Source organism: Pseudomonas lactucae, assembly GCF_016937615.1.
GTDB lineage: Bacteria > Pseudomonadota > Gammaproteobacteria > Pseudomonadales > Pseudomonadaceae > Aquipseudomonas > Aquipseudomonas lactucae.
In genome coordinates, this window is record NZ_JAFHKI010000036.1 from 1 (window position 1) to 57,671 (window position 57,671).

At 61.0% G+C, this 57,671-nt stretch carries 37 protein-coding genes and 7 pseudogenes (1 of these 44 running past the window's edge); 19 read left to right on the plus strand and 25 right to left on the minus strand.

All coding sequences use genetic code 11. The features are described from left to right. Positions 1-181: GlpM family protein (locus JWR98_RS07625; RefSeq protein ID WP_205489642.1), on the plus strand; the 181-nt coding region annotated here is incomplete at its 5' end. Between the two features lie 120 nt (positions 182-301). Here JWR98_RS07625 and JWR98_RS07630 read toward each other — a convergent pair. From JWR98_RS07630 to JWR98_RS07655, 6 genes and pseudogenes are all read right to left on the minus strand, one after another. Then, positions 302-1,701, minus strand: a pseudogene (locus JWR98_RS07630) (sigma-54-dependent transcriptional regulator). Continuing rightward, a complete protein-coding gene (locus JWR98_RS07635) occupies positions 1,691-3,460 on the minus strand; it encodes a sensor histidine kinase (RefSeq protein WP_078731777.1) in 1,770 nt (589 codons plus the stop codon). Before JWR98_RS07635 ends, JWR98_RS07630 begins: the two are co-directional and overlap by 11 nt. Continuing rightward, the gene (locus JWR98_RS07640) at positions 3,460-4,584 is read right to left on the minus strand and encodes a GNAT family N-acetyltransferase (protein ID WP_078731776.1); all 1,125 of its coding nucleotides are present in this window, start codon (positions 4,582-4,584) and stop codon (positions 3,460-3,462) included. The genes JWR98_RS07635 and JWR98_RS07640 overlap by 1 nt, the downstream gene beginning before the upstream one ends. Before the next feature lie 2 nt (positions 4,585-4,586). Next, positions 4,587-5,501: an alpha/beta hydrolase gene (locus JWR98_RS07645; RefSeq protein WP_078731775.1), complete on the minus strand. Its 915-nt coding sequence runs from the start codon at positions 5,499-5,501 to the stop codon at positions 4,587-4,589. Continuing rightward, positions 5,498-6,893: pseudogene (locus JWR98_RS07650) on the minus strand (aspartate aminotransferase family protein). The gene JWR98_RS07645 and the pseudogene JWR98_RS07650 overlap by 4 nt, the downstream one beginning before the upstream one ends. After that, positions 6,886-7,584, minus strand: a complete 699-nt coding sequence (locus JWR98_RS07655) for an HAD-IB family phosphatase (protein WP_205489644.1) — start codon at positions 7,582-7,584, stop codon at positions 6,886-6,888. The pseudogene JWR98_RS07650 and the gene JWR98_RS07655 overlap by 8 nt, the downstream one beginning before the upstream one ends. Positions 7,585-7,811: 227 nt before the next feature. On the opposite strand from JWR98_RS07655, the gene JWR98_RS07660 reads away from it, so the two are divergent. Continuing rightward, positions 7,812-8,567: a MipA/OmpV family protein gene (locus JWR98_RS07660; RefSeq protein WP_078731772.1), complete on the plus strand. Its 756-nt coding sequence runs from the start codon at positions 7,812-7,814 to the stop codon at positions 8,565-8,567. A gap of 66 nt (positions 8,568-8,633) precedes the next feature. Here the strand turns inward: JWR98_RS07660 and JWR98_RS07665 are convergent, their stop codons facing one another. The 5 genes and pseudogenes from JWR98_RS07665 to JWR98_RS07685 all read right to left on the minus strand — a co-directional run bounded on the left by JWR98_RS07665 (position 8,634) and on the right by JWR98_RS07685 (position 12,163). Then, complete coding sequence (locus JWR98_RS07665; protein ID WP_078731771.1) at positions 8,634-9,026, minus strand: DMT family transporter; 393 nt, start codon at positions 9,024-9,026, stop codon at positions 8,634-8,636. After that, positions 9,023-9,403 carry a DMT family transporter gene (locus JWR98_RS07670; protein ID WP_078731770.1) on the minus strand — a complete coding sequence of 127 codons (381 nt, stop codon included), beginning with the start codon at positions 9,401-9,403 and terminating at the stop codon, positions 9,023-9,025. The genes JWR98_RS07665 and JWR98_RS07670 overlap by 4 nt, the downstream gene beginning before the upstream one ends. Then, the gene (locus JWR98_RS07675) at positions 9,400-10,320 is read right to left on the minus strand and encodes an arginase family protein (protein ID WP_078731769.1); all 921 of its coding nucleotides are present in this window, start codon (positions 10,318-10,320) and stop codon (positions 9,400-9,402) included. The genes JWR98_RS07670 and JWR98_RS07675 overlap by 4 nt, the downstream gene beginning before the upstream one ends. 117 nt (positions 10,321-10,437) lie before the next feature. Beyond that, positions 10,438-11,090, minus strand: a pseudogene (locus tag JWR98_RS07680) (DsbA family oxidoreductase). A gap of 53 nt (positions 11,091-11,143) precedes the next feature. Continuing rightward, a complete protein-coding gene (locus JWR98_RS07685; RefSeq protein WP_205489648.1) occupies positions 11,144-12,163 on the minus strand; it encodes an alpha/beta fold hydrolase in 1,020 nt (339 codons plus the stop codon). Positions 12,164-12,345: 182 nt separating this feature from the next. On the opposite strand from JWR98_RS07685, the pseudogene metR reads away from it, so the two are divergent. Next, positions 12,346-13,262: pseudogene (gene metR / locus JWR98_RS07690) on the plus strand (transcriptional regulator MetR). Between the two features lie 66 nt (positions 13,263-13,328). On the opposite strand, the gene JWR98_RS07695 reads toward metR, so the two are convergent. Both JWR98_RS07695 and JWR98_RS07700 read right to left on the minus strand, forming a co-directional pair. Beyond that, the gene (locus tag JWR98_RS07695) at positions 13,329-13,835 is read right to left on the minus strand and encodes a GNAT family N-acetyltransferase (protein WP_078731937.1); all 507 of its coding nucleotides are present in this window, start codon (positions 13,833-13,835) and stop codon (positions 13,329-13,331) included. 14 nt (positions 13,836-13,849) lie between these two features. Then, entirely contained in the window at positions 13,850-14,263 is a 414-nt protein-coding gene (locus JWR98_RS07700) for an NUDIX hydrolase (RefSeq protein ID WP_078731766.1), read from the minus strand. 35 nt (positions 14,264-14,298) lie between these two features. On the opposite strand from JWR98_RS07700, the gene JWR98_RS07705 reads away from it, so the two are divergent. After that, the gene (locus JWR98_RS07705) at positions 14,299-17,397 is read left to right on the plus strand and encodes a dermonecrotic toxin domain-containing protein (protein WP_205489649.1); all 3,099 of its coding nucleotides are present in this window, start codon (positions 14,299-14,301) and stop codon (positions 17,395-17,397) included. After that, positions 17,343-18,608, plus strand: a complete 1,266-nt coding sequence (locus JWR98_RS07710; RefSeq protein ID WP_205489650.1) for a hypothetical protein — start codon at positions 17,343-17,345, stop codon at positions 18,606-18,608. The genes JWR98_RS07705 and JWR98_RS07710 overlap by 55 nt, the downstream gene beginning before the upstream one ends. A gap of 27 nt (positions 18,609-18,635) precedes the next feature. On the opposite strand, the gene nosR is transcribed toward JWR98_RS07710, so the two are convergent. Beyond that, positions 18,636-19,949 (minus strand): response regulator c-di-GMP phosphodiesterase, NosR family, encoded by a 1,314-nt coding sequence (gene nosR / locus JWR98_RS07715; protein WP_205489651.1) that lies wholly within the window; start codon positions 19,947-19,949, stop codon positions 18,636-18,638. A 220-nt stretch (positions 19,950-20,169) separates the two neighbouring features. On the opposite strand from nosR, the gene JWR98_RS07720 reads away from it, so the two are divergent. From JWR98_RS07720 to JWR98_RS07750, 7 genes and pseudogenes are all read left to right on the plus strand, one after another. Continuing rightward, positions 20,170-22,044, plus strand: coding sequence for a putative bifunctional diguanylate cyclase/phosphodiesterase (locus JWR98_RS07720; protein ID WP_205489653.1), 1,875 nt, complete (start codon positions 20,170-20,172; stop codon positions 22,042-22,044). A 25-nt stretch (positions 22,045-22,069) separates the two neighbouring features. After that, positions 22,070-23,032, plus strand: coding sequence for a cytochrome-c peroxidase (locus tag JWR98_RS07725; protein ID WP_205489655.1), 963 nt, complete (start codon positions 22,070-22,072; stop codon positions 23,030-23,032). Between the two features lie 10 nt (positions 23,033-23,042). After that, complete coding sequence (locus JWR98_RS07730) at positions 23,043-24,857, plus strand: DAHL domain-containing protein (protein ID WP_205489657.1); 1,815 nt, start codon at positions 23,043-23,045, stop codon at positions 24,855-24,857. After that, positions 24,854-26,233 (plus strand): ATP-binding protein, encoded by a 1,380-nt coding sequence (locus JWR98_RS07735; RefSeq protein ID WP_078731760.1) that lies wholly within the window; start codon positions 24,854-24,856, stop codon positions 26,231-26,233. The genes JWR98_RS07730 and JWR98_RS07735 overlap by 4 nt, the downstream gene beginning before the upstream one ends. 100 nt (positions 26,234-26,333) lie before the next feature. Beyond that, on the plus strand, positions 26,334-27,953 hold the full coding sequence (locus JWR98_RS07740; protein WP_205489666.1) for an FMN-binding glutamate synthase family protein: 1,620 nt from the start codon (positions 26,334-26,336) through the stop codon (positions 27,951-27,953). 44 nt (positions 27,954-27,997) lie between these two features. Then, positions 27,998-28,287: pseudogene (locus JWR98_RS07745) on the plus strand (glucan biosynthesis protein); the annotation flags it as partial. Positions 28,288-28,424: 137 nt separating this feature from the next. Further along, complete coding sequence (locus JWR98_RS07750) at positions 28,425-29,549, plus strand: OpgC family protein (RefSeq protein WP_205489668.1); 1,125 nt, start codon at positions 28,425-28,427, stop codon at positions 29,547-29,549. A 50-nt stretch (positions 29,550-29,599) separates the two neighbouring features. On the opposite strand, the gene JWR98_RS07755 is transcribed toward JWR98_RS07750, so the two are convergent. Further along, positions 29,600-31,012, minus strand: a complete 1,413-nt coding sequence (locus JWR98_RS07755; RefSeq protein ID WP_205489670.1) for an amino acid permease — start codon at positions 31,010-31,012, stop codon at positions 29,600-29,602. 309 nt (positions 31,013-31,321) lie between these two features. Here JWR98_RS07755 and JWR98_RS07760 point away from each other — a divergent pair, with 309 nt between their 5' ends. The 3 genes from JWR98_RS07760 to JWR98_RS07770 all read left to right on the plus strand — a co-directional run bounded on the left by JWR98_RS07760 (position 31,322) and on the right by JWR98_RS07770 (position 39,696). Next, positions 31,322-34,417, plus strand: a complete 3,096-nt coding sequence (locus tag JWR98_RS07760) for a transglycosylase domain-containing protein (RefSeq protein ID WP_078731753.1) — start codon at positions 31,322-31,324, stop codon at positions 34,415-34,417. A 165-nt stretch (positions 34,418-34,582) separates the two neighbouring features. After that, positions 34,583-38,164 carry a dermonecrotic toxin domain-containing protein gene (locus JWR98_RS07765; RefSeq protein ID WP_205489672.1) on the plus strand — a complete coding sequence of 1,194 codons (3,582 nt, stop codon included), beginning with the start codon at positions 34,583-34,585 and terminating at the stop codon, positions 38,162-38,164. 5 nt (positions 38,165-38,169) lie between these two features. Beyond that, the gene (locus JWR98_RS07770) at positions 38,170-39,696 is read left to right on the plus strand and encodes an NEL-type E3 ubiquitin ligase domain-containing protein (protein ID WP_205489674.1); all 1,527 of its coding nucleotides are present in this window, start codon (positions 38,170-38,172) and stop codon (positions 39,694-39,696) included. Here the strand turns inward: JWR98_RS07770 and JWR98_RS07775 are convergent. After that, a complete protein-coding gene (locus tag JWR98_RS07775) occupies positions 39,654-40,907 on the minus strand; it encodes a hypothetical protein (RefSeq protein ID WP_078731751.1) in 1,254 nt (417 codons plus the stop codon). The genes JWR98_RS07770 and JWR98_RS07775 overlap by 43 nt on opposite strands. A gap of 301 nt (positions 40,908-41,208) precedes the next feature. Between JWR98_RS07775 and JWR98_RS07780 the strand changes: the two genes are divergently transcribed. Both JWR98_RS07780 and JWR98_RS07785 read left to right on the plus strand, forming a co-directional pair. Further along, positions 41,209-41,769, plus strand: coding sequence for a PadR family transcriptional regulator (locus JWR98_RS07780; protein WP_078731750.1), 561 nt, complete (start codon positions 41,209-41,211; stop codon positions 41,767-41,769). Between the two features lie 5 nt (positions 41,770-41,774). After that, a complete protein-coding gene (locus JWR98_RS07785; protein ID WP_078731749.1) occupies positions 41,775-42,551 on the plus strand; it encodes a siderophore-interacting protein in 777 nt (258 codons plus the stop codon). Between the two features lie 45 nt (positions 42,552-42,596). Here JWR98_RS07785 and JWR98_RS07790 read toward each other — a convergent pair whose 3' ends face one another. Beyond that, complete coding sequence (locus tag JWR98_RS07790) at positions 42,597-43,220, minus strand: Pr6Pr family membrane protein (RefSeq protein WP_205489676.1); 624 nt, start codon at positions 43,218-43,220, stop codon at positions 42,597-42,599. Between the two features lie 4 nt (positions 43,221-43,224). After that, positions 43,225-43,458 carry a VF530 family protein gene (locus JWR98_RS07795; RefSeq protein WP_078731747.1) on the minus strand — a complete coding sequence of 78 codons (234 nt, stop codon included), beginning with the start codon at positions 43,456-43,458 and terminating at the stop codon, positions 43,225-43,227. A gap of 178 nt (positions 43,459-43,636) precedes the next feature. On the opposite strand from JWR98_RS07795, the gene JWR98_RS07800 reads away from it, so the two are divergent. Both JWR98_RS07800 and JWR98_RS07805 read left to right on the plus strand, forming a co-directional pair. Next, complete coding sequence (locus JWR98_RS07800) at positions 43,637-49,411, plus strand: membrane-targeted effector domain-containing toxin (protein WP_205489678.1); 5,775 nt, start codon at positions 43,637-43,639, stop codon at positions 49,409-49,411. A gap of 375 nt (positions 49,412-49,786) precedes the next feature. Next, a complete protein-coding gene (locus JWR98_RS07805; RefSeq protein WP_205489680.1) occupies positions 49,787-52,198 on the plus strand; it encodes a glucose/quinate/shikimate family membrane-bound PQQ-dependent dehydrogenase in 2,412 nt (803 codons plus the stop codon). A 123-nt stretch (positions 52,199-52,321) separates the two neighbouring features. Here the strand turns inward: JWR98_RS07805 and JWR98_RS07810 are convergent, their stop codons facing one another. The 7 genes and pseudogenes from JWR98_RS07810 to JWR98_RS07830 all read right to left on the minus strand — a co-directional run. Further along, entirely contained in the window at positions 52,322-52,741 is a 420-nt protein-coding gene (locus JWR98_RS07810; protein WP_078731744.1) for a group I truncated hemoglobin, read from the minus strand. Next, positions 52,741-53,598, minus strand: coding sequence for a DUF3034 family protein (locus JWR98_RS07815; RefSeq protein WP_205489682.1), 858 nt, complete (start codon positions 53,596-53,598; stop codon positions 52,741-52,743). The genes JWR98_RS07810 and JWR98_RS07815 overlap by 1 nt, the downstream gene beginning before the upstream one ends. 9 nt (positions 53,599-53,607) lie before the next feature. After that, complete coding sequence (locus JWR98_RS30095; protein ID WP_425273162.1) at positions 53,608-54,468, minus strand: putative bifunctional diguanylate cyclase/phosphodiesterase; 861 nt, start codon at positions 54,466-54,468, stop codon at positions 53,608-53,610. A 45-nt stretch (positions 54,469-54,513) separates the two neighbouring features. Further along, positions 54,514-55,157 (minus strand): annotated as a pseudogene (locus JWR98_RS30100) (GGDEF domain-containing protein); the annotation flags it as partial. A gap of 163 nt (positions 55,158-55,320) precedes the next feature. Beyond that, positions 55,321-55,954: pseudogene (locus tag JWR98_RS30105) on the minus strand (cache domain-containing protein); the annotation flags it as partial. Continuing rightward, the gene (locus tag JWR98_RS07825) at positions 55,938-56,606 is read right to left on the minus strand and encodes a methylamine utilization protein (protein ID WP_425273163.1); all 669 of its coding nucleotides are present in this window, start codon (positions 56,604-56,606) and stop codon (positions 55,938-55,940) included. The pseudogene JWR98_RS30105 and the gene JWR98_RS07825, both read right to left, overlap by 17 nt. 208 nt (positions 56,607-56,814) lie before the next feature. Beyond that, positions 56,815-57,671: the 3' portion of a putative bifunctional diguanylate cyclase/phosphodiesterase gene (locus tag JWR98_RS07830; RefSeq protein WP_205489691.1), read on the minus strand. 1,480 nt of this gene lie beyond the right edge of the window; 857 of the gene's 2,337 nt are visible here — the last part of the coding sequence; its start codon lies beyond the right edge, outside the window; the stop codon is at positions 56,815-56,817.

The following is a 57,671-nucleotide window of genomic DNA, read 5'->3' on the forward strand; positions in this document are numbered from 1 at the left end:
CGATTTGAAGACCACCATCCTGTTCGGGATGTGGTCGATCATTCCGTACTTTGTGTACCTGGCGACGTTGTACGTGATGGTGGATCGGATGCGGTTGGAGGCCTCTTTAGCCGTAGCAGCGGTAGCATGGCTGATGGCGGCGACGATCCTGGTGAGTATCTGGGTACGCATCCATACCTGACCCGACTCGGTCAAAAATGTGGGAGGGGGCTTGCCCCCGATTGCAGTGGGTCAGTTAAAGATGAGCTGACTGACACACCGCTATCGGGGCAAGCCCCTCCCACATTTAAATCACAGTGTGTCAGCGAACTATTTTGTCCACCTGGATACCGAGCTTTTTCAAGCGATACCAGAAGCTCCTCTCCGATATCCCGATCTTCGCCGCCGCCGCGGCCTGCACACCATTGCTCTCGTGCAAGGCCGCCAGGATATAGGCCTTCTCCACCTCCGCCAGCGCCGCATCCAGGTCCTGGGGAATGCCCGGTCCGTCGCTGAGGATCGCCGCGACCCCGCCCTCCCCGCTCGGCTTGGACGCAAACAGGTAACCCGGCAAGTCGATATCTTCGATCACCGGTGACGCCGCCACAATGGTTGCGCGCTCCACGCAGTTTTGCAGTTCGCGGATATTGCCCGGCCAGTGATACGCTGCCATGGCCTGCAACGCCTCAGGGCTGAAACCGGTGATGCGTTTGCCGGCGGTGGCGCTGAGCGTCTGGGCGAAGTGGCGCGCCAGTGGCGCAATGTCTTCCACGCGCTCGCGCAAGGGCGGCAACGGGATCGGGAACACGTTGAGGCGGTAATACAGGTCTTCGCGAAACTCCTTGTTGGCCACGGCGTCGAGCAGGTTTTTATTGGTGGCGGCAATCACCCGTACATCCACCTTGCGTTCTCGCGGGTCGCCCACCGGCTCGATCACCCGCTCCTGCAAGGCACGCAGATCTTGGCCTGCAACGCCAACGGCATGTCACCGACTTCATCGAGAAACAGCGTGCCCTTGTCGGCCTGCATAAAGCGCCCGACCCGGTCGGCCACGGCGCCGGTAAACGCGCCCTTGCGATGGCCGAACATCTCGCTTTCCAGCAGCCCTTCGGGGATGGCCGCGCAGTTGACCGCCACGAAGGGCTGGTCGGCACGGCTGCCATGCTTGTGGATGGCACGGGCAACCATCTCCTTGCCGGTGCCGCTTTCGCCGGTGAGCAGGATAGTAGCGCTGCTGTCGCGTACCGAGTCCACCGCGTGCAGTACCTTGCGAAACGCCGCGCTGTCGCCCACCAGGCTGTCGAACTGCGCATGCTCATCCAGCTCGGCGCGCAGACGTGCGTTGTCGCGCAGGATGTCGCGAAACTGCAGGGCCTTGGCCACGGTGATGTCCAGTTCGTCGATATCGAACGGCTTGGCAATGTAGTCATAGGCGCCGTTGCGCATCGACTGCACGGCGTTCTTCACGGTGCTGTAGGCGGTCATCACGATCACCGGCACATGGGGGTAGCGCACCTTGATCTCGGCCAGCAGCGCCGGCCCGTCCATGCCCGGCATGCGCCAGTCACTGATCACCAGGTCGATGGCTTCCTGTTCCAGCACCTTGAGCGCGTGCAGGCCGTTGCCGGCGATAAACACCTGGATGCCGTTCTGGCCCAGGGCCGATGCCAGCAGGTCGCACAGCTTGGGTTCGTCGTCGACTACCAGAATGTTATGCGTCATGAGTGTCCTCGTCGTCTTCGCCCATCGCTGGAATGTACAGGCTGAAGGTGGCGCCGGCATCTTTCTCGCTGGCGCATTCGATGCTGCCGTCGTGACTTTCCATGATCGAATAGACTTTGGCCAGGCCCAGCCCGGTGCCCGAGGCCTTGGTGGTGACGAAAGGCGTAAAGATGCGCTCGATCATGTCGGCCGCGATGCCTTGGCCGGAGTCGGCAATGCTGATAACCGTGTTGTCGTCCGCCGTGCGAATCCCCACGGTCAGCCGCCCGCCGTCGGGCATCGCATCGATGGCATTGAGAATCAGGTTGAGGCACGCCTGCTTGAGCTGCTTGGCGTCCGCGTAGATCGTCGCGCCCGGCGCCTGGTCGTCGATCTGCGCATCGATGTTATGTGTCGCCAGTTCCGGCGCGCAGAAGCCGAGGATCTCCTCCACCAATGGGCGCGCCGGCTGCAACGCGCGCAGCGGCGGGTTGGGCTTGGCGAAATCAAGGAACTCGGTGATCAGGTCGTTGATGCGGCTGACTTCGCTGATCACGTATTCCAAGTGGCGCTTGTCGGTGTCCGGCAGGTCGGCGCGGCGGTGCAACAACTGGGTGGCAGTCTTGATGATGCCCAGCGGGTTGCGGATCTCGTGGGCCAGGCCCATGGCGACTTCACCCAACGCGTGCAGGCGGTCACGTCGGCGCAGCTGGGCCTCGAGGTGATGCAACTCGCCCAGGCGCTCGGTCATATGGTTGAAGGTGCTGCTCAACTGCGCCAGCTCATCGCCGCCGCTGACCGCCACGCGGTGCGTGTAATTGCCCGAGATCACCGCCCCCACGCCTTCGGACAAATCCCGCAGCGGCCGGGTCAGGCGCCGCGACACCAGCAGCCCCGCCGCCAGCGACAGCGCCGAGCTGACCAGGAAAATCAACACGAACAGGTTGCTCTGGTTGACGAGCCCCATCAGGCTGCTATGGCGCAGCAGACCGCTGAAGATCACGCCTTGCAAGTCGCCGGCATCGTTGAAGATCGGCCAGTACAAGCCGCTGTAGTTATTGGTGAACTGCTCGCTGGGCTGGCGAGTGGCGCGCATGGCGGTTTCGACCGTCTTGGGGATGCGCGAGGGGTGATCCTCGAAGCGCTGGGTCGAGAAGATTTCCGAGAACCCGTCCGGGTTGGCCAGGTACAGGCGCAGGTCGAGGGAATGCACATCGGCCACGCTGGTCAGGAAACTGCTGTCCAGGTAGGTACCGACCAGCAGCAGGTAGTCGACACCGTCACGGCTGGTCTCGAAAGTGGAGACCACGATACCGGTGGTGGCCCCGCCCACCTTGACTGTTTGCAGCACCGTATTCTTGGCCAGGCTGATCTGCTGCACGATGTCATCGGCGGCGGTGGTGAACACCACTTTTCGATCACTGGCGCGGATCAGCGCCACCACGTCGATGTCCGTGGCATCGGCAATGTCGGCCGTCAGCCGGTCGTGTCGGGCGGCTTGCTTGTTGTCCGGCGGGCTGATGTAACGCAGGAACAGCTTGGCCATGCGCGCGTTGTCGTGAAGGATGTCGCCGATCTCGTCCTTGACGATCTTGGTCGACTCCTGCAGCCAGATGCGCACGTTACTGTCGAAAATCTGCGACAGCGTGGTAGCGGCCAGCTCCGCCGCAATCATGGTGGGAATCACACTCACCAACCAGAACGCCAGCACCAGCTTGCGCTGGACGCTCCAGCGCGAAATGGCAAAGGGGCGGGCTTTCTGGCGGGTCTTGGTGATCATCAGGTTTCGCTTATCGCAGCAGCCATGGCAGGGTCGGAACGATCCGGTCGAATGAACAGTTTTACCAACTTGAGCAGGCCGTTGACCAGCCGGTTGCGATGCCGGAAGAACACGCTGTTGCCCTGGAACTCGCAGCCCAGGCGCAGCTTACTGGCATACCCGGCCTGGCCGCACTCGTATAACGCAATATTGTGCCGGATACAGTACTCGACGTTGGTCAGCCAACTGCGGAAGTACAGGTTGTAGTCACGGCTAAACGCCACGTCATGCCCGAAAAACTTGTCCACCAGCCGCTGTTCGTCGACCAGCATCAAGTTGAACGCCACCAAGTGCTCGTCCACCCAGTAAAGCGCACACACCGCACGCGACTCCAGGCGTTCGAGCACACCGGTAAAGTAGCTGGCGGGCAGTCGCTCGAACTGCAATTCGGCACGGGTCAGCGTGGCTTCGTACAGGCGCATGACCTCAGGCAGCACGTCGTCGATATTGCGCCGCCATTCCACCCGTGGGCCGGGCGCGCGCAGTTTGCGGCGCAGGTCCTTGCGCGTGGATTTACCCAGCGAGCCGAGGTAGGCGTCCACCGAACCGTAGGGCAACGGCAATACGCCTGTGGGCAAACTCGGCATCGTCTGGAAACCGGCGGCACGGCAACTGTCAACCCAGTGCGGATCGTTGCTCGGTGCGTCCTTGACCGCCAACAGGCCGATGCCGAAATCATCGGCGTCGTGGCGCGCGGCTTGCAGCACATGCTTGAGCAACAGCGGGCGGCGCGACTCGGGCACGTGGCTGGCAAATCCGGCATCACAGCGCTCGGCCACCGGCGACCCGATGGCGTACAGCCCCAACTGCAAGACGCCGGGCCACAGCCGCTCCAGGCGTTCGGTCAAGCGCTTGCCGGCACCGGACACCGTGGTGTCGAGGCGGTAATGGGTGATGAACGCGGGCGCGACCGTCACCAGGGTTCCATCTTCGTAAACCGCCAGGTAGCGCCATTGGAAATCATCGATGGCGGCGTTTTCCACGGCGACGTAATAGTCCCAGTCCTCCAGGGCACCCGGAAAACAATCGTTCCAGGCACTGCGCTGGAGGGCCCGGATGGTGGCGAAGGCTTGGGTGGTGATCACGTCTACTTCCAGTTGGAGTTGTTGTGGTGAAAAGGAAGTTTGTTGTGAGCGGGCTTGTCCTGCTCACCACAACAGCACTGCTCACCACAGGAAACTTGCCGGCTGATGAAGTCGGCACTCAACTCGATCACCCGCCGGTATTGCAGGTCGACGGTGATCATGTGGTAGCAGTTGTCCAGCAGGATCTTGGTCACCGGCCCGCCGAGGTGGCGCTCCACGTAATCGGCGTTCCAGCGGCTGGTGATGTCGTCCTCGATGGAGTGCAGCACCAGCGCCGGGACCTTGATCCGGGGCATGCGTTTCTTGACCACCGCGTTCATCCAGTGCAACTCGCGCACGGTGACGCCTTCCATGGTCAACAACCCCGCTTCGCTGCTCTCGCCCTCCTTCATCTGCCGCTCGACGATCGCCCGCAGCCGTTCATTCTTGATGCCGTACGGCGGCTTCTCGGTGAAGCGAAACAAGCGCACGCCGAAAGGAATGCGGATCAGCAACGGCGTGATAAACGCCATTTTGCTGATGCTCCAACCGTCGTACTTCAAGGTGGTGGAATACATCAGCAAGCCGGCGACCTGGCCCGGATGCTCGGAGGCCAGGTACATCGACATCACCGCGCCCATGGACAAGCCACCGACAAACACCTGCGCGTGCCGCCGCTTGATCTGCACGAAGGTCTTGCGCACGCCTTCGTACCAGTCCAGCCAACCGGTGGCCTGCAGGTCGCTGTTGTCACCGCAGTGCCCGGCCAGGGTAGGCACATACACCGTGCAATTGCCCACCTTGGCCAGGCCTTTGGCGACCTGGCGCAGTTCGGTCGGGGTGCCGGTCAGGCCGTGGATCAACAGGATCCCGACCGGACCCTCACCGAGAACGAAGCCGGCATCACCTTCACCGAGGTCGATCTCTGCACTGTTCACCGGTTGGTTGCCCGCACCAGCAATTGTTCCAGCAGCTTCAGGCCCAGCTCGATTTCCGGGTAGCTGATTTCCAGGGACGGCGCCAGGGTGATCACGTTCTTGTAGTAACCGCCCACGTCGAGGATCAGACCGAGTTTGCGGCCATCGACCACCATGTCGCCCTTCATGCCTTCTTCGACCATGTAGTCCAGGGTCGCCTTATCCGGCGTGAAACCATCCGGTCCGCAGATTTCGCAGCGCAGGGCCAGGCCCAGGCCGTCGACGTCGCCGATGATCGGGAAGCGTTTTTGCAGGTCCCGCAGGCCTTCGAGGAAGAATTTACCCTTGGCCATGACCATCGCGCCGTAGTCGACTTCGTTGGTCATCTTGAACATTTCCAGGCCCACCGCGGTGCCCAACGGGTTGGAAGCGAAGGTAGAGTGGGTGGAACCCGGCGGGAAGATCTTAGGGTTGATCAACTCTTCACGGGCCCAGATACCGCCCAGTCGGGTTGAGGCCGTTGGTCAGCGCCTTGCCGAACACGATCACATCCGGCTGCACGTCGAAGTGCTCAATCGACCAGAGCTTGCCGGTGCGGTAGAAGCCCATCTGGATTTCATCGGACACCATCAGGATGCCGTGCTGATCCAATACCTGCTTGAGTTCACGGTAGAAGTTCATCGGCGGGATCACGTAGCCGCCGGTGCCCTGGATTGGCTCGACGTAGAACGCGGCGTATTCACTCTGGCCGACTTTCGGGTCCCACACGCCGTTGTATTCGGTCTCGAACAGGCGGGCGAATTGCTGCACGCAATGGCTGCCGTATTCTTCTTTGGTCATGCCCTTGGGGCCACGGAAGTGGTACGGGAACGGGATGAATTGCGCACGCTCACCGAAGTGACCGTAGCGACGACGGTAGCGGTAGCTGGAGGTGATCGACGAGGCGCCGAGGGTGCGCCCGTGGTAGCCGCCTTCGAACGCGAACATCAGGCTCTTGCCGTTGGTGGCGTTGCGCACCACCTTCAAGGAGTCTTCGATGGACTGCGAACCGCCGACGTTGAAGTGCACGCGACCGTCGAGGCCGAACTTGTTCTTGGCATCCACCGCGATCATTTCCGACAGCTCGATCTTGCCCTTGTGCAGGTACTGGCTGGCGATTTGCGGCAGGGTGTCGATCTGCTGTTTCAGCGCATTGTTCAGGCGCGGGTTGGCGTAGCCGAAGTTGACCGCCGAGTACCACATTTGCAGGTCGAGGTAGGCCTGGTCTTCGGTGTCCCACACGTAGGAGCCTTCGCAACGGCTGAAAATACGCGGCGGCTCGATGTAATGGACGGTGTCGCCGTAGGAGCAGTACTTGGCTTCCTTATCCAGAAGGACCTGGTCTTCGGCGGTGGCGATGCGGATATCAGACATGATGGAAAAGTTCCTGGTTTTCAGTCGTAAAGGAGGTGGCGTTGGCGGCGACGCTTTGCGGCAGCTGCGCGAGCAGCGCAGGCACTTGGGCGAAGCAGTCGAAGCACGCATGGGGAATCTGGTGGGCGACGCAGTACTCGGCGAGGCTGCCCTTGGCGAACACGAAGTCGGCGGTGGAGGCCACGCACATGTCGGACTTGCCGTCGCCGATCACCAGCACGCGCTTGTTGCTCGGCGTGGACTTGCATTTGCAGTTGCCCGACGCCGCGCGGCAGGCATCGCTTGAATAGGGGAAGTCGATGCGCCAGCTGTTCTGGTCAACCTGCCGCAGGCGATTGGCGAGAATCGGCAGCAGGGTCACGTAGTTGCGCGACAGAATCCGCGCGATGCCTTGTTCGATGCCGTCGCTGACCACTTCGAGGGATGCGCCCAAGCCGATCACGTGATCGACGAAATCCGGGAAGTCCGGGTCGATCTCGACGCTGTCGAAATACGCCAGCAACTCGGCGGGCGTGGCCTTGATCAGCGCCAATTGGCGGCTCAGGCATTCGCGTGAACCGATGTGTCCATCCAGCCATAGCTGTTCGATGGTTTCCCATTCGGGGCCGGCGAAGCGTTGGAGGACGTTGTCGATGACGTCGGTGGGGGTGATGGTCCCGTCGAAGTCGCACACGATATGCCAGTCGATCATTGCGGTTACCTAGATGGAGTGCGCTGTCTGCGCTTGCACCAGGGGTAGAGCAGGGACTGTGCCAATTGGCCATAACCCAATGGGGCCGGGGCTTTGTTCACTGTGCGCAGGGAATTTGTGTCGTGAAAGCTACAATTTTTGTAGCTTGCTACAAACAAGATGAGTGCTTGCACAGGCGCGCTGGTTTGCGCGTTCATGCGCGTGTATTCACTCAAGGAACTGTGACCATGTTGCGGATCACATGCGCTGCGCTGGCCGGCTTATTGAGCCTCACCGCCCAGGCTCAAGGCATCACCGGTGACGTCGGCGCAGGCGTCAGCTACCAACCCCATGACCCCACCGGCAGTCGCTATGAAACCCGGCCGGTGCCGTATCTCGACTTGGACTGGGGCAACGTCAGCCTGGGCACCGATGACGGCCTGACCTGGAGCGCCTTGAACAGGCACGGGCTGACCGCCGGCCCGTATATCAATTACCTGCAGGGGCGCACCTCCAACGGCTCATTGCAAGGGTTGCGCAATGTGTCGGACATGGCCGAGGTCGGGGGTTTCATCCAATACGCGCCGGCCGACTTCTGGCGGGTCTATGCGCAACTGGGCCAGGCCGTCGGCGGCGGTCACGCGCAGAGCGGCGCGCTGGGCAAGGTCGGTGGCGAGCTGGGCTACCCGCTGGGCGGCGGGATCATCGGCAGCAGCGGCCTGGTGGCGCACTTCGCCGACGCGCGCCAGACCCAGACGTTTTTCGGCGTGGATGCCAACGAAGCGGCAGCTACGGGTTTCAAGGCCTACAACGCCAGTGGCGGTTTCCAGAACGTGACGTTGAGCCAGAGTTTTCAGTTTCCGCTGGCCCCCAACTGGTCACTGCTGACCAGCGCCAGCTGGGTACACCTGGTGGGTTCGGCGGCGGGCAGCAGCATCGTCCGGCAGACTGGCGAGGTGAACCAGGGACAGGTGCAGACGGCGATCAGCTACACCTTCGACTAACTCACACGGGCTAAAAATGTGGGAGCAAGCCTCTCCCACATTAGTCCTCATTTCATAGCGATATTTTCAGTTCTCTTCACCTTCGGCCAACAGCGCAATCCCGCCAATAATCACCGCGACTCCCACCCAGTGCAGCGGGCTGATATGTTCACCCAGCCCCAGCCACGACCCCAGCAACACCACCACAAACACCAGCGAACTCAGTGGAAACGCCAGTGACAGACTGCTGCGTCGCAGGATCAGCATCCACACGAAAAACGCCCCGATGTAGCAGGCAATCGCCGCCAGGATCCCGGGGTTACGCGCCACCTCGGCCAGCCACTGCCAATTGAAGTCCATCTGCCCCAACTGATCGCCCGCGACTTTGGTGAACAACTGCCCGGCGCTCTCGGTGCAGATCAGCAAAGCCCACAGCACAACCGTGCCGAACCGCCCATGCAACCACGTCTGCGAATTCATGCCTGACTCCCGCCAACGGCCACCAACATCACCCCCAGGGTGATCACCAACGTACCCAGCCAGCGCCGGCGGCTGACGGTTTCCCCCAGCACCACCTTGCCCACCAGTACCACCCCGCAATAGGCCAGCGCCGCCGCCGGAAACAACAGGCTCAACGGCGCACGGGACAGGGCTTCGAGCCAGACGAAAAATTCGATGACATAGGCGCCGATCCCGGCCCACAGCAACGGCGCATTAAACACCTGGCCCCAGAACGCATTCAGGCGAAAACCGCCTTCCAGCTCCGGCAAACGATCGAGACCCAGCTTGAAACACAGCTGGCCGATTACATCGAGGACGATGGAAAACGCCACCAGCAACACCACGGTCAGGCTCACGGGAACAACTCCTCAAACAGCTCGATCAAGGCTTCATTGGTCGCGGCATTGCGCTGCAGATCCTCAGGGCTCCAACGCTCCGGCGGCGGCTGGTCGGACTTGGCCTCCCAGCGTTTGAACGCGTTGCTGAACGCCGGCGTGGCGAACTCGCCGCACACATCGATGCCAATGATGCGCTTGTGCGCGGCCAACGCGCGCAGGGCTTGCAGCAAGTGGCTCAGACGCATGCCGCCCTGGTCCCAGTTGGTCGCCGCGTCTTCGCTGGCCAGCACGTCTTTGTCGATGGTGATCCAGATCGCCTCGGTGGGCAGGCTGGTGATCATCTGCTCAAGAAACGCCGTCCAATCCAACTGCGCCAGGTTGCGCCAGTGCAGGTGGTTTTCCTGCTGCTGATGACCGGCGCCATCGCCGACCCTGCCCCACACTTTCGACGGCGGATGCTGCCAGGGAAACAGCTGCAATTGCCCGCGCTTGAGGGCACCGAGGTTGCCGCCGCGCAGTTGCGGGTTGTGCAAGTCATCACTGCACGGGCCAAGGGTGACGATGCGTTTGATCGCCGGCATCTTCAACGCGCGGTTGACCCATGAGCCACAGTGACGCTTGGGCGCAAAGCGCACCCAGTCGGGGTGGTTGTCGAAGTGGATCAGGCTGATGGGCTCCTTGAGGTCGGCCAGAAACGCCGGGGTCAGGTGGTGATAATCGCCGGAGCCGACAAACAGGATGTCCGGCCGCGCATCCGTGGGCCTGGGCCGTTTGGCCAAGCGTTCGGCAAAGCGCTTCCAGGTTTTTTCGGTGGACCACAGGCGCAGCTTGGGGCCCAGGTCCAGCAGGTCGATGCGGGTGGCACGGCCACTGGCCAAGCGCCGGGCAATCGGCGCTTGGGCCGTGAGGCTGTGATCGAGGTCAAGAATATTCAAGGCAGTGTTCCCCTAAGGCTTTAGGGGGGCAATGCAAGGGACGGGCCAGCGCTTAACTCAAGGTCTGTGAGAAACAAATGTGGGAGGGGGCTTGCCCCCTCCCACATTGGAACAGCGTCAGGATCGGGATTCGTTGATGATCTGGCGAATCGCGCCCACGAACGCTTCAGCCGGCTGGCCACCGCTCACCGCATATTGGTCGTTGAACACAATGGTCGGCACCGAGCTCACGCCACGGGAGATCCACAGCTGCTCCTGCTCGCGCACGTCGGCGGTGTATTCATCCGAGGCCAGGATCGCGGCGGCGCGCTGGATATCCAGGCCGACGCTTTCGGCGATGATCGCCAGGGTGGCGTGGTCGGACGGGTCCTGGCCATCGCTGAAGTAGGCCTTGAACAGCGCCTCCTTGAGGTTGTACTGCAAGCCCTCCAAACCGGCCCAATGCAGCAGGCGGTGCGCGTCGAAGGTGTTGTAGATGCGGCTTTGGCCGTCGGTGCGGAACGCAAAGCCCAGCGCGGCGCCCATGTCACGGATGCGCGCACGGTTGGCCTGGGATTCTTCGGCGCTGGAGCCGTATTTTTCGGTGATGTGTTCGACGATGTTTTGACCGATGGCGGGCATGTTCGGGTTCAGTTCGAACGGCTGGAAATGAATCTCGCCTGCACCTCGGCGCCCAACTGGTCGAGGGCTTCGGTCAGGCCGCGCAGGCCGATGATGCACCAGGGGCAGGACACGTCGCTGACGAAATCGATTTTCAGGGGAGTACTCATGATAGGCAACCTCGTAGGCAAAATGTGCCGCAAAGGTTGCACCATACACCACCTCACAACAGCTTCGCAGGCACCACTTGATCAATCTGAGCCCAGTGCGCGGCATCTTCACGATGGGCTTGCAGGTACGGCAACACCGCCATCAACAATGGTGCCTTGAACGCTTCCTGGAAACGATGGGCCATGCCGGGAATCAACTTCAACTGGCTGCCCTGGATATGCGCCGCCAGGTGCACGCCGTGCATCACCGGCAACAGCGGGTCGGCGGTGCCGTGCACCACCAGGGTCGGCACGCGCAGTTGGTTGAGCAGCGGCACGCGGCTGGGCTCGGCGAGGATCGCCATGATCTGGCGCTTCACACCGTCCGGGTTGAAGGCGCGGTCGTAGGACAGCGCCGCCTGATGCAGCAACGCCTGGCGGTCGTCCTTTACCGTCGGGCTGCCGAGTGCGGCGAGCAAATCGGCCTGTTGTTCCAGGGCCACCTCACGGTTCGGCGCGCCGCGTCGCGACAGCAACTGCACCAGCGCCGCGCTTGGTGCCGGCAGGCCTTCGGCGCCGGAGCTGGTCATGACCAGGGTAAGGCTCTCCACCCGCTGCGGCGCCATGGCCGCCAAGTGCTGGGCGATCATGCCGCCCATGCTCGCACCGAGCACGTGGAATTGCCGGATCTGCAGCGCATCCATCAACCCCAAGGCGTCATCGGCCATATCGGTCAGGGTGTAGGGCGCCGCCACCGGCAGGCCGAGCTTGTAGCGCAGCACTTCAAAGGTGAGATTGGCATTGGCCGGGGCCTGGCGCCAGGTGGACAGGCCGACGTCGCGGTTGTCATAGCGAATCACCCGAAAGCCTTGCTGGCACAGGGCAACCACCACCTCATCCGGCCAGTGAATCAACTGCCCGCCCAGGCCCATCACCAGCAGCAACGCCGGATCGGACGCACGGCCGATGCTCTGGTAGGCGATGCTCACCGTTTCCAGGTCGACCGTTTGGGTCGGGACATTGACATCACATCGAGACGCCGCAAAAGACGGCAGGCCGAACACAAGAGCGGCCAACAAAAGCAACACACGCATGAAAAACACCAAAACGCAGAACCCCAGTAGAGCGCGAGTCTGATGAAGTTTGTTCAAGCGCGCTGCCACAGTTCCATGACAGTTTGATGAAGTGTGCCCGGCGGTCATGGTCGACAGGCTTGGCAACATGAGACAAACTCACGCTATCCGTTCTCATCACAAATTGTCTTCATGGAGAGCCCGTGCTCGAAATCCGCCACCTCAAAACCCTGCACGCCCTGCGCGAAGCCGACAGCCTGGTGGAAGCCGCCGAGCGCCTGCACCTGACGCAATCGGCACTGTCCCACCAGTTCAAGGAACTGGAAGAACGCCTGGGCATGCCGTTGTTCGTGCGCAAGACCAAGCCGCTGCGCTTTACCAGCGCCGGTTTGCGCCTGCTGCAACTGGCCGACGCTACCCTGCCGCTGCTGCGCGGAGCCGAGCGCGATATCGCGCGCCTGGCCGGCGGCACCGCCGGGCGTTTGCACATGGCGATCGAGTGCCACAGTTGCTTCCAATGGTTAATGCCGACCATCGACCAGTTCCGCGATGCCTGGCCCGAAGTCGAACTGGACCTGGCTTCGGGTTTTGCCTTCGCCCCGCTGCCGGCCCTGGCCCGAGGCGACCTCGACCTGGTGGTGACCTCCGACCCGCTGGAACTGCCGGGCATCACCTATGTGCCGCTGTTTACCTACGAAGCCATGCTGGCCGTGGCCAACCAGCACGCACTGGCGCACAAGGCGTATATCGTGCCCGAGGACCTGCTCACCGAAACCCTGATCACCTACCCGGTGGAGCGTGACCGCCTGGACATCTTCACGCGCTTTCTGGAACCGGCTGATGTGGAACCCGCGCAGTGCGCACCTCGGAACTGACAGTGATGATGATGCAACTGGTGGCCAGCGGTCGCGGCGTATGCGGCATGCCGCATTGGGCGCTGCATGAATACAGCTCGCGCGGCTACGTGAAGGCCAAGCGCCTGGGCGAGAAAGGGCTGTTTGCGACGTTGTATGCAGGGATTCGCGCGGACATGCTGGATGCGCCGTACATGCGCGACTTTTTGCTGACGGCCAAGGACACATCGTTTTCGACATTGGATGGGGTGAGTGCGGTGCGCTGATCAACACAATGTCTGAATCATCGAGGACAAAATGTGGGAGGGCACAAGCCCCTCCCCCATTGCAGCTCAGTCGGCCTTGAGCTCGCGCCACATGTGGATCTTGTCGAAGTAATCCACCCCCACCCGCACCGCCAGCGGCTCCAGGCCGTACTGGATAAACCCGCAACGCCGATAGAGCGCAAACGCTGCGTCGTTGCCGGCGGTGACGGTCAGTTGAATCACCTTCAGGCGCGCCTGTTGACGCGCCTCGTCGAGCGCCGCCTCGACCAATTGGCGACCGAGGCCCAGGCGCTGATACGCCACATTTACGTACATGCCGAACAAGGTCACCTTGTGCCGCGCCTTTTCCCGGGGTTCGAAGGCCAGGCCGACGATACCCGCCAGCTCATCACCGGCAAACGCGCCGAGCAGCCGGTCCAGCGGGTTGTCCAGGCGTTTTTCCCACCAGCTCAACGGCATCGACGCGCGCTCGGCCACGCTGGAGGTGAAGGCCTGGGGATAACGCGCGTAGGCCTCGAGCATCAATGCCCGATAGGCCTCGGCGTCACTGGCCACCAGCACGCGTATGAACAGCGGCGGCGAGGGCATCAGTCGCGAGCAACCAGCGATGCGCGGTAAAACGGCAGGACCCGGTCGCGCGTCAACGGCGCCAAGTGCAAACCGCCGTCACCGGCCGGATCGATCCAGCGTAGCTCTTCGATCTCGGCAGCCGCGCTTACCGCCACGTTGACGTGCACCTGGAACAACTCGGCCTGCACGGTGAAGCCCGGCTCGTTGGCCGCCGGCGCCGAAAACTGCCCGAGGTACACGGCGTGTTCCGGGTCGATATGCAGGTTCAGCTCCTCGTACAGTTCACGCGCCAGGGCCTGGGCAGGCTGTTCACCGGCGTCGATCTTGCCGCCCGGCTGCATGAAAGCCTGGGTGCCGCGCTTGCGTACCAGCAACGTCTCGCCGAGGTTGTTGATCAAGACAGCGGCGGCGATGCGGATGGTCATGGACATCGAATGAAACCTCGGGGGAAAGCGCGAAGGATCACATGCCCAACGCCATCCGGCAATTTTGCCCGACATACATGCACCGCAATGTCGATTATCGCCAACCCTACACTCAAGACTCATCTTTAGCCGGGCACGCCGCTCCCACGGCGATGCTGCCCCTCGCATACGAGTCATCCATGTACATTTCATCCTCACCCGCGCAACCGCAGCACCCGCGCCACGCCGACAGCGTCACACCCGCCGGCGTGCAGCCCATGACGCTGCCTGTCGTGCCGCTTGCCAACCAACCTGTCGACAAACAACAGGCGCAGCTTATTCGCGAACTTGCCAGGCTCAATGCCCAAACCGGCGACCTGCTCCTTGAGCAACCGAGCCTGGAGAGCCTCTATCAGCAGCAATTGGCGGCACTGTTTCCCGACTTGCACGGCACCATTGATCCGAACCAGATTTTTTACAGTCGCTACCGTGAAGATGAACAGGGGCAAAAACACCTGCTGAGCAGTGAGCCCCTCGCGGCCCTGCTGAACAGGCTACGGTTGCCGGACGCGGATGACTATCTGGCGCAAGCGCCAGGTGCCTTCTATCGGGAAGGGCGAACGCTGGAGCCGGACAAGCGCCTGTCCACCGCCCATCCGCCGCAAGCGTTGGCGCGCGTGCTGGAAAGGGCCTGCACGACAGAACTCCGAGCCTTCTGGCGGTATCGGGAGAACGGCCAACCCGACATCGAGCACCGGTTGATCGCCGTGCGGCGCCAGGTGCTGGCTCATCAGTTGGCATTGCACAGTCTTGATGGAGCGCTATCGCCCGCTGGGCGAACGCTGGCGGACACCGTGCTCAAGTACCCGGATGCGGCGACGCGTGAACGCGTAGTGCCTGCCGACGGCCGCTGCGGCGTCTACCGGCTGACGCTGGACGAGGGCAGTCAATTTGCCGGGGCATTGATCCTCAGCGCCACGCCTGAAACGCCGCCCGTAGGCAGCGTGGTGCTCTATACCCCAGGGGAAGGCTTTGAGGAATATGAAAACCTGAACCGGTTAAACGCAGCCGTCGCGGCGCGCCTGCGCAAGCGTGACCCGGCCGGCAAGCTGCTGGCTGATAGTTTGCCGACCAAGGCTCGCGCCGAGCTCGGTGAATCGCCCATGATGGCCGCGGCCCCGTCGAGAATAGACACCGATGTGATTGCCAGCAGCGTCCGCTCACTGCGCACCTGGCAACACCACAATGTCCGCGAGGCGCTGCGCGGGGACACGCTGCCGGTGGCGGAGGCGCTGGATCTGGTCGCGGACCTGGCTCCGCAATTGGATGTCTGCCGGGCCCTGGCGGCACGCAATCTACGCCTGGTTCAAGCCCGCGAAGCCGATTGGTTGAGCGCCGCCGAGCCATCGGACCAAGCCCTTTACCGGCAGCGGCTACAGGCGATGGTCGACAGCAGCGAGACGCTCCTTCCCTTGCTTGAAAAAATCCCGACCCTGATTTCTTTCGCCGAAAGCGAAGTCGGCCAGGCGTTGAAGAAACTGAAGCCGGAATATGCCGATGTGGACGTGGCGCCCTACAAGAGCCTGGTGAAGCTGCGCGTGACATCGTCCTTGCCCGTTACGGTGACAGGCTATCGCGACGAACACTTCGACACGGTCTATATCAGTGAAGACCCGGACATCGATATCCCGCAGTTCTTGCACACTCGACAGTTGACAAAAGGCACCTGGTCAACCCAATCCGTTGTGGACTTGCGCACCCTGGGCAGTTACGCCCGGCGCAATATCGAACCTCTGTCCATTCATGCACTGCACAGAACGATCACTGCCAGCGCCGACATTATCGACACCTCGGGACATAGCCAGGGCCGACTCGATGATGCAGCGTTGCGCACCCTCGCCCAAGAGGCCGACATCGGCAAAAAGTATGCTGAGCACCTGCGATCAGCCTTCTCGCAAGATGGCGAAGGACGCGAATTTTCCACGGCCTGGCAGCGTGCCAATGCGGCAAAAATGCACAAGGATGCCCTTGAAAGCCGATTGAATCCGGCTATTGAGGAGCTGTTCACCTTCAAGACACCAGGCAGTGGCTTTGACTGGATACAGACGATCACACACTACCCCGACTCGGTAACCCGTCCCAAGGTCGGTACGTTCGATATAGAGGCGCACTTGTTGGTGATGGGCAGCGGGCTTGAAGGGGGCCGGGGCGGACAGGTCATCAATGGCGTGCTGGTGATTGCGCGAAAAGGCACCAAAGCTGACGGCGTCTGCGTCCTGTATACCCCGGATGCACCGGATAACGCACCATTCAGGGAACTGCCCCTGGGTCTTGTGCAACTGGACACACTGAAATCAAAACCCGAATGGCGCGCCTATTTCACGCGACGAATGGCCACCAGCGATACGCAAGAGCTTGAGCGGATCTTCACGGACATGCGCGGCGTGCACCGCTATACCTTGACCCTCATCAGCAGTGATCTTCAGGCCTACCTGTATTCGGCGCAGCTGGGCTTTCAACTGGCGCACGCCGATTACCGCTCCAAGAGTAACGCCGACATCTCACGAGAATCGGCGGTGAATGCCTTTATGTTCGGCGCCGAGGTTGTCGATGCGTTGGCCGATCTGTTGCCGGCCAAAAAGGCCCTGGCGTTTCTGTCGCGGGGCGTCGCCAAAGGGTCCCGCAGGCGCAACAGCTGGGGCGCGGTCTTCCAGCGCTGGTCAAAAAAGTCGATGGCGACCGCAAAATCGGCTTCGACATGGCCAAGCCTTCGATCCGGCCGCTGGAGCCGGTCTGGGTCGACGTCACCGCGTATCGCTTGCCCAAACATATTGATCCGCTCTTTGATGTCGAGGCATTTGCCGAAACGAACCATTACACGCTGTCGCGCAGCCTGGGCGCACCGAGTTTTATTGACGGGCGCAATCATCAATTTATCGCCATTGCGCAGACTGGCGGTCGCTATTATTTGTATTCGTCCTATGTCGAAAAGGGCGCGCGCTATGTCAAACATCCGACCGCGAGTAAACCGGACTTTATGGTGGTGCCGGGAGACGCGAAAAGCTGGAAGCCGCGCTTTGACAGGACGACGCGGGGAGGAGGACAGGTGCTGGGCGCCCTGCGCACGCTTAGCGTCGAACAGCAGGTGGATGAAGACTTGATCACGGCACTGCATGTTTATTTGTCGGACGAACAGATACGGCGTTATGGAGAGGAAGTGAAAAAAACGCTCCCTTTCGCGCAAAAACAACAACTGCTTGCTCACGCTCGACAGCGCATGGGGCCTCATGTAGATGAAGCCACCTTTAGAGGTATGGTTGCACGCCAGGAAGGCTTGAGACGCCATCCGCCCGGCCCGTTACGCGACGTGTTGTTGACACTGAAGGCCGATGTGGATGTTCATCTCCACCTTCACAACACCACCCTGTCCATGGGACTCTCACCCACAGAGAAAGACAGTATCCTGGTCAAAATCAAAAGAATGATCGGAAAAGACAACTACCTTTTAAAAAGCATACAAAAATCAATCAGAATTACTGACCCTGATACCAACGCGCATTTTGTAGGTTATACGATCACCCAAAAACAATTTAAGAGCCTAGAGGCCTTTGAAAAAAAGTACGAAATTTCAAGCTTTTATCAAGAAAGCCTTAATGCATTTCTCGACGAAAAAGGACGACGGCACATTGTCAACAAAATTGCCTCAGACAATAACATTACACAGGAGGAGGCCTTGGAACGGCTTTTATCTGATAACAGTGTTAACGAGACATTCAGAACATTTTGTGCGGTAAGGTTCAGAGAAAAGTTAAAGCAACTTGGCGTGGAATCCTATTCGGATGATTTTAAAAAATCCGGTATACCCTATATCGCGATATCACACATCAGACGAACCGGCAGCCCCCCCAGCGTAAAAACGGTCGACAGCCTGACAGTCGCCGAATTTGAGAAAAACATCCCGCATTTCTCAACGCCTCTGGAATTGACCAGCCCCCAGGTCAAAACCAAAAAAATCGAAAAACCATCATCGGCGCCTGACTCTCCGGCACCTGCGCAACCCCTTGTTGCCCTGGAGGCAGCGCCCAACATCGTACGTATCGATGAACTGGCGGCCGCGCAAATCCCCCTGTTGCCGGACAACGCAAAAACCAAACTTGAGGAAATCATCCAGGATATCGAAGCCGGTCGCGTGAGCCGCAAGAAGATTGGCAATTTTACCTATGTCGATTTGCCGCAACTGGACCCCGGTTCCGGCCGGGGTCGATGGCGAGCGGCCTTCGAGAAAACCGGGAAAGCCGATGAAAAGGATATCTTCATCCTTCGCGGCATCATCGACTATCACGCCAGTAAGCTGAAAGCCTGGGGACTGTAGACGGCACGGGCGACCAGACCGTTACCGCTATGGATGAGCTGGCAGCTCGTCCGGTTCCTTGATGAACACGCTGTACTTGGCCCCCTCCATCGCCTCGAACGCGATCAGCTTGTCCACCAGCAGCAGGTTCAGCACCTTGCCGGCGTTGAGCAGCAACATGCCGTTGTCGGCATTGAGGTTGCGCGCCAGGACCATGCCGTCTTCCAGTTCGCGGGTGGTCAGCACTTTGACGGTCGGGTCGCCCAGGGTGACGTCGCTGAGGAACGTGGCGCAGGCCAGGATGAAGTCCTCGACCAGGTCCGGGTCGTATAAACGACCGGCATATTTGCGGATATACAACAGCGCTTCGTCGCTGTTCATATGCCGCTCGAGGATCAGCCCTTTCTGCAGTTCGATGAAGTCCACTGCCAGTTTCAACAGGCGCGAACCGAATGGAATCGCATCGCCCTTGAGATGGTCGGGAAACCCGCTGCCGTCCCAGCGTTCCTGGTGATGGCGAATGATCCGGGCGGCATCCTTCATCGGCTCCAGGGCCATCAACAGCGACTCGCTCTGGGCCGGGTAGCCGCGGTACCGCTCGCGGTCGGTGCTGTACAGTTTGTCGGCCGGCTCGATCAACATACTGTCGCTCCAGCTCAACTTGCCGATGTTGTACAGCGCGGCGGCCATCGCCAAGTCACGCGAACTGGCCTCGTCAATGTACTGGGCGGCGCAGTACACGCGCACCAGTTCGATAAGCGGGCGGTTGGTCTGTTTGTTCTTGGGCAGGCGCAGGTTGGCCAGCAACGAAAACACTTCAGTGCCGGTCACGTAGCTGCGTTTGAGCTCTTCGTAGGCCAGGTCGAGCATGTCGGCGGTTTGCTGCAGCTCTGAGGTGCGGGCGGCCACGCGCTTTTCCAAGGTAGCATTGAGCACCTTGAGCTGATCGTTCTGCGCATGGGTCAAGCGTTCCAGGCGCTGGTGTTCGAGGGCCTGTTGCAGGATCAGCTTGAGCTCGTCGTCGTTCCAGGGCTTGCCGATATAGCGGTGGATCTGCCCTTCGTTGATCGCCTTGATGATCGTCGGCAGGTCGGCGTAACCGGTCAGCAGGATGCGACTGGTACCGGGATAGAGCCGGTGGACCTCGGCCAGCAGTTGCGCGCCGTCCATGCCGGGCATGCGCGCGTCGCTCATCACCAGGTCGATCGGCTGGGCCGCCATGATCTCAAGGGCCTGCGCTCCGCCGCCGGCCAATACCACATCAAAGGATTGGCCGCGCAACAGGCGACGCAGGCTGTTGAGGATCGATTCTTCATCGTCGACCAGCAAAATCGTGGGTTTGGTAGCGAGTTGTTCATCCATGCCTGCTGCGCCTTCACATTGAACTGAGTTGAACTACATTGAACCCTTGTGCCAAGCGGTATTCCCTTGCTTTTGGCGCGGGGTTGATTTGACGCCAACTGGCCGTCGATTTCAAGGGAGCTCGACTATGCTGTCAAAGTAGGCCGCTCACCCAGCTCAAATTTGGAACCAGGGAAGGACTCGTCATGCCGTCGAACCTTTTGCCGTCAGGGATTGCGCCATGAACTCGGCCTCAGCACGGGCTAACCGACGCATCCTGATTGTCGATGACACAGCCTCCATTCATCAGGACTTTCGCAAGATCCTGTGTGCCGACGCACAGGGTGAACCGTCCCTGGACAGTCTGGAGGAAGCGCTGTTCGGCACCGCCACCAAAGTGCGCCAGGCGTTCCAGCTCGATTCCGCCTACCAGGGCCAGGAAGCCCTGGCCCTGGTAAACAAAGCCCTGGCCGCCGGTGCGCCGTATGCCATGGTGTTTATCGACATGCGCATGCCGCCGGGCTGGGACGGGCTGCAAACCATCGAGCAACTGTGGAACGTCGACCCCAACCTGCAGATTGCGCTGTGCACCGCCTATTCGGACTATTCCTTCGAAGCCATCGAAGCGCGGCTTAAATACAATGACCAGTTGCTGATCCTGAAAAAGCCCTTCGACCATCTGGAGATCCGCCAGATGGCCAGCGCCCTGACCTGGAAGTGGCAGTTGGCTCAGGACGTCGCGCTCAAGGTGATCGGCCTTGAACACACTATCGAAGAACGCGTGCAGGAACTGCTCAAGGTTTCGCACCTGCTGCAATACGACGCGCTCACCGAGTTGCCCAACAGCACCCTGCTGGGCGACCGACTGACCCAGGCCATCGCCATCGGTCGGCGGCACGACACCCAGCTGGCAGTGATGTTTATCGGGCTCGACCGCTTCAAGCGCATCAACAACGCCCTGGGTTATCCGGTGGGCGACGAGCTGCTGCAACAGGTCAGCCTGAGCCTGGTGGCGGCGGTACGCAGCTCGGACTCGGTGTTTCGCTACGGCTCCGACGAGTTTGTGATTCTGCTCAACGACGTGCAGCACCCACAGCAAACCCAGCACATCGCCCACAAACTCCTCAGGGCCATCAGCGTCACCCGCCATGTCGCCGGGCATGACCTGAGCGTCACCGCCAGCCTGGGCATCAGCATCTACCCCAATGACAGCGCTAATGCGGTGGAGCTGATCAAGCATGCCGAAACCGCGATGCACACCAGCAAGGAACGTGGCCCGGACGATTTCAGTTTTTATACCGAAGACATGAACCTGCGCGCCCAACACCAGCAAAACCTGGAAAGCGCGATCCGCCAGGCGCTGGAGCGGGATGAGTTCGTGCTGCATTACCAACCCAAGCTGGACCTGATATCCGGGCGCATTGTCGGCGCCGAAGCGTTGATACGCTGGTTCCAGCCGCGTTCGGGCTGGGTCAGCCCGGTGGACTTCATTCCGGTGGCCGAAGACAGCGGGCTGATCGTGCCCTTGACCCAATGGGTGCTGCGCCAGGCCTGCGAGCAAGCACAAGCGTGGCGTGTGATGGGCCTGCCAGACTTGCGCATATCTGCCAATATTTCGGCCATCGACTTTCGTCAGCGCGAATTTGTCGACAACCTGGCGGCGATCCTGAAGGAAACCGGGCTGCCCCCGGCCCTGCTGGAACTGGAAATCACCGAAAGTGTGCTGATGCAGAACGTCGACGAAACCGTGGAGCTCCTGCACAAGATCAAGGCCATGGGCGTACGCCTGGCGCTGGATGATTTCGGCACCGGCTATTCCAGCCTCAGTTACCTGCGACGCTTTCCCATTGATGTGTTGAAGATCGACCAATCCTTCGTGCGCGGCCTGAACGTGAATAACCAGGACGCGCAGTTGATCAGCGCAATGATCGGCATGGGCAAGAGCCTGGAGTTGAACATCATCGCAGAAGGGGTGGAAACCATCGAACAGCTGGAGTTCCTCAAAGCGCAGGAGTGCGAAGAGGGCCAGGGTTTTCTGTTCAGCAAGGCCGTGCCGGCAAAAGATTTTGCACAATTGCTGCAGGCAGGCAGCGTCATGCCGATAACCCGTTCATAACCCCACGCTTGCAAGGAGTGCTCGCTTGAGACACCTCTCAACCTACGGGTCAGGTCTAGCCTTGCTGCTGGGCCTCGGCTTGCCGGTGATCGCCGCGCCGTTGGACGAAGCGCTCAAACCTTTGCCGCCGGTTCCAGAACTGGACGCGGCCAAGGTCGAACTGGGCCGCCGATTGTTCAATGAGCCGCGCCTGTCGGTGAACAACACGCTGTCCTGCGCCAGCTGCCACCGACTGGAAAGCGGCGGTGCCGACAACACGCCGTTCTCCCTGGGTTTCGACGGCAAACCGGTAGCGATCAACACCCCCTCGGTGTTCAACGCCAGCCTGAATTTCAAACAGTTCTGGAATGGCCGGGTCGACACGCTGGAGGCACAGATCGAACAAGTGGTCATCAGCCCGGTGGAGATGGGCAGCGACTGGAAGACCGTGGTGCAAAACCTCACCGACCTGCCCCTCTACCAGCGCGCCTTCAGCCAGGCCTACCCCGACGGCGTCACCGCCGCCAATGTGCAAAACGCCCTGGCCACCTATGAGCGCACGCTGCTCACGCCCAATTCACGCTTTGACCAATACCTGCTGGGCAATACCGAGATTCTCACGACCCAGGAAAAATACGGCTACCAGCGCTTCAAGGAATACGGCTGCATCGCCTGCCATCAAGGCATCAACATCGGCGGCAATATGTTCCAGAAGTTCGGGGTGATGGGCGACTACTTCAAGGCGCGTGGCAACCCGGTCGAAGCGGACCTGGGGCGCTACCTGTTGACCAAGGACGAAGAAGACCGTCATGTGTTCAAGGTGCCCAGCCTGCGCAATGTGGCTGTCACCGCACCGTATTTCCACGACGCCTCGGCCAAGACCCTGGAGGAAGCGGTTGACGTGATGTTCAAGTACCAACTGGGACGCAACCCGTCCGGGGAAGACAAAGATTTGATTATCCAGTTTCTCAAGACCCTGACCGGCGAATGGGCGGGCAAGCCTTTATGAGTACACCGTCATGACCCTCACCCGCCGTAGTACCAGCCAGGTATTGCTCGGTCTGATCACCCTGCTGCTGGCCTCGATGCTGGTGTTTCTATACCTCAAATCGTCCCGCGATCAGACGGCCAGCTACACCCAGTCGCGAGACTTGATCCGCCAGCTGCAACAGCTCAACGCGCAGTGGGACAGCGAGGTGCTCAAGGCGCGCATTGCGATTACCCATAACTACGACCCGCTGGTGACACCGCTGGCGGAAATGACCCGGCTATGGGACGACCTCAACAATCGGAGCACGTACCACAACCCGCAAGATCTGGCCCGTTGGCAGTCCGGCCAGGCGGCTTACCAGGCCGCGATCCAGGAAAAAGCCCGGTTGGTGGACCAGTTCAAATCCCACAACGCGGTGCTGCGCAACTCGCTGGCCTTTTTACCGACCGCCGAGGACGACATCCAGGCGGAATTCAATCGCATTGATGAAGAAGGCCGTCTGCGATTGCAAGGCGTGGCCACCGACACCTACGACTTGTTGCTCAGCAGCCTGGAGTTCGCCCAAGTCACCAGCGACGAGCGCGCCGCCGATATCCTGGTGGGCCTGGGCAAACTGGAGATCAACAAAGACAGCTTGCCCGATGAATTCCAGGCCCCGGTGGAGATCCTCAGCAACCACATTGCGTTGATCCTGCGCGAACAGCCGTTGGTCAACACCCTGCTCGACCGGATAGCCGCTGTGCCCGTGGCGGAGAGCCTGGACGACCTGACCACCCACCTCGACCAGGACCAGCAAGCCGCCGACCTGGTCGACCATCGATACCACCGCTATCTGCTGATCTTCGCCACCTTGCTGGTGGTGCTGTTGCTGTACCTGGCGGTGCGTCTGTTGCGCAGCTTCGCCGAGATCAACCGCGTCAACCGTGCCCTGCAGGCAGCCAACGAAACCCTGGAACAACGTGTGGAACGGCGCACCCAACAGCTCAAGGATGCCCAGAGCGAACTGCTCGACAGCGCCCGCCAGGCCGGCATGGCCGAGATCGCCACCAACGTGCTGCACAACGTCGGCAACGTGCTTAACAGCGTGAACATCAGCGCCGATATCGTCACCCGCAAGCTGCGCAGCAGCAAGGCGCTGGGCCTGGGCAAGGCCATGCAGTTGATCAACGAGCACAAGGCTGACCTGGGCACCTTCCTAACCGACGATGCAAAGGGCAAGCTGCTGCCCGACTACCTCAACCAACTGGTGGACGCCATTGCCGTCGAGCAGCAAGGCATGACTGATGAGCTGGGGCAATTGAGCAAAAGCGTCGACCACATCAAGGATATCGTCGCCACCCAGCAATCCTATGCCGGCGCGTCCACACTGCTGGAGCCGGTGCACATCAGCGCCTTGATGGAGGACGCCCTGCGCATGAACGCCGGCGCGCTGAGCCGCCACAACGTCACCGTGGTCAAGGAATACGGGCAGGTACCGGAAGTCATGGCGGACAAACATCGCTTGCTGTTGATCATGGTCAACCTGATCAGCAACGCCAAATACGCCATGTCCAACCTCACCGACCGCGCGCGGCAGATGACTCTGGCGGTCCAGCAACTGGAGGACAACACCTTGCAGATCAGCGTGAAGGACGAAGGCGAAGGCATTCCCGCCGAGAACATGACCCGCATCTTTACCCACGGTTTCACCACCCGCAAGGAAGGCCATGGCTTCGGTTTGCACAGCTGCGCCCTGGCCGCCGTGGAAATGCACGGCCAGCTCAGCGCCCACAGCGACGGGCCTGGCCTGGGCGCGGTGTTTACCCTGACGATCCCTCTTAACCCTGCCGGAAGCCCCCTATGAATCAACCCCCTAACCGGCGCATTTTGCTGATCGACGATACCCCGTCGATTCACGATGACTTTCGTAAAATCCTGATGCCCGCCGTGGAGGCCAACCAGGCACTGGACGACATGGAGTCGGCGCTGTTCGGCGATACCAGCACACCTCAGGCGCAAGCCTTCGAACTGCACTCGGCCTATGGCGGCGAAGAAGGCCTGCAGTTGCTCACCACGGCAATGACGGAGAAACGCCCCTATGCGCTGGCATTTGTCGACATGCGCATGCCCCAGGGCTGGGACGGGGCCAAGACCATCGAGGAATTGTGGAAAGTCGATCCCGGCCTGCAAGTGGTGGTATGCACGGCGTATTCGGATTACTCCTGGGATGAACTGCTGCATCGCCTGAACGGCCATGACCGTTTGCTGATCCTGAAAAAACCGTTCGACAACATCGAAGTGCAGCAGATGGCCAACACCCTGGCCAATAAATGGGACATGGCCCGCCGCGCCTCGCTGAAAAACAGTCATCTGGAGCAATTGGTGGAGCAACGCACCCAGGCGCTGCAGGTGGAAATCAACGAGCGCAAGCTGCTGGAAAGCCAACTGGTGCAGTCGGAAAAGCTCGCCTCACTGGGCCAACTCGCAGCGGGCGTGGCCCATGAAATCAATAACCCGGTGGGCTTTATCTCATCCAACCTCAGTACGCTCGACGGCTACTTCAACCAGTTGCAACAGATGCTGGATGCTTACCGCCAGGCCGAGGAAAGCCTGGCGCCGGGTGAACAACGCGAGCAACTCAAAACGTTGCGCAACGACCTGGAGCTGGATTTTCTCAAGGAAGACATCCCGATCCTCATCAGGGAGTCCAAGGAGGGCATTGGCCGCGTGGTGCAGATCGTCAAGGACCTGAAAAACTTCTCGCGCGTCGACAGTGACCAGACCTGGCAATTCGCGAACCTGCTACAGGGCATCGACTCCACACTGAACATCGTCGCCAGCGAACTCAAGTACAAAGCCGACGTCGTCAAGCAATACGCCCCCCTGCCGGAAATCGAATGCCTGGCCTCGCAGATCAACCAGGTGGTGATGAACCTGGTGGTCAATGCGGCGCAAGCCATGGGCCCCGAACGCGGCACCATTACCATCAGCAATGGCGTGGAAGGCGAGAACATCTGGCTGGAAGTGGCGGACAACGGCTGCGGAATCGCCCCGGAAACCGTACAGAAAATCTTCGATCCCTTCTTCACCACCAAACCGGTGGGCGAAGGCACGGGGTTGGGCCTGTCGCTCTCCTACGGCATCGTCAAGAAACACCGCGGCGATATTTCCGTGAGCAGCGAACTGGGCAAGGGCACGACATTTCGCGTGGTGTTGCCGATTCGGCAGACGGCGGCGTAGGAACTCGGACTACACGCCAGAGCCTTCTGTCCTTGTTCCTGATTTGGGTACGGGCGCAGAATGCCGCACCGACCTGAGAGTCCGACCCCAAGGAAACCGTATGAGCCTGTCCTTGCTTAGCCGTTACGCCTTCTTTGCCGTGTGCGTCATATTCACCCTCGCCAGCCTCCCCTTTATCCAGCACGAATGGCTGTGGCCCATCACCATCGTCACCGGTGTATTGAGCCTGATCGGCATTTTCGACCTGTTGCAAAGCCCCCACGCGGTGCGCCGCAACTACCCGATCCTGGGCAATATCCGTTACCTGGTGGAGGCCATCCGCCCGGAAATCCGCCAGTACCTGCTCGAATCCGACAGCGACGCCCTGCCCTTCTCTCGGGCCCAGCGTTCGCTGGTCTATTCACGCGCCAAGAATGAAACTGCCGACAAACCCTTCGGCACCTTGATCGACGTGTACCAGTCGGGCTTCGAATTTATCGGCCATTCCATGCGCCCCGCGCCCTTGAGCGACCCGAGTGCGTTCCGCGTGCTGGTCGGCGGCCCACAATGTACCCAGCCGTATTCGGCGTCGGTGTTCAATATCTCGGCAATGAGCTTCGGCTCGCTGAGCGCCAACGCGATCCGCGCGCTGAACCAGGGCGCCAAGCTCGGCAACTTTGCCCACGACACCGGCGAAGGCAGCATCAGCCCTTACCACCGCGAAAACGGCGGCGACCTGACCTGGGAGCTGGGCAGCGGTTACTTTGGTTGCCGCACCAGCGACGGCCGCTTCGACCCGGAGCGCTTCGCCGTACAGGCGCAGAACCCGCAGGTGCGCATGATCGAAATCAAGATGAGCCAGGGTGCCAAACCCGGCCATGGCGGGATTTTGCCCAAGCACAAAGTGACTAAAGAAATTGCCGACACCCGCGGGATCATGATGGGCGAGGACTGCGTCTCACCGTCGCGCCACAGTGCGTTTTCCACGCCGATCGAGTTGATGCATTTCATTGCCCAACTGCGTGAACTGTCCGGCGGCAAACCGGTGGGTTTCAAGTTCTGCCTGGGCCACCCGTGGGAATTCATGGGCATCGCCAAGGCCATGCTCGAAACCGGCATCCTCCCCGACTTTATCGTGGTCGACGGCAAGGAAGGCGGCACCGGCGCCGCACCGGTGGAGTTCACCGACCACATCGGCGTACCGCTGCGTGAGGGTTTGCTGTTTGTGCACAACACCCTGGTGGGCCTGAACCTGCGCGACAAGATCAAGCTGGGCGCCAGCGGCAAGATCGTCAGCGCGTTCGACATCGCCAGCGTCCTGGCCATCGGCGCCGACTGGGCCAACTCGGCGCGCGGCTTCATGTTTGCCATCGGTTGCATTCAGTCGCAAAGCTGCCACACCAACAAATGCCCGACCGGCGTTGCCACCCAGGACCCCTTGCGCCAACGTGCACTGGTGGTGCCGGACAAGGCCCAGCGGGTGTTCAACTTTCATCGCAATACGCTTAAAGCGCTGGCCGAGATGCTGGCGGCGGCCGGGCTGGATCATCCGTCGCAGTTGGCGGCCAAGCATCTGGTGCGGCGTATGTCGGCGACGGAGATCAAGTTGTTCTCGCAGTTGCATGTGTTCTTGAAGCCTGGGGAGTTGCTGACGGGCGAGGTCAATGGCGCGTTTTACTCGCGGATGTGGCAGATGGCGCGGGCGGATAGTTTTGAGGCGGTTGAAGTAACGGCGGCCTGATTCACAAACAACACCTTCATCTGAACAGGATCACGTACGGCATCCCCATTACCTTTTTTCATTTGGACACGCTCTTTCGCTTCCCCGTCAAAATGTACGTGTTTGATCACGATAGGGCGCGGGAAATTCTCATGACTCGGCGTTGTTCGACATGCCAGCCGACAGCCCCGCTCGCCTACTGACTAAAGAAAGCGGATTTGCCGGCTTTCGAATTCAGGAAACCCGCTTGACCAACCAACAGAAGCTGCCTTGGCAAAATAATGACTGGGTAGCATTTGTTGGTGCATCTTACTTTCGTGCCATTGGAGACGAGCACCAATACGGCCTACTCGCACACTGAGACATTCAGTAATACCCAGCCTTTGCAATTACTGACAAACCCCGCCAACCTGCGCCCGCCCGACGCGCGGCGTAGGACACTTCATCCATATGCCAACAACCAATCAACCCTTTGTTCAAGAGCCCGCTGCCATGCTGAACGGACGCGACCCGCGCATCGATTTTTTTCGGGGCCTGGCGTTGATTTTCATTTTTTGGGACCACGTCCCCCATAACCCCCTCGGTCAAATCACCTTGCGCAACCTCGGCTTCAGCGATGCGGCCGAAGTATTTGTGTTCCTGGCCGGCTACGCCTCGGTGCTGGCCTACGGCAAGGTCTTGCAGCGTGAAGGTTATTGGATGGCCGGCTTGAAGATCCTGCGGCGCACCTGGGTGTTGTATGTGGTGCATATCTTTCTGCTGGCGGTGATGATGGGCATCGTGTTTTTCGCCAACAGCCATGTGGAAACGCGCGACCTGGTCGAGGAAATGGGCATGACGCATTTCATCACCCACCCGCAGCAAGCCCTGACCGATGAGTTGCTGCTGCGCTTCAAGCCCAACCTGATGGACCCGCTGCCGCTGTATATCGTGCTGTTGGGGGGCTTGTCGTTGGTGTTGCCGTTTTTGCTGCGCCAGACCTGGGCGGTGGTGGCGGTGTCGCTCGCGGTGTACCTGATGGCGCCGTGGATGGGCTGGAACCTGCGGGCGATTGCCGATGGCGTGTGGTACTTCAACCCGGTCACCTGGCAGCTGCTGTTTGTGCTGGGCGGCGCGGCGGCGATTCAGGCCAGCCGACCGCGCCCCGCCGAGACGCGCGGGCTGCTGCGGCAGCCGTTGTTTATGACCGCAGCGCTCTATGTGCTGGCGGCGGCGGTGATCACCCTGTCCTGGCGCTGGCCCGAGGTCCACGACGCGTGGATACCGTCCGCACTCGGCGACCTGTTGTACCCGATCAGCAAGACCGACCTGTCGCCGGTGCGGCTCGTGCATTTCCTGGCCCTGGCCTATGTCACCGCCAAACTGTTGCCCGGCCGTGCATGGACGCAACACTGGCTGGCCCGGCAAACCTGCCGCATGGGGCGCTTTTCCCTGGAGGTGTTTTGCCTGGGCGTACTGCTGGCGCCGCTGGCGGACATGGTCAACGCACTGGCGGGCGATACCTTTACCGTGCAGGTATTCACGGCGCTGGTGGGGGTCGGGTTGATGGCGCTGCTGGGTGCGTGGCTGGCGTTCAATAAGCGTCTGCACCAGCCACCCAGAATCGTCCAGGCCTGAACAGCAAAAAGCCCCATCAAGGGGCTTTTTACTGTGCGGGCGTCAGGCCATCAGGCGGCTGAGCGCACCGCCCCATCGCTCGGCTGCAACTTGAATACATAAAACAACACAGTCAACAGCACCAGAAATACCGGGCCGACATACAGCGCGACACGCGTGTCCGGGAAGTACGCCATCAGCCCCACCACCAGCACCAGGAAGGCCAGGGCCAGGTAGGAACTGACCGGGTACAGCCACATGCGGTACTTGAGCCCGGCGCGTTCGGCCGGGCTCAGACCCTGGCGAAACTTGAGCTGCGCCAGCAGGATCATGACCCAGGTCCAGATCGCGCCGAAGGTGGCGATGGAGGTGACCCACACAAACACCTTTTCCGGCACCAGGTAGTTGAGCAACACGCCCAACAGCAAGGCCGCAATCGACAGCAACAGCGCGCGGCGCGGTACGCCGTTGCTGGAGGTGGTGGCGAAGGTCGCCGGCGCCTGGCCGTTCTGCGCCAGGCTGTAGAGCATGCGCCCGGTGCTGAAGATGCCGCCGTTGCACGAAGACAACGCTGCCGTGATCACCACAAAGTTGATGATACCGGCGGCGGTCTTGATGCCCAGCCGCTCGAAGGTCATCACGAACGGGCTGCCCTGAGTGCCGATCTCGTTCCACGGGTAGATCGACAGGATCACGAACAAGGCGCCGACGTAGAACAGCAGGATGCGCCAGAACACCGAGCCGATGGCGTTGGGGATGGTCTTCTGCGGGTTCTTCGCTTCACCGGCGGTGAGGCCGATCATCTCCACGCCGAGGTAGGCGAACATCACCATCTGCAGCGACATCAACACGCCCTGGATGCCATTGGGCAGGAAACCGCCATGGGCCCACAGGTTGGAGATGCCCAGGGCCACCCCGTCATTGCCGAAGCCGAAGGCAATGATGCCGACGCCGCCGATGACCATGGCGATGATGGTGACGATCTTGATCAGCGCGAACCAGAACTCGAACTCGCCGAACGCCTTGACCGCGATCAGGTTGATCGTGCCCATGCTCAGCAACGCCGCCAGGGCCCAGATCCAGCGCGGAACATCGGGAAACCACACGCCCATGTACACCGCCACGGCGGTGATTTCGGCGACGCAGGTCACCAGCCACAGGAACCAATAGTTCCAGCCGGTGAGGAAGCCCGCCAGCGGGCCGAGGTAATCCTGGGCGTAGCGGCTGAACGAGCCGGCGACGGGGTTGTGCACCGCCATTTCGCCCAGGGCGCGCATGATCACCAGGATCGCCAGGCCGCCAATGATGTAGGAGAGCATGATCGCCGGGCCGGCCATCTCGATGGCCTTGGCCGAGCCGAGGAACAGGCCGACACCGATACAGGCGCCAAGGGCCATGAGGCGAATATGCCGTTCGCCCAGTTCACGTTTCAGCGGGCCGCCTTGAGCGGTCTCGCCATGGGGCAGGTGATTGCCTGTCGGCATAAGGTACAACCTCGTCTTGTTATTGGATGACCCACTGAGCGGCGAGCCGCCAGGCTGTCGGTTCAGTGGATGCGCAGTATAAAAACCCGAACGAGGGGGCTTTCACTCTATAAACGATTAAATTCAGCGTTAAGTCCGGGAAAATACGCTACCCGCGAGAAATATTCACCTGCCTAAGCGCGAAACACAGGCGCCACCGAGGCCATCGGCAAGGCACTGACGCACCGCCCTACAAATTCCTCACGCCGCGCCGGCAGCGACTAAGCTTCAACCAAGTCCGATCAATCTGCGTAAATGGATCAATCGACTATGGGCGCTTTATGGCAAACCGATTCGACTCAGGCTGTGGTCCCCACCGACAGTCAGGATCATCCGCCATTGCCACAAAGCCCCCGCAGGCGAAGGTTGTGGTGGCGGCTGGTGTGGCTGGTGCTGTTGATCGCACTGCTGGGCCTGGGCTGGGCCGCCAGCCGGGAAATGCGCACCTCGCGCCTGCAGGCCGAACACCTCAGCGCGTTTGCGGCATCACTGAGCTATCGCGTCGAACCCGGCCCCAGCGACGCCATTGTTTACCCCGGCGACGGCCCATTCGACCGACGCCTGGGTTACAGCGCCCTCGATGATTTTTTGCCGCGCCTGCTCAAGCGCAACTACCGCATCGAGGCGCAGGCGCGGTTCTCCCCGGCATTGATGAACTACGCCGAGCGCGGGTTGTTCGTGCCCTACGCGGAAAAAGTCCAGGCCGGCCTGACCCTCACCGACTGCCGCGGCGCCTCCCTGTACACCTTCACCTACCCGCAGCAACTCTATGCAGACTTTGCCGCGATCCCGCCGCTGGTGGTGCAAAGCCTGTTGTTCATCGAAGACCGCGACCTGCTGGACCCGAAGCAACCGCTGGCCAACCCGGCGGTGGACTGGCCGCGCTTCGCCAAGGCGGCCTGGTCGCAGGTGGCAAAGCTGCTGCATCTGCCGGGCCAGACCGCCGGCGGCAGTACCCTGGCCACGCAGTTGGAGAAGTATCGTCATTCGCCCGATGGCCTGACCCTGTCGGGCGGCGAGAAAATCCGCCAGATGATTTCCGCCAGCGTCAGGGCCTACCAACCGGGCCCGCAGACCCTGGACAGTCGGCAGCGTATCGTGCGCGACTACCTCAACAGCGTGCCGCTGTCGGCGGTGCCGGGGCACGGCGAAGTGCACGGCATGGCCGAAGGCTTGCGCGTGTGGTTCGGTGCAGACTTCAACGCGGTCAACCAGGCGTTGAGCGACCACGCGCAGGACCCGGCGAGCCTGGCCAAACGCGGCCTGGCCCTGCGCCAGGTACTGTCGTTGATGATCGCCCAGCGGCGTCCCTCGCATTACCTGAACAAAGGCCGTGACGAGCTGACGCAATTGACCGACAGCCATATCCGCCTGCTCGCGCAGAGTAACGTCATCACGCCAGCCTTATCCGCCGCCGCCCTCGCCAGCCACGTCACCTACCGCGACTGGCAGCGCCAACCCACGCTGCAACCGGTCGAAGGCAACCGGGCCATCAGCGTCGCCCGCAGCCGCCTGGCCAGCCTGCTTGACCGCCCGCTGTATGACCTTGATCGTCTTGACCTGTCGGCCACCAGCACCCTGCAATACGACCTGCAAACCCAGGCCACCGCGTACCTCAAGCGCCTGGCGGACCCCGCGTTCGCCGCCCAGACGGGCCTGCTCGGACCGCGTCTGCTCACGCCACAAAGCACGCCCCAGGTGCGCTACAGCTTCACCCTGTTCGAGCTGACGCCGGATGGCGCGCGGGTGCGCGTGCAAACCGACAACACCGACCAACCCTTCGATATCAACGAAGGCAGCAAGCTCGAACTGGGCTCCACCGCCAAGCTGCGGGTGCTGACCACCTATCTGCAAATCATCGCCGAGCTGCACGAGCGCTATGCGGCGCAATCGCCAGCCGCACTGAAGACCGTCGAGGTACCGGAGCAGGATCCGTTGTCGCGCTGGGCCGTGGACTATTTGATGCGCAGCAGCGACCGCGACCTGGCGAAGATGCTCGACGCGGCGCTCGACCGCACCTACTCGGCGAGCCCTGGCGAAGCGTTTTTCACCGGGGGCGGCCTGCACCGCTTCCATAACTTTCGCAATGAAGACAACGGCCGCAACCCGACCCTGCGCGATGCCCTGCGCGAGTCGATCAACCTGCCCTTCATTCGCCTGATGCGTGACCTGGTGCGCTACACCACGTACTCCGGCGCTGACAACAGCGCACGCCTGCTCAAGGACGACAACGACCCGCGCCGCCAGGAATACCTGGCCCGGTTCGCCGACCACGAAGGCACTGCGTTCCTGCTCAAGTTCTGGAAAAAATACCGCAACAAGGATACCCAGGCGCGCCTCGACACCTTCCTGGACGGCCTGCACCCCACCGCCATTCGCCTGGCCGCCGTGCACCGTTATTTGCTGCCCCAGGCCAGCCAGCAAAGCTTCAACAGCTTCGTGCGCTCGCACCTCAAGGGCATCAAGACCACCGACAAACTCAGCGACGAACGCCTGGCCACGCTTTACCAGAACTACGGCCCCGGCGCCTACGACCTGCCCGACCAAGGCTATATCGCCAAGGTGCACCCGCTGGACCTGTGGCTGCTGGGTTACCTGCTCAACCACCCCGAGGCGACGTTCAGCGAGGCGGTCAAGGCCAGCGAATTCGAGCGCCAGGAAGTCTACAGCTGGCTATTCAAAAGCCGCCATCAAAGCGCCCGCGACAGCCGTATCCGCACCATGCTGGAGATCGAAGCCTTCCTCGACATTCACCAACGCTGGAAAGCCGTGGGCTACCCGTTCGACCACCTGGTACCGTCGCTGGCCACCGCCATCGGCAGCTCCGGCGACCGCCCCGCCGCCCTCGCCGAACTGATGGGGATCATCCTCAACGATGGCGTGCGCGTACCGGCGCTGCGTATCGACAGCCTGCAGTTCGCCAGCGGCACGCCCTATGAAACACGGGTGGTCAACGACCCCAACCGCGGCAAGCGGGTGATGCCCAGCGCAGTCGCCACGGCCCTGCGCAGTGCGCTGTCGCAAGTGGTGGATGCCGGTACGGCAAAACGCGTGGCCGGCAGCTTCAAACTGGCCGACGGCACACCGCTGTCGATGGGCGGCAAGACCGGCACCGGCGATAACCGCATCGAAGCCATGGGCACCGGCGGGCGCATCCTCAGCTCCAAGTCGATCAACCGCACCGCGACCTTCGTGTTCTACATCGGCGAGCAGCACTTCGGCACGCTGACCGCATTTGTCCCTGGTGTTTCGGCCGAACATTTCACCTTTACCTCGGCGCTACCGGTGCAAGTGCTCAAGGGCATGGCGCCGATTCTCACGCCGTATCTGCAACCGGGCAGCCACACTCTGTGTGTTCAAAAATAAATAGCCACCGCCTGTATGGGGGGGTGCTACACCGTTATATCCGTGGTTCGATCGACCGCTTATTTAATCTATAAGTCTATGTTTATAAAACAGTATTTCAAACTTAAAGCGCGGTCTCCGCGCGTCTAGACTGCCTGTTCATTCCCTGCACAAGGCAACTCGATCATGACAGCTGAACCTGCCATGCCCGCCACCCCACTCGCGCATTTCACGTTGATCAAAGAGGCACTGCCGACGTGGATAACCCAAGCCTCAGCGGCGCGCATGGCGGTGCTGGGGCGCGCAGACAAAACCCTCCCCGAGGCCTTTGAATCAACGTCGACCGACGCTCGGCAACGCTTGAAAAGTGCCGTCGCCGCACAATGGACCGCGCAGAATGCGGTCGATAAACACCTGCGGCACCTGCAAGACGCCGAGGCTTTCGCCGAGCCGCTGTTAAAACAGGCACTGCTCGAGCGATACGGCCTTGATGAGGATGTGCGTGAGACCCATCTGAGGTTGTACGCACCGGCCAACCTGCCGTGGTGGGCGCATGACGTCACCGCAGGTGTGAGCAGCAGAACCGTGTCGCTGCTGCACGCCGCGCTGCACAACTTCGCCGCCTCGGAGACCTTCACCGCCGACTCGGCGTTCATTACCCGCCCTGACACCCAGGGCCTGTTCGACATCAAACACATCAAGCATCGAATCACGATAGGTCAATTCAAGAGCCTGGTACGTGAACTCGATATTGGCCGCCGTTACCAACAGCATCTCGAAGAACAGCTGGGTTTTAATCAGCCGCTGGCCAAGGCGGTGCTCCAGGCCAGGGTCATCCGCCACAGCAAGGCTGCGTTCAAGACGGCCGTACAAAGCGCGCTGATGCTGGAACAGATCGACATGAGCACCCACGACCTGATGCTGCGCCTGGTCGAAAATCACCAGGGGCTGCTGCTCAACGGCGCGCCGCTGTGCTGTCACGATCTGACATTGATGGACACCCCACTGACCGGCATCGTGGTCATTGCCGCGGACCTGAATCAAGGCCGCCAGCCGCGGCCCGTCCTGGTCTACGTACCCGACGATCCGGAGCATCCGCTCAAGCACTATCCTGACGGCGCGTCCTTTGTAAAAGAGCTGACCCGCCAACTGCGCCAGCCCGCCTACCAACGCTTTTTCTGTCGCTTCGTACCTCAGGCCCAACGCGGGCTGTTCCTGGCCCGACTCCATGAACGCCTGAGTCACGTCACCTGGCAACCCACCCGCGCGCGCGACCCGTTACCCAGCTGGCGTGAGGCGCCAGTGGACAAGCCCCACCTGCAGATCGGCACACGCCGGGTGCAGGCCGATCTGTGGGACCACCTCTACCAGCATCAACTGGACAAGATCCTTAATGACGCCCGCGAGATCGCCGTGTCCACGGCCTATGCCGACCGCATGGCGCGCTGGGCCTGGTGGGACAACCTGGAACATATCCTGACCGATGTATTGAACGCCGCCTTGCTGGTCGCCACGCCGTTCATGCCGGTGCTGGGCCAGTTGATGCTCGCCTACAGCGCCTGGCAACTCGCCGACGAGGTCTTCGAAGGCCTGCTGGACTGGACGCAGGGACGCCGTGTAGATGCCATCGAACATGTTGTGGGTATCGCGCAGAGCGTGGTGCAACTGGGGATCTTCGGCGCCGGTGCGTCGTTGGGAGCGCTGGCCAGGGTGAAAGCCTCGGCCTTTGTCGAGGGGTTGAAACCGGTGCAATTGGCCGATGGACGCCAACGCCTGTGGCACCCCGACCTTGCGCCCTACCGACAACCCGAGCTGGCGCCGGTCGCCGGTGCCAAGCCTGACGCCGAAGGGTTTCATCAGCGGCAGGAGCAGAAAATCATGCGCCTGGACAGCCATCACTACGCTGTTTCCCAAGACCCACACACCAGCCAGTATCGCATCCTCCACCCCAAGCGGCCCGACGCCTATCAGCCCGAGGTCTTCAGCAACGGCGCCGGTACGCTGGTGCATGAAGGCGAGGCGCCCATGACCTGGGACAGCACCCGCCTGATGCAGCGCCTCACGCCCACCACTGCCGACCTTACGCCCGCCGAACTGGCGCGCATTCGCGATATCAGCGGTACCGCGACCGAAGAGTTGCAGCGCATTTATGTGGAATGCACCGCGCTGCCGCCCCTGCTCGCCGATACCCTGGAACGTTTTGAACTGCGCCGCGCAGTCGAAGGTTTCGGCGACCTGGTGCGCAAGGGCACGCCAACCGGCGAGACGGACGACTGGACTGCGCAATCGCTCACGGAACTGCCGGGATGGCCGGTCGAGCGGGCCATTGAGGTGTTCGACGCGGCGGACCTGAGCGGTGCCTCCATGAAATACGGCGACCGCGAGGCGGGGGCCGCGCAAACCTTGAGGATCAGCCGGCAGGCCGTGCAGGCCGGGCAATTGCCGGAACAGATTGTGGGTTATCTAAGTGAGGGGGAGCTTGAGGGATTGCTCGGCGCGCCCTTGCCCGCCGCCCCGGCAAGGGAGCAGGCGTTACGCAATCGCCTGGGTGACTATCTCGATACACAACAAGCCGCGATTTTCGAACACCGCTATCGTCTCGCGTACGCGTCTGATGACACGAGCGCCCGCCTGGTGCAGCAAACATGCCCGCAACTGCCCGACGCGTTGGTGCAACGCTTGCTCAGCCGCGCCCGCCCTGAAGAACGCCGCGTGATAACCGAGGAACAACGTCTGCCGCTGCGCCTCAAGCGCCAGGCCCAAGCGCTGCAACTGGAAGTGCAGGCCACCCACGCCTATGAAGGTCTCTACCCGGACGTACCGCTCGGCGCCGATACCGAACGGCTGTTGCTCAATGCCTTGCGGCTTTACACCGACACCTTCGCCAACCTGCGTATCAGCGTGCATGAACACACGCCAACCGGCCGCCTGCGTTGCAGCGTCGGGCCAGAGGATGCGGGCATTTCCAAGGTGCTGCTGCGGATCGCGAATGACCGCTATACGTTGCCCGATGCACGTGAGCGCACCTTCGATCTGTACGAAGCCACACTGCGCCTGTTACCCGACACCCACCTCAACGTCCTTGGCTACCGGCCCGGCCAGGGCGCGGCGCTCAAGCAATGGCTGCTGGCCAAATTGCTACCGCCCGCTGCGCGCAGGGTCGCGCTGGCGCAACCACCCCTCGCGCCGGTGATACAGCGCGAAACCCTGCACCTGTTGAAGTGGCCTGACTTCAGGGCGCTGCGGCAATTGTTCGGCCTGGGACGCTCGGTCGAGGCGCGGATTGCGCGTCTCTATCCCAGGATGACCGACGAGGAGGTGCGCAGTGTCGCCACGCTGATGGATACCCCGCAAGGGCTGAGCACCCTGGAGGCGTTCGAGAACGAAAAAAACCGGCTGGCGCAGGACCTGCACACCTGGCTGCTCACGCCCACCGCGTCGGCAGACCGCGCGCTGGCCGATCAGGAGCGCTTGTACCGAATAAATGTCGGCGCGGTTCTGCGCGATTGCTGGGAACAACGGCCCCAGGACTATCGCAGCGAATACGGCGACCCGTTGTTTGGCCGCGCCCTGGATTTCAGTGGCTATGCCCTACAGGGCGCCCTCAAGGATTTCCCCAGGCTTCGCGCGGACTTCGGGCATGTGACCAGCCTCAATATGACGGGCGCGGCGATGCTCGACAGTGATGCGATTTTTTTGCATAACTTTCCCCAGTTGCGCACCCTGGACCTGACGGGTAACCGGCTCACCGAACTGCCGGCGCAGTGAGCCAGATGGCGCGCCTGAACGGTTTGAAACTGGGCGGCAACCCCATCCAGTGGACCGAACAAAGCCTGGCGCAGCTCAAGCAGTTTCAGCATTTGAAGATCCTGGTGCTCTCACACAACGCGCATCTGTTGCACGCGCCGGATATCAGCCGCATGCCGCTCTTGCAAATGTTGATGCTCGATAACACGGGGATCGGCAATTGGCCGTCGGGGTTGTTCGAACTCCCGCGCCCCGCGACCTTTGTCCTCGACCTGCGCAATACCGCTGTCCGCCAACTGCCCCTGGTCGAGCCCGGCTCGTGGCAGGCGGAACTGGTGGTGCGCACGCGCCTGGATCGACAGCGACTTGATTTCGACAGCGAAAACCTGATGGTCGATCTCAGGCGGGCCGCCGGGCTGGACCCCTGGCGCACCTATCCGGCGAGGGGCGAAATCGACAGCGCGTTCTGGCTGGAAAATCGTCGAGGTGCCCGCCGAGAACACTTGCAACGCCTCTGGGATGATCTGGAGGGCGAACAGGGTTCCCAGGGCTTTTTTGAAGTCATCCGAAGCTTGCAAGTCGAGGGCGTCACCTTCCAGACGCCTGAGGACGCCGGTCGTTACCAGCTCAACCGCACGCAGTTGAGCCTGAATGTCTGGCGCATGCTGCAAGCCATGCACAGCGACGATGGATTGCGCGAACGTCTGTTCCTGATGGCCAGGGAACCGTTCAATTGCGCCGACGCCGGTGCCGAAATTTTCAACGCGATGGGCATCGAAGTGTTGGTATTCGAAGCGTATCGCGACGCGTCGCTCAGCACCTTGGGCCCGGCGCTGGCCCGGCTGGCCAGACAGAAAGCACGGCTGCACCAGGTCAACCGCATCGCCCAGGCCGATGTAAAGCACCGGCTCGCGCCGTTGGATGCCGGCGGACTGGGCCTGCGCCTGAACACCGAGCTGCTCGAAGGACAGCGCGGCACGGTCGATGAAGTGGAGGTTTACGTTGCTTATCAGACGGGGCTCAAAGAACGCCTCGACCTGCCCTGGCTCTCAAGCCACATGGCCTACCGAACCACCTCCGGGGTCAGCGCCGAGCAACTGAAAACAGCCGGCGACAGTGTATTGGAACTCGAACAAGGCGATGGGCTGGTGAACCAGATGCTCGAACAGGATTTTTGGAACAACTACTTGATGGACACCTACCCACAAGCGTTTCGGGACAATCAATGCCTGCATCGCGACAGCACTGCCGGGGTCGACGATTTGCGCTCGGCCCAGGACGACTGGGCACATTACCTGCAGCGACCGGCTGTTCAACAAGACTCGGCCACGAGTGAGCAACTGCGCCAACAGCTGACCGCTCTCGCCGATAAAATGGGCGTGCCGCACAGTGTGGTGCTGACCGGCGAGCCCATGAGCGATGCCATCTACCTGCGCATCTTCGGCGACAGTTTCTACGATGAAAGCGAGTTGGGACGGCGGCTGACCCGTAGCGTGCTGGGCCAGGAAACTCAGACCTCCGAGTCCCAGATCACGGTGACATTCCCGGCGTAGGTGCGTGAGCTGGTACCGAGCATTTCCTCGACATGCTCTCGCGCAATCTCAAAATGCAGGGTGGCCGGCTTGCGCTCCACATAGAAGCCCGGCTGGAACAGTTCGGTGCCAATGCCATCGAGTCGCAGCGGGCGCCGGCTGACGGTTTGCCCCTCTGCGTCGGTCAGGCCATGGGGCAGGCTTACGCTGATATTGACCGGTACGGCATGGCCCACGTTGGGCTCCCACAACATGCAGGTGTTGGCGTTGGCGCCGTACTGGCATTCAAGCGCCATCTTGAAGCGTGAAGACGCGTAAAGATGGAAGGTCTGGTCGCGAAACAGCCGCGTCGGTTTGCGCCCCTGGCTCAACCAGGCTTGCCAGCCACCCTGCGGGATCAGCTCGACACGGTTGCCGCCGGGAGGCACTTCGATCTTAAGGGTGTGCTGGACTTCAAGGTTGAAGTTCAATGTAAGGGCCGAGTCGTTGGCGACCATGACATCGCCCATGTCGAAATCTTGCCCGGGGCCGATGCTGTAGGTCAGCGAGCCGACATAATTTCCGGTCGACATTTGCAGCGGATTGGGCGTGCGCAAAGCGTAGGCGAACAATAATTGCCCGGCACCTGCGTAGTTATAATCAAAAGCTTGCGGAATATCGAAGCGGGCCTTTTTTGCACAGGTGTAGTCGCCCTCGGGCGTTATCCAGAAAAAATTCTGCCCCCGCCCTGAATAGCTGTTCCACCCGGTATAGATACAAGGAGACGGTGCCGCCCAGCCCCACGATCCACCCACCCATAAACTGGCGTGGTTGCCACCTTCGGTGATCTCCGACACCAGCTTTGGAAGGATATAAGTGCTGCCGATACCCGCGATGCGAACCTCAAGCGACGACGTTTCGCCGGTTTCGGTATTGGTCACCTGCAGCGTTCTCCAGTTCGACGGCACCTTGAACATGGCGCCCTGGCGTGGAGACTCATGGTTGGCCAGGATCGGCGCATTGGATCGAAACGTGATCGGCACCGACAGGCTGTGAATGCCCAATCGCTCGCAATACGCCGGAAAGGTGCCACAGAATGCGCGATTGCCTGTGGTGTTCTTGAATTCGTTTCTGTGCGGGTTCGCCGAATCGGGCGCAAACACCGCGGTAATATCCAGGCTTGCCGCGTTGGCGGCAGGCATGGGCGCCAGCCCCCACACCACCGCCCACAATGCCATCACCCAACGTCTCATTCTCGCCACCTCGCCTATTGAATCAAGCCAGCCCCTGGATTTGAGCAGGACGCTGCCGCCAGAGACTTCAAATCCGCCGAATGATCGACTGTTTCGTCGCGCAAATAAGCAAGGCCCTTCCTGGAAGCCCGTAGTCACTTCGCCCTATGTCAAAGTAAAAAATGACAGGCTTTTCAGAAATTCAATCAGCGACTGCCAGAAATTTCCTACCCAGAGCCGTTCATCACCCAAATAAAAAAACAGCTGCGAAACATAAAGATATATCTTAAGTTATATCTTTAAACACACACGGAGAACGCAGATGAGAGACCACCGTCCCCGTGATCATGCCGATCACGACAGCTTCGACAGACGCCCACCCGGTCGCGAACGCGGCGGCCGTGGCCCGCGCGTATTCGCCCCCGGCGACCTGAAATTACTGCTATTGGCCTTGATCGCCGAGCAACCGTGCCATGGCTACGACCTGATCCGCCGCATCGAAACTATGTTCGATGGTGCCTACAGCCCCAGCCCCGGCGTGATCTACCCGACCCTGACGTTTCTTGAAGAGAGCGAAATGATCAGCGGCGATGCCGATGCCGGCAAAAAACGCTACAGCGTGACCGACGCCGGACGTTTATCCCTTGAGGACCAGGCCGTGGCGCTGGAGGGCGTGCGCATGCGCATCGAGGTGAGCAAGCGCTCGCTGCGCGGGCATGACCGCCCGGCGCAAATCCATGAGGCCGTGCATAACCTGCGCCATGCCTTGCAGTTGCATCACGGGCGCTGGAGCGCGGAAGAAATCCTGCGCGTGAGCACCCTGCTCAACGACACCGCCAAGGCCATTGTCGACGGCCCCCTCGCGCAATCCCTACCGGAGTAAGCCGAATGAACACATCAAGCACATTGGGAATCCACCGCGTTACCCACGAAATCAAGCGCCGCCGCCTGGACGTGCTGCGGGTGGTCGACATCACCCCGCGCATGCGCCGCATCACCCTGGGCGGGCCACAACTGGCAGGCTTCGTCAGCCTGGGCAGTGACGACCACATCAAGCTGCTGTTCCCACAGACCGCCGCGCAACAGGCCGCGCTGGAAAGCCCGACGTTCGATATCAAGACCGATGGTGCGCAATTGGCAATGCGCGACTACACCCCGCGCCGGTTCGACCTAGCGGTCTTGGAACTGGACATCGACTTTGTGTTGCACGGCGATGGCCCTGCCGCCACCTGGGCAGCGCAGGCCACAGTCGGCCAGCATCTGTACATCGGCGGCCCGCGCGGCTCGATGATCGTGCCGGACATCTTCGACAGCTACCTTCTGATTGGCGATGAAACCGCGCTGCCGGCCATCGGTCGACGCCTGGAAGAACTGCCGGCGGGACGCAAGGTGTTGGCGGTGATTGAAATCGCGAACGCGGCGGAACAACAGGCGCTGCACAGCGCGGCCGATATCGAGGTGATCTGGGTGGTCCGCGGCCAGGATGACCTGCTCGATATGGTGCGCAACCTGAGGTTGCCAGGCGGCAAGCTGTACAGCTTCATCGCCACCGAGACCAAATTGTCACGTCAGCTACGCCGCGTGCTGCTGGATACGCACCAGATTGACGAAGCGTTCCTCAAGGCCGTCGGCTACTGGCGCGCCGAGGGCAGTGGCGAGGAGTAAACCTCAACGCGATCGATGTGGGGGCCGGCAAGCCAGCTCCCTGTTTTACCGCGCTCGTTTTAGTCGTTTATCCAGACCTATCACCAGCAACGCGACGAATACAAACCCCGCCAATATCCCCCCGGCATTCACGAACACCTGTGGATAACCCAGGGTGCCGACGTCAATGAACGGGTACTGATATTGCCCAAGCAGATCCCCGCGCAGCAGCGCATAGCCGAAGTACACCAGTGGATAAATCACCCACAGGCCAATGTATTTCACGCGCAATGTCCCCTTGGGCACGCAGCGCCACCAGTAGATGAAGAACAGCACCGGCATCACGTCGTGCAGCAGTTCGTCGGCGATGAACTGCCAGCCCTCGGGCTGCCACAAATGCCGCAGCAACAGGTTGTACGCCAGGCCCACCACCACGATGCTCACCGCGATCGCGCTGCTGACCTTCGGTGCAAGGAAAAACCGCTGCGCCGCCGAGTGTCGATTGACCAGGGCATAGCTCAACACCACAACCGCCAGGGTATTGGTAAGCACGGTGAAGAAACTGAAAAAATTGATCAACCCGCCCAACAGGCTCGCGCCACTGGTCCAGCGCGAATAAAGAATCAGGTACTGCTGGATCGCCAAGCCACTCCAACCGGCGAGTGCCGCCGCTGCAATAAAGCGCTTCATTGACTCAGTCCAGCGGGCGTTTGGTGCGCATCAGCTTGACGTACAACCCTTCGACTTTCTCCCGCGCCCACGGCGTCTTGCGCAGGAACGTCAGGCTCGACTTGATGCTCGGGTCGCTCTTGAAACAGCGGATATCGATGCGCTCGGCGAGGCCTTCCCATTTGTAGTGTTCCACCAGCGTGGTGAGGACGTGTTGCAGGGTCACGCCATGGAGGGGATCTTGCGCTTGAGCGGTCATACCAGGCCTTTTTTGCCAAAGGAAAAATAACAAGCTGCGCACCTTAGCCGAGGGCGTCGGTGGGTGGAAGCGCCACCTATCACTGACGGCGCACAAACCTGCCGGCGCCCTATAAATGTGTAGCACCTCTGCGCACACACGGTCGACACAATCATTTCTTTAAGACAAGGAATGTGCCATGACCACTTCAAGTAACACGTCCTTTTTTTTCGAGCAGCTAAAGACCAGCCTTAACCAGATCGCCCAATCGACGGGGCTTTTGGAGAACAATGGCCATGCCATGGAAAGCCTGCCCCCGGAGCTCGGCCGGCTGAAGCGATACAACGAGCAATTGCTATTGGATAACCGTCAGGTTGCGAGCGCGGCAAAACTGACCTACCAGAATTTGGCCGGCCTCAATTTGAAGGGCGCAGCAGGGACATTACTCAGGGAGAGCACTCACACGGCGCTCAACGCCAGGCTGGCCTACCTTGAGCAACAGGCGGAGTTACAGCACAAACCTCGCAAAAATCGCCTCATGGACATAGCCGTCGAAGCGCTGCTGGACGAGGCAAAACTGAAAGTCAAAAACAGTCTGCTGGCTCCCAGCGACCAGGCGCTCGTCGAACGCACCGTGGGCTTTCTGCCGCCCGCGTCAAGGCCGGGCACGTATGCCCTGACGTTTGAATACCGCGCGCAGAACATCGAGTTTGCCGGAGCCTTTGTTCTGACCACTCTGCGCGAACCGGTCCGCTCACTGGCCACCGATGTCGATGTCGGCCCGGTGCTCCTGTTCACGCCGACCCGAGGCTTGGAGTCGTTCGATTCGCTCAGGCATCTGGACGAGACGTTGCTGCAGTGCATGCAATCCCTCTCTTCACGCAACGAAGTGCTGGGGTGCCTGCCGCGCCAGTATCAACACCTGCACACCGCCGCCATCTGGCCAATCGAGCTGTCGGCGATCGGACCAGGGACGGTGACCGAACACACCTATAACGCCCTGCACGCCAAACGGACGCAGGACATCGCGTATGCACTGAGCAGCGAGCGAACCCCTGAGTTGTCCCCTCGGCAACTGGTCGATGAACTCGATAGGGCGCTGGCCGCCTGCCAACTGGACCTGAGCTTACGCTTGGACCTGTACACCAGAAGTCTGCAGGAGCGAACGCTGCTCCTCGCGGCACCGGACTGGTATCGCAGTGCCACTGCCGCACAACGCCAGCAGCTGGCGCGTCATTTCAGCGAGTACGAAGCCAGTCATCAGGAAACCCAGGCGCTGTTCGGCAAGGGTGTCTCCCCGCAAGCGTGCGCACGCCTGCAACTGCTCGAACGGCTGGAACGAGATCATGATTATGACGACCTGCACCCCGATCAACTGATCATTACTACCCGCCGCCAAGTGGCGGGGGTCGGCACCTATCAGGATTCGCACACGCTGGTGGAACTGGTCCTGCGAGGGTTGCATGTCGACGACGACAAACCGGGGTCGGATTTCCTCAACCACAGCGTACTGTCCTACCAGGGCCAGTCGCTGCCGCAACAGTACGAAGACCTGTCAATCCGCTACCTGATCGACCTGACCCGGTCTCTGAGCCCACGCCTTGATTTTGCTGAAGAACAGCGCAGGGCGCACAGTCAGCCGGCGTTGAAACAGGCCCTGCAAACGACGCTGGACCGCCGTACCGAGACCTCGAATTATCTGGCGCTGTTGCATGGGCACATCACCGCCGATGAGCATGAATGGCTTCGCGGCCGCCAGCAAAACGATCAAACCCTGAAAGCCAAAACCGTGAAGGTCCATGGCGCGCAACTCAAGGACGTCATGGTGCTCTGCCGCACCGACGCGCAAGGCGAAATCACTCGGGTGTTGCTCTACACGCCGGGCGCACCGCGCGACGAACAACTCAAGGGTTTCAACAGCGAACAGGCGTGTAAGGACCACATCTACGTCTGGTTTCCAGCTCCGGGGATGCCCGGACCCTACCCTATGGCCGACTACCTGTTCGAGCAGGTCCTGTCCAGATTCCGCCAATCACTGAAAAAAGCCCTGCATCATTACGTCCAAAGTCATACCCAACCTGACGACATCATCACCTTCGAAACAATGTCGAGCTATGCCGATTGCCTGAATCACATGGTCGACTTCATGCTGGTGACGCAGGAGGAAGAAGAAACCCTGACAACCCCGTCCTGGTTGCGAAGCTGCTCATCCGCTGATCGGCAGTTACGCCTGACGCTGGCGGACGACGCACATGGCGCCGAGCAGACCTACCAGAACGCGTTCAAGGAACACACTCGGTTCCCGGACTTCGACAGCTTTTTGCTGACCACGGCAAAAACTCACCTGAATGCCTTGCTGGGTAATCCCGCAGGCGACGTCGACCCAAGGGATGTGTGGTTCTACCCCTCCCGAAGACCCACCGATCTGTTGGCCGACATAAAGAGTTTCTCGTACCTGGAGCTATTTCGAGACGGGTATGACGCATTTGGCCTGAAGCACCTGATCCCCCTCTACCACGCCTTCGACGCCATCAATAGAAACACCGTGATCAAAGCGCCAGCAGGCGTCGACCTCAAGGGCCTGACGCTTGATAAAGCCGTGGAGTCAGCAAAAGGCATTTGGATCGGCGAACGTTATGTCGAGGCCATCAAGCACTTGTTGATCAACCCCAACGATCCCCGCTACAGCGAGCGACGCACAGCGGTGCTGAGCGTTCAGCAATTGCAAATGAAAAGCTGCGCCTTGGAAAGCCGCCTATGCGGCCATATAGCGACGGCCGAGCAGCGCTGGCTGGTGCAAAGCATCGAAAGCCTGGGAGACAACTCCCCTGCCACACGTCAGCGCTTTAAAATCTACCCGTTACAAATCGACAGCCATGTTATCGATGGCTGCTACGTGTTCACCTACCCGAATGAATACACGTTGCTCTATACCCCCAACGCTCCGGACGGCATCGCCTTCAGGCGGGCCAAATTGTTCAATTACATGTTGAAAAACATCAGTGGGATAATCGATTACTACTGCGCGCGTTGCCTGCTGCGCAATCAGTTGGCATTGCGTAACTTCCTGGAGTCCTCCAAAGGCAGTCTTCCTGCTCAGGACCCGACCACGCCCGGTCGCCCTTTGTATGACGCGCCGGAACACGCAGGCACGGCATTGCCGTTGTTGAACGAGCCGACCTTCGCGTTTTACAACAACAAACTCCAGTTCATCATCGACAATGTCAAAGCCACGACCACCAGCCGTCTCGACGCGGTGATGAATGTGATCTGGTCCTGCGTCGATGTGCTGGAAATCGTGCTCGCCGTGGTGACCATCCCGTTTCCACCGCTGAGCCTGGCGGTTGGCGCGGCATTCATGTTCAAGGACGCGATGCTGGCGCTGATCGCCTACACCCAGGGTGATAAGGAAGCCGCGTTCGGCCATTACCTGGCCGCACTGGCGAATGCCGCGGGCGGATTGTTGACCGACCTCAAGCCTACCTTGAGGGCACTGGGGAAATTCAATAAGTTGCCCGCGCGACCTATTTTCCGAACCGTGGAAAACAGCAACCTTATAGACGCTGTCCAGCGACTCCAACCGCCGAACCCGGCACATCCGCGGCCTTCATTTGCCGCCGCCGATATGCAGCCGGTGGTTTACAACGGTGAGACATTCTGGGCATCACGCACAGCCGACCCCCTCGGTCGTTTTCTGTTGTACCGGTACGATGCCGTCACCCAGTCGCTACAGTCCACGGCGCGGCTGGTGAACAAGAACGTCGAGGGTAAATGGGTTCGTTCAGGCGCCAGGGGTGGGGCTCCCACCAGACCGACCGTTGCAGACACTCCTCTTGATCGTTACGAAATGCCCGAGCAGCATCGCAGGAAGATGACCCAGGTCCTGAACCCCAACTACAAAAGAGATCTGACCCAGTACTCAGAAGCGCTTGACCTTAATATCGCGCCATCGCTCGTCAGGGAAGAAATAGAATCACTGCGCCCCGTGCGTGAACGCTACCTGCTCCAGGTAGACCAGCTCACCCGCGATGCCAACCAGTACTTTAGGGACCTAGAGCCTCTCATCCCAAGAGCGGACGTGCTCACCGTTGAACCTTCAGCGTCCCATGCTTCTATCATCGAGCAGCTTTTCAAGGAGTCAAACGGCCTGGTGATCGGCGAAACGCACCACTCGATCGCAAGTAAGAAATTTTTGATCGACAACATGCCGACCCTCAGCCGACAAGGGGTCAAAACACTCTATGTGGAACATCTGCCTCGGGACGTGTTCCAGGGCAAGCTCGACCAATACAACACCACAGGGGCTTCCCGTAATGTCACCGACCAGTTGAACGCGGTAGATGAGCGTTTGGCCTTGGGCAAGCACACCAAATACAGCTACAGCAGATTGTTGACTGCCGCACGTGCCCAGAAGATTCAAGTCAAAGGCTTGGACGCATCCACCAGTTATGACCTGGACGGCGCGCTGGAACTGCCCGATACCCCCTCATTTTCCCATCGTTCCAACACCCTCACCAATTTCTATTCGCACAAGGTGATTGGCATCGATACCGCACAAAAAACCGATGAGCGATGGATAGCACTTGTAGAGCAAAAACGCACGAACACCTACCACGGCGTGCCCGGGATCGCTGATCTGGAAAAAACCGCAAGCCTGCGCATCGTTGACGTTCCGACCGGCGACCCCGTTAGCATCGGTCCAGACATTGCCGGCGACATTGCGGGAGACCCGCTGGCCAAGGCCGACTTCCGCCTCAAGCTTGAGAGTGACTACAAAAAGCCTGAAGAGCCTGGTCCCTCGACGGCTCTCCCCATCTCGGCCCAGAGCTATAGCCAATTTGACCTGCCCGCGCAATACGCTGTCATCTACCGAGAACAAATGGCCTGGCCAATCGGCAAGAGAACCTTCTTCGCTACGGCTTACATTGAAACCGTTGCGCCTAAAAGCCAGGCGCAGAATGCGTTCAAGATAAGCCGGACCAAACTGGGGACAGAGGCAGAAGCGTTCTTCAAAACCTTCATTCCCGCACCACGTACCGCTCTGGAAGGGGTGCGGGACACCATCACCCAGACCGAATTCATTGATGCGGTCTTCAGTAAAACCAACGGCCTTGTCGTCGGTGAAAGCCATGCGGCAACGTCCAGCAAACGCTTCCTGATGGACAATATGAAGCACTTGGCCAAGACGTCCGGCGTCAAGACGTTGTATCTGGAACATCTGACAACCGATCTTCATCAAGCATCACTGGACACGTTGCTCCAAACGGGAAGCATGTCCAAACCCTTGAAAGAGTATTTGAAATCTCTGGATGTCGGTCATGGCGTGCCGGCAGGCAGTCGATACTCCTTCAGAACACTGGTGGAGCGCGCCAATAAATACGGGATCAGGGTCAGGGCGATTGATTGCGTGGCCAGTTTGCGCCAGGACGGGAGCCCATACTCCCGCACCGAAGTCATGAACTATTTCGCAATGCGCACCATCCAGGCCGACCAGGTAAAACACGGTGCCCACCGCTGGGTCTCGCTGGTAGGTAGCGCACATACCAATTGGTTCCAAGGCACACCCGGCATGGTCGACCTGATGGACGTTGTCAGTCTGCACGTGCGCGATGTCGCGCCAGTACAAGCCAAAGGCATCTCACGGGCCAGCCGTGAACTGCATCCCGAAGGCTCTACATTAGACGCTGACTTCCGGCTGGACATCGCCACACCAGGGCACACTCCCGAGCCGGCTTTCGTCGCGTTCGACAGGACGCGTCTGCGTAACATTGGCGATTACGCGGTGGAACAGACGTCGCCGACCGACGTGCGTATCCTGCATCACTCCAACTCCGGCGAGATCCTGGAAACTGCGGTGCAGTTCGATGACAAAGGCTTTTTATTCATTGACCGCTGGAATCTCAAAGAGCACCGGGCCCGCACGCTGGCCTATCTCCTGGCAGCTCTTCCTCGGGGGATGAAACGCGTGAACTGAGTTCGCTTGCCAAAAAGCCTCGCACTGTCAATGGCAGGCGAGGCTTCGAGCGACGTTTTGTCACTGTTACCAGATCGGAAATGATGCATATCGCGATTGACCCTTTCTCTCGCCGCCCACTCCCTTTATCCTTCGCAACAACCTGAAACGTTTCATCTCCCCCGGTCGACCCATCTTGCTGATTATTCCCGCCCACAAAGACAGCGCTGTCTTACACCCAACCGCGCCTGGGGATAAATCGCCGGCCTGTGGATAACCGAGCCGCTCCACGGAAAAACCCAAAATAACGCTGAACCAAGCCCGTGCCGAATCGTCATCTACAGTGAATGAAGCACGGAGTTACACCTTTATTCCAACGTCACGGAGAAACACACTATGAGCACTGATGGTGCTTCAAGCCCAAGCCGCCTGCTGCCCAGGCTGCTAGGCGTCTTGCTGCTGATCATGGGCCTGGCCCTGCTGGCTGGCGGTATCAAGCTGACAATGCTCGGCGGGTCGCTGTACTACCTGCTGGCCGGTATCGGCATCACCTTGACCGGCGTCCTGTTGCTGGCTACCCGCCGCGCGGCACTGGGCCTGTACGCACTCGTGCTGTTCGCCAGCACGGTGTGGGCACTGTGGGAGGTCGGCCTGGACTGGTGGCAGTTGGTGCCGCGTCTGGCACTGCTGTTCGCCCTGGGCATCGTCATGTTGCTGCCGTGGTTTCGCCGCCCGTTGCTGCGTGGCCAGCCTGCCCCGTTGGGCACCGGCGCGCTGAGCGTGGCGGTGGTGTTGGCCGGCGCTGCCGCCCTCGCCAGCCAGTTCACCAACCCCGGTGAGATCAAAGGCCAACTGGACCGCGACGCGGTACCGGGCATGGCCAATGCCGCGCCATCGCAGGCCGACGGCGACTGGAACTCCTACGGTCGTTCGTCCTTCGGTGATCGTTACTCGCCACTGGCGCAGATCACCCCGCAGAACGCGCACAAGCTGGTACCGGCGTGGACCTTCCGTACCGGCGACATCCCGGGCGCAGGCGATCCGGGCGAGACTACCGCGGAAAACACCCCGCTGAAAGTCAACGGCATGCTCTACGTGTGCACCCCGCACAGCCAAGTGATCGCGCTGGACCCGGACACCGGCAAGGAAATCTGGCGTTTCGACCCGAAGATCAGCACCCAGGGTGCCGAGAACTTCAAGGGCTGGGCGCACATGACCTGCCGTGGCGTGTCGTATCACGATGACGCCGCCTACGCCTCCGAACAGAGCCCGACCGGCAGCGCCAGCCCGGCCGCCGCGCCGAATGCCTGCCCTAAGCGTATCTTCGTGCCGACCGCCGACACCCGCCTGATCGCCCTGAACGCCGACACCGGCAAGATGTGCGAAGACTTCGGCGACAAAGGCCAGGTCGACCTGCGTGCCAATATCGGCAGCTTCGCCCCAGGCGGTTATTACTCCACTTCGCCACCGGCCGTGACGAAGAACCTGGTGGTAATCGGCGGTCACGTCACCGATAACGTCTCGGTCGACGAGCCAAGCGGCGTGATCCGTGCGTTCGACGTGCACACCGGCAAGCTGGTGTGGAACTGGGACAGCGGCAACCCGGACGACACCACACCGTTGGCCGAGGGCAAGACCTATACCCGCAACTCGCCGAACATGTGGTCCATGTTCGCCGTGGATGAAAAACTCGGCATGCTCTACCTGCCGATGGGCAACCAGATGCCCGACCAGTACGGCGGCGACCGTACCGACGATTCCGAAAAATACGCCGCCGGCCTGACCGCGCTGGACATCGACACCGGCCACGTGAAGTGGACGTTCCAGTTCACTCACCACGACCTGTGGGACATGGACGTGGGTGGCCAACCGTCGCTGATCGACATCAAGACCGACGCCGGCGTGAAGCAGGCGGTGATGGCGTCGACCAAGCAAGGCAGCATCTACGTGCTGGACCGCGCGACCGGCCAGCCGGTGGTGCCGATCCACGAAGTGGCGGTACCTCAAGGCGCAGTGGCGGGCGACCGCACCTCCCCGACGCAACCCAAGTCCGAGCTGAACTTCATGCCGCCGCCGCTCAAAGAGCGCGACATGTGGGGCGTGACACCGTTTGACCAGATGCTGTGCCGCATCGATTTCAAATCCATGCGCTACGACGGCGCGTTTACTCCGCCATCGCTGCAGGGTTCGATCGTGTACCCAGGCAACTTCGGCGTGTTCGACTGGGGCGGCATTTCCGTCGACCCGGTGCGTCAGATCGCGTTCGTGAACCCCAGCTTCATGGCGTTCAAATCGAAACTGATCCCGGCCGCCGACATCGCCAAGCAAGGCCCGCGCGTCAGCGAAACCCAAGGCGTGCAGCCGAACAAAGGCGCGCCGTACGGCGTGATCCTCGAAGCTTTGCTGTCGCCAATGGGCCTGCCGTGCCAGGCACCGGCGTGGGGTTATGTGGCGGCGGTCGACCTGACCACCCACAAAACCATCTGGATGCACAAGAACGGTACCGTGCGTGACAGCTCGCCGGTTCCGATCCCCCTGAGCATGGGCGTACCGAGCCTGGGCGGCACCTTCACCACCGCCGGTGGCGTGGCGTTCCTCAGCGGTACCCTCGACCAGTACCTGCGTGCCTACGACGTGAAAAACGGCAAGCAACTGTGGGAAGGCCGCCTGCCGGCCGGCGCGCAAACCACCCCGATGACCTACACCGGCAAGGACGGCAAGCAGTACGTGCTGGTCGTGGCCGGGGGTCATGGTTCCCTGGGCACCAAGCAGGGTGACTATGTGATGGCGTTCAAACTGCCGGATTAAGCAGGGCCGGCGGTAAACAAAGGCGCTACCCTCAACAGGTAGCCGCCTTTTTAATGGACGATGACGATCAAAATGTGGGAGGGGCTTGCCCCCTCCCACATTTGAACCTTGGTGTTCAGGTGACTATTGTTCGATCACTTCACCGCGCATCACCGCCAGCCGTGCGATCAGGCGGTTTTGCACCGCAACTGCAATGCCCTCTTTGTCCATTGAGGCAATCAAATCCTCCACCAGCGCATTGAAGTCACTGCGGCTGACGTTCTGGCCCTTGTGACTTTCGGCCATGCTGTCACCGGTGTAGGTACATGGCCCGCCTGCTTCGACGCAGAACTGTTCGATCAATTTGTTGCGCAAACGCTGGATATCGATGCGCCGAAAGCGTTCGACGATGCGCTCATCGCGGGCGATATTGAGCAGCATCCCTTCGACAATCCGCGTAATGCCGGGCATGGCGCCGAGATCGCGGTACAGGCTGTCGTCCTTGGGCGGTTGTTGGGCGCAGGCGCTGAGCAGCACTGCCAGCGCGATGGGTAGAACGCGCATTAGAAGCTCCCCTGCACCGACACGTAGGTGCCGTTCTGGTTGTCCAACGTGGCAATTTCTCCAAGCCGCGCGTAAGCCAATACAAACGATAAGTGCTTGTTGGGAAAGTAGCCGACGAACACATCCGCCCAATCGCTTTCACCGGCAAACGACAGGTTGTCGGGCTTTTCCCGGTATTCGACCCCCAGCGCCCAGCGCGGGTTGAACAGCACCGCCACCGAACCTTCCTTGAGCAGGCTGCGGCTGTCCCGACGATCGCCGCCGAAACCCAAAAGTCCGGTTTCGTTGGCGCGGCTGTAGCGCAGGCTGGTGTTGACCAGCACGTTGTAGCCAAACGCAGCGCCCATGAACAAACGGCTGGCGGCGAGGTAGCCTTCGACGTCACTGTCGCGCTTGGCCCCCACCAGGCTGGGGATATCGAAGTTGGTCTGGTGTTTGTATTCCAGGCCGAGGGACACCTGCGGCAAACGGTCGTAAATCACGTCGCCGAACAGCCGCACCTTCACACCCAGTACATCCTGGCCCAGGTTGTCTTCGGGCAAGTTGAGCTTATGCACCAGGTTGCCAAGGTCGAAGCGTTGGCGGGCGAAAGACACTTCGACACGGTTGTCGTAAGCCAGCGCCAAGCCGGCCACGTCCAGCCGATAGTCCGGCAGATTGACCGTGGTGGCGAACGCCGTGGCGCCCCATTCATGTTGCTCGCCGTAGCCGGTCAACACCGCCCAAGGCGTGATACCGCCGCCCGCTGAGCCCTCGATGCTGCTGGCACCGCCCGTGGCGATCAGCCGGCCGTTATCGGCCAACGCAGTGTGCAGGGTCAGCGCCCCCAGGCAGCCAACCAGAAGAGAAAGTCGCACGCCAGCTACTCAATGAATCAAGGAAGTGTGCGCACTGAGGGGCAACGCCACCCAGGCTTCGAAAGCGTCGGCGCTCAAGGGCCGGCTGATCAGGTACCCCTGGGCCGTGTCGCACTGCCACCGCTCCAGCAAACGCAGGCTGTGGGCATACTCGACGCCCTCGGCGACGACCTTGAGGCCCAGGTTGTGGCTCATCTCGATGGTGGAGCGCACGATCACCGCATCTTCACTGGTTTCATCGAGGTTGCGCACAAAGGATTGGTCGATCTTCAACTCCTGCACCGGCAGGCGCTTGAGGTGAGCCAGCGACGAGTAGCCGGTGCCGAAGTCATCCACCGACAGGCTGATGCCGCAATCGCGTAACAGGTGCAGGACTTTGAGGGCTTTTTCCGGTTCACGCATCACTGCACTTTCGGTGATTTCGAACAGCAACTGTTCGGCCGGCAAGCCATACCGGCGCAGCAAGGCCGAGACCCGATGGGCCAGTTCGTCACCGAGCAAATCGTCCGCCGAGATATTCAGTGACAGCTGTAAATACAGGCCGCGACGGTTCCACTCGCATAGTTGACGGATGCCCTCCTCGATCACCCATTGGGTCAACAAGTGGATGCTGCCCGAGCGCTCGGCCAGGGGGATGAATTCCGCCGGCGAGACCATGCCGAACTGCGGGTGCTGCCAGCGCAGCAAGGCCTCGGCCTGGCGTACATGGCCTTGGCGAATGTCCAGTTTGGGCTGGTAATGCAGCAGCAATTGGCCTTGGCCGGGCGCGTGGCGCAGGTCGCGGATCAGGGTGATCTGGCGGCGATGCACCAGGTCGCGGCCCTGCTCATAAACCTGCAGGCGGCCGGGCATTTTCGCGGCGTCGTTCATGGCGATGGCCGCGCGTTCGAGCACGGTGTGCGGGCTTTCGCCGTCGGCCGGGTAGGCCGCGATGCCCAGGCGGCAATCCAGCGCCAGGTCGTGGCCGTTGATGCGCTGGGGGCGCAGCAGCAGTTGTTGCAGCTTGTCGGCCATGCCCACCGCCTCGTCACTGCCCGCACCTTCGAGTAACAGCAGGAATTCATCGGCGATCAGGTGCGCCAAGGTATCGCCGGGGCGCAACACCGCCTCCAGGCGGCGGCTGACGCCAGCAGCAATTGGTCCACCGCATCGGGCCCGGCGGTTTCGCTGGCGGCGCGCAGGTTATCGATACCCAGGTAGACCAACGCCACCGGCCGTTGCAAGGCAATAGCACTGCCCAGGCGCTCCATGGCCAGTGCGCGGTTCGGCAGGCCGGTGAGGCTGTCGTGCAGCGCGTTATGCGCCAACTGTTGCTCACGTTCGGCGATGCCGCTTTGCATCGCATTGAACGCATTCGCCAGCAACCCCAGTTCGTCACTGCGCGCCAGGGCCACCGGCGTGTGGTAATCGCCCTGGCCAATGCGCTCGGCCGCCTGCGCCAACGTCTGCACCGGGCGCGATACGGTGCGCGCCAGCAACAAGGCGCCGATCAACGAGGCGAGCAAGGCGACCAGCGCGATGCCAAGGATCCTTTCGTCCAACGGCACAAAGGCCTGCATCGCCGCATCCAGCGGCTTTGCAGCAAAGCCAGGACCTTGCCGTCCTGATCGCTGGCCAGCACCAGGGACTGGCTGAGGAAACGCTGCGCCAGGTGATCGGTGGTGGACACCCCATGGCGTGTCGTATCGCCCTGCATCAGGGCCAGAATGCTGTCGCGCAAAACCTGCGGCTGGGTGCTGACCAACTCGCCCGGCCGATCGTGAGCAATCGCCAGGAACGACACTTCCAGGTTGCTCAACAAGCGCAACTCATCGGCAAATGCGCCGTCCATGCTAAAGCCCATCACCACCCGTGCAATCGGCAACGGCGCCAGCACCGGGGCTTCCACCAACAGGTGCGGCTGGCCTTGCAGTGGCACGATCAGCATGGCCTGGTGGTTGCGCCGGGCATCGCGCAGCGACTGATCGTATTGGAAGGTCGAGCCCTCGGGCACTTCGCTCAACGTACTGGCGAGGACTTTGCCGTCCATGCCCAGCAGGATCACATCGCTGGCGTTGATGCGCTTGCCGTGGTTGAGCAGCACCGAGCGCATCGTCGCCGAATCGCCGCTGGCCACCGCATCACGAAAGCCGAAGTCGGCGGCCAACAGTTGCACGCCATCGGCCAGACGTCGACCGCGAACGTCCAGCAAGCGCTCGAACACCCGCGACCCCACCTCCAACTGAGCCAGCGCCTGGCTGCGCACCGCTGAGTTGGTGGCCGCCTTGACACTGAAATACAGCGCACCGATCACCACCAGCAACAGCAGGATCAGGACACTGGCGACCCGCGCCTGGAAGCTACTGCGCAGTTTCACGGGCGGCTCGATTGAACGCGTCGCCAAACGCACTCGGCGTCGGCGGGATATCGGCGGAGGCCGGCTCGAGGCTCAGTACCACGTTGTGGCTCAGGCCGGCGGCGGTGACGTGCAAGTTGCCGCCGTCCAGAGGCTGCATGTCTTTGAGTTGCGGGTGCCACACCGTGGCGTGGTAATCGCCGGGCGGCAGTTGATCAAGGCGCACGCGGCCTTGGGCGTCGCTGACGCCGAAATGCGCGTCGTCGGTCACGAAGATATAGCCGAGCATCCAGTCATGGATATTGCACCCAAGCACCACAACGCCAGGCTTGTCGAACAGCAACGGGTCGCTGGGCGTGCCTTCGTACAGGCGCAGTTCGAAACGCTTGGCGGCGGAGAAGGAATAAACCTGATGGCGGATGTTATCGCTGTTGGGGAAGCGCACCTGGGTGCCGGTGCGCACCGCCAGCACATGGGGCGCAAAGCGTTGGCCACGCTGGTCCATATCGGCCTTGAGCACACCGCTGAACGCACCCGCCGGGCCCTGAAGGGTCACGACGCCATCCGCCACGGGGCTGCCGTCGGCCTGGCGCATCAACACCTCAAGGGTGGCGGCCGAGGCTGGGCACGCCACCATCAGCGCCAGCGCTACACCTGAGAACACATGAATCATTCGGGCCATGGGGCATCCGCAACAGATGGAAAAAAGTGGCCAGCCTTGGTACAGCAAGGGCCAACCATCATGCCGCAAACAAGGCAAAATGCCATCACTGAATAAAGAGCATATGTGAACCGCCGGTCGGTAAAAACCTATGCGATCGGTCAAGCCCTGTAGAGGTTATCGACCCTGCGGGAGAATTCTGTAGCCCGCCGGCTGGGATCTAGGCGGGCGTACCCTCGCGCCGCACCCACCTCTCGAACGCCATGGCATCCAGCGGTCGGCTGATGAGATAGCCTTGGGCCGTGTCGCAATTCCACTGTTTGAGCAGCTTCAAACTCGGCTCGAACTCCACGCCTTCAGCCACCACCTTGAGCCCCAGGTTATGGCTCATCTCGATGGTCGAGCGCACGATCACGCCGTCGCCGCTGGTGCTGTCGAGGTTGCGCACGAAAGACTGGTCGATCTTCAGTTCCTGTACCGGCAAGCGCTGCAACTGCGCCAGCGACGAGTAACCGGTACCGAAGTCGTCCACCGACAGGCTGATGCCGCAACCGCGCAGTTGCTCCAGCACGCGCAGGGCCTGTTGCGGGTTGTGCATGATCGCGCTTTCAGTGATTTCGAAAAGCAGCTGCGTGGCCGCGACGTCGTGTTGCATCAGCAAGCGGGTGACGCGAATCGCCAGGTCGTCATCGGCCAGGTCATCCACCGAGATGTTCACCGACAATTGGATCAGCAAACCGCGCAGCGTCCACTCGGCGATCTGGCGGATCGCGGCCTCGATCACCCAGTGGGTCAGGCTGGACATGCTGCCGGTGCGTTCGGCCAGGGGGATGAATTCAGCGGGCGACACCAGCCCCAGCGTCGGGTGATGCCAGCGCAGCAAGGCTTCGGCCTGGCCGACATGGCCGTGCTTGAGGTCGAGCTTGGGCTGGTAACACAGGTACAAGTCGCCTTCCACCGCGGCCCGGCGCAGGTCACGGATCAGGGTGATCTGGCGCTGGTGAGCCAGGTCGCGGTCCTGCTGGTAGATCTGCAGGTAGCCGGGAAAGGCCGCCGCATCGTGACGGGCAATGGCGG

What these genes read in the sequence shown, in the direction of transcription:
- JWR98_RS07635 (WP_078731777.1), bottom strand. Translation starts at nt 3,460, where the DNA reads ATGATCACCAAGACCCGCCAGAAAGCCCGCCCCTTTGCCATTTCGCGC.
- JWR98_RS07655 (WP_205489644.1), bottom strand. Translation starts at nt 7,584, where the DNA reads ATGATCGACTGGCATATCGTGTGCGACTTCGACGGGACCATCACCCCC.
- JWR98_RS07660 (WP_078731772.1), top strand. Translation starts at nt 7,812, where the DNA reads ATGTTGCGGATCACATGCGCTGCGCTGGCCGGCTTATTGAGCCTCACC.
- JWR98_RS07665 (WP_078731771.1), bottom strand. Translation starts at nt 9,026, where the DNA reads ATGAATTCGCAGACGTGGTTGCATGGGCGGTTCGGCACGGTTGTGCTG.
- JWR98_RS07685 (WP_205489648.1), bottom strand. Translation starts at nt 12,163, where the DNA reads ATGCGTGTGTTGCTTTTGTTGGCCGCTCTTGTGTTCGGCCTGCCGTCT.
- JWR98_RS07700 (WP_078731766.1), bottom strand. Translation starts at nt 14,263, where the DNA reads ATGTCCATGACCATCCGCATCGCCGCCGCTGTCTTGATCAACAACCTC.
- JWR98_RS07705 (WP_205489649.1), top strand. Translation starts at nt 14,299, where the DNA reads ATGCCCAACGCCATCCGGCAATTTTGCCCGACATACATGCACCGCAAT.
- nosR (WP_205489651.1), bottom strand. Translation starts at nt 19,949, where the DNA reads ATGGATGAACAACTCGCTACCAAACCCACGATTTTGCTGGTCGACGAT.
- JWR98_RS07720 (WP_205489653.1), top strand. Translation starts at nt 20,170, where the DNA reads ATGAACTCGGCCTCAGCACGGGCTAACCGACGCATCCTGATTGTCGAT.
- JWR98_RS07730 (WP_205489657.1), top strand. Translation starts at nt 23,043, where the DNA reads ATGACCCTCACCCGCCGTAGTACCAGCCAGGTATTGCTCGGTCTGATC.
- JWR98_RS07735 (WP_078731760.1), top strand. Translation starts at nt 24,854, where the DNA reads ATGAATCAACCCCCTAACCGGCGCATTTTGCTGATCGACGATACCCCG.
- JWR98_RS07740 (WP_205489666.1), top strand. Translation starts at nt 26,334, where the DNA reads ATGAGCCTGTCCTTGCTTAGCCGTTACGCCTTCTTTGCCGTGTGCGTC.
- JWR98_RS07750 (WP_205489668.1), top strand. Translation starts at nt 28,425, where the DNA reads ATGCTGAACGGACGCGACCCGCGCATCGATTTTTTTCGGGGCCTGGCG.
- JWR98_RS07755 (WP_205489670.1), bottom strand. Translation starts at nt 31,012, where the DNA reads ATGCCGACAGGCAATCACCTGCCCCATGGCGAGACCGCTCAAGGCGGC.
- JWR98_RS07760 (WP_078731753.1), top strand. Translation starts at nt 31,322, where the DNA reads ATGGGCGCTTTATGGCAAACCGATTCGACTCAGGCTGTGGTCCCCACC.
- JWR98_RS07765 (WP_205489672.1), top strand. Translation starts at nt 34,583, where the DNA reads ATGACAGCTGAACCTGCCATGCCCGCCACCCCACTCGCGCATTTCACG.
- JWR98_RS07770 (WP_205489674.1), top strand. Translation starts at nt 38,170, where the DNA reads ATGGCGCGCCTGAACGGTTTGAAACTGGGCGGCAACCCCATCCAGTGG.
- JWR98_RS07775 (WP_078731751.1), bottom strand. Translation starts at nt 40,907, where the DNA reads ATGAGACGTTGGGTGATGGCATTGTGGGCGGTGGTGTGGGGGCTGGCG.
- JWR98_RS07780 (WP_078731750.1), top strand. Translation starts at nt 41,209, where the DNA reads ATGAGAGACCACCGTCCCCGTGATCATGCCGATCACGACAGCTTCGAC.
- JWR98_RS07785 (WP_078731749.1), top strand. Translation starts at nt 41,775, where the DNA reads ATGAACACATCAAGCACATTGGGAATCCACCGCGTTACCCACGAAATC.
- JWR98_RS07790 (WP_205489676.1), bottom strand. Translation starts at nt 43,220, where the DNA reads ATGAAGCGCTTTATTGCAGCGGCGGCACTCGCCGGTTGGAGTGGCTTG.
- JWR98_RS07795 (WP_078731747.1), bottom strand. Translation starts at nt 43,458, where the DNA reads ATGACCGCTCAAGCGCAAGATCCCCTCCATGGCGTGACCCTGCAACAC.
- JWR98_RS07800 (WP_205489678.1), top strand. Translation starts at nt 43,637, where the DNA reads ATGACCACTTCAAGTAACACGTCCTTTTTTTTCGAGCAGCTAAAGACC.
- JWR98_RS07805 (WP_205489680.1), top strand. Translation starts at nt 49,787, where the DNA reads ATGAGCACTGATGGTGCTTCAAGCCCAAGCCGCCTGCTGCCCAGGCTG.
- JWR98_RS07810 (WP_078731744.1), bottom strand. Translation starts at nt 52,741, where the DNA reads ATGCGCGTTCTACCCATCGCGCTGGCAGTGCTGCTCAGCGCCTGCGCC.
- JWR98_RS30095 (WP_425273162.1), bottom strand. Translation starts at nt 54,468, where the DNA reads ATGAACGACGCCGCGAAAATGCCCGGCCGCCTGCAGGTTTATGAGCAG.
- JWR98_RS07825 (WP_425273163.1), bottom strand. Translation starts at nt 56,606, where the DNA reads ATGATTCATGTGTTCTCAGGTGTAGCGCTGGCGCTGATGGTGGCGTGC.